The organism is Streptomyces rhizosphaerihabitans (assembly GCF_025399795.1).
Classification (GTDB): Bacteria; Actinomycetota; Actinomycetes; order Streptomycetales; family Streptomycetaceae; genus Streptomyces; species Streptomyces rhizosphaerihabitans.
In genome coordinates this window covers 172,570-229,394 of sequence record NZ_JAODTZ010000008.1, presented here as the reverse complement: position 1 = coordinate 229,394, position 56,825 = coordinate 172,570, and the positions used below count along the sequence as shown (strand labels likewise).

The window sequence follows — 56,825 nt, the reverse complement described above, 5'->3', positions numbered from 1 at the left end:
CCGCAGCGACAGCACGGACCTCAGCCCAAGCCCTGACAGCGCGCGGTCCCCGTCCCCGTCCGCCGAGGCGCTGTCCTCGATCCGGGCCACCGGCGCCGTCCACAGCCGGCTCCAGTACGGGTGATGCTCGCGGCCCGCGTTCAGCGCGTCGGCACTGCGCACGACCTCGTCCGTCCAGGCCAGGGACTGCCGTTGGGCCTTGTGCTCGATGACGGAGATCCCGGCGTGCTCGGCGCCCGGCAGGATGTGCACAGCCAGCCGGACGGCGGTGCGCAGGGTGGCCTCGGGACTCGATGTCTCGTGCAGCTGCCGAGCGACGACCGTGAGGCTTTCGGCCAGCTCAAAACCCGTTGCATAGCGGGGCAATTCAGAAAACTCGTACGCAGCCACCACGAACCTCTTCGGCATGCACGGCCAAACGGCCATGCGCAGGAGAGCTCCGCAGCACATTCCTGACTGCGAGCACAGGACGAAGAGCACTTTAGCTGCTCCGATGGGGTCGGGTGCCGCCCACCGGCCCGGCCCGCGGGCGACCGAGCCGTACCCGGCCTTAAGGGCTGTCCCGTAATCCCCGGCGGGCGCACGACGACAGCTACGGCACTCCCCCAAGCTCTTCGAGCAGGGGGGACCCCCACGCCGCGTTGTCGGATCGCCCGAATACGCCCAGTATGAGGACGACCCTCCGCCTTGCGATGCTCCCCCACAGCCCGAAAGGCGTGGGAGGGGCCCCCAGCATCTGACGCCGCGCGCTGATCCACCGGGGATTACAGGACAGCCCTTAGGCTGATCGCATGGCACCCAACATCGCGACGAACACCTCTGTCTCCCTCGACGAGTTGCTGGACTTCGTACGCCCCCGCCACCGGGCCGTCCTGCTCACCCGCCGCGCCGACGGCGGTCCCCAGGGCTCCCCGCTGACCTGCGGTGTCGACGACTCGGGCCGCATCGTCGTCTCGACGTACCCCGAGCGCGCCAAGACCCGCAACGCCCGGCGGGACGAACGGGTCAGCCTCATCGTCCTCAGCGACGAGTGGAACGGGCCCTGGGTCCAGATCGACGGCACCGCCGAGGTCCTCGACTCCCCCGACTCCGTCGAGCCCCTCGTCGAGTACTACCGGAACATCGCCGGTGAGCACCCCGACTGGGACGAGTACCGCGAAGCGATGCGCAAGCAGGGCAAGTCGATCATCCGCGTCACCCCCGCCCGCTGGGGCCCGGTGGCAACCGGCGGCTTCCCGGCCCACCTGGCCCCCCAGGACTAGCGGGACCCCGCCCGGCCGGTCCAACCCCTTTTCTTCGCCCCCTCCGCCCCTACCCGTCCCGTCCTGGGGCTGCGCCCCGGACCCCGGCTCCTCGAACGCCGGAGGGGCTGAATCTTCCCGGCAGAAGCAAGCGCGAGCGCGGCGCGGGCTCAGCCCCGTGCCACCATCGCCTCGATCCCCGCGATCAGCAGCTCCAGCGCGAACCCGAAGTCCCGCTCCCGCATCTCCGACACGGTGTCCCCACCCCGCGCCTCCATGAGATCCGCCGCGCCCTCGAAGTGCGCGGCGAACTCCGGCTGTTCGCTGATGCTGCTCATGGCCTGCCGGAAGTACTCGTCCTGCGAAATCCCCGCCGCGGCGCACCGCTGCACGAAGTGCCCCTCGATCGTCCCGAACCCGTACACGAACTGGAACACCGCCGACATCGCCCCCATCTGGCCGTGCGCCGGCATCCGCGTGTTCCGGATCACCTCCTGTACGCGCAGCGAGAACTCCGTGGAACACGGCCCGATGTTCAGGAAGTTCCCGATCAGCGTCGACACCCACGGGTGGCGCACCAGCAGCGCCCGGTACCCGACGGCCAGCGCCCGCAGCTGATCCCGCCAGCCCTCCTCCGACTCGGCTTCCGGCAGCTCCAGTTCACCGAAAACGGCGTCGAGCGCGAGCTCCAGCAGATCGTCCTTGGTGTCGACGTACCAGTACACGGACATCGCCGTGACGTTCAGCTCCGCCGCCAGCCGCCGCATGGAGAACTTCGCCAGACCCTCCGCGTCCAGCAACCGCACCGTGACCCCGGTGATCCGCTCCCGGTCGAGCCCGGACGGCTGGCCACCGCCCCGGGCGGACCCGCCACGGGGTGCCTTTCCTTCCAGCCAGACACTGGTCCGCGTCGGTCGTTTCGCCCTGTCGGCTGCCCTCACCATGGCGCACCTTCCTCGGAACTCGAACCACCGAGCGTCCCGGAACTCCCCGGTCCACCCTCCTCGATGATGCTAAGCGGGCACTCCACGGACACGGCTCGGACTCCGTCCGAAACAGCCACTGCGAAAGGGCGGTGGCCCGGAGCGAAAAGCTCCGGGCCACCGCCCGTCCACAGAACCCTCGGCCGACTGCCGGTCAGCTGCCGCTCGTCGGCTGCGTCAGGTCGTAGAAGGTGGCCGAACCAGCCGTCACCTTCTTGAAGTTGGCCGTCACCCACGAGCTGATCCGCGAGGAGCTGGACGTGGTGCCGGAGCTTCCGCCGCCGTCCATGCCACCACCCATTCCGCCGCCCGCGCCGCCGCTCGAGATGAAGTAGTGGATCTTGCCGTCCGTCACGTACTTCTTGAACTGGGCCAGGGTCGGGGACGGGTCGGTGCCGTTGAAGCCGCCGATCGCCATCACCGGCTTGCCGGTGGCCAGTTGGTAGCTCGCGGAGTTCTGGGAACCGACCGCGGCGGCCGCCCAGGTGTAGTCCCCCGCGTTCTTCGACAGCAGCGTCTTGGCCGCGGAGCCGACCGTCGCGCCGTTGAGCAGTCCGCCGGCACCGCCACCGCCTCCCATGCCACCACCCATACCGCCGCCGGGCATGCCACCCTGCTGGTTCTGGCCCTGGGGGGTGCCGTTGCCCTGCTGGTTCTGGCCGGGGAAGCCACCGGTGCCGCCCGTCGGGGGCTGGCCCATGCCGCCGCCCTGCTGCCCGTTCTGCGTAGTGCCGTTGCCGTTGCCGTTCTGCTGGTTCTGGCCGCCGCCGGGGAACCCGCCCCGCATGCCACCGCCGGCACCGGGACCGCCGCCCCGGCCGCCCATCATGCTCGCCCCGGCCGGACCGGCCGTCACGATGGAGCCGGTGTGCCCCGTGTTCACCGTGGAGAGCGTGTACGCCGCCGGACCCGCGACCGAGGCCACGAAGCTCAGCCCGACCGCCCCGAGGGCGAGTCGCCTGCCCAGCCTGCCCGCGAAGATCAGGCCGAGCGCGCCGGCCAGACCGCCGACGAGGACCAGCCACTTGAGCCACGGCAGGTAGTCGGAGGTGCGGTTGAGGAGGACATACCCCCAGACCGCGGCCGCGGTGACCGAACCGGCGAGGACGAGCGACGCCCACACCTTGCCCCGCTCCTCCCACAGCATCGTCGCGCCCATGCCGACCACGGCGGCGATGTAGGGGGCCAGGGCCACCGTGTAGTACTGGTGGAAGATGCCGGCCATGTAGCTGAAGACCAGCGTGGTCATCAGCAGCGCGCCGCCCCAGGCGAGGAAGGAGCCGCGGGCCAGGTCGGTCCGCTTCGCCTTCCGGGTGAGGACGAGGCCGGCCACCAGCAGGATCAGGGCCGCCGGCAGCAGCCACGAGATCTGGCTGCCGATCTCGGAGTTGAACATCCGGTTCCAGCCGGTCTCGCCCCACATCCCGGTGCCGCCACCACCGCCACCGCCGACACTTCCGGTCTCGTCGCCGTTGATGCGGCCGAGGCCGTTGTAGCCGAAGGTCAGCTCCAGGAAGGAGTTGTTCTGCGAGCCGCCGATGTACGGGCGGGAGGACGCCGGCCACAGTTCGACGATCGCGACCCACCAGCCGCCGGCGACGGCCGTCGCGACCGCCGAGAGGCCCAGCTGCGTGAACCGCTTCCGCACCGCCACCGGCGCGCAGACCGCGTACAGCACGGCCAGCGGCGGCAGGATCAGGAAGGCCTGGAGCGTCTTGGCGAGGAAGGCGAGGCCGACCGCGCCGCCCGCCCAGAGAAGCCACTTCGTGCGGCCGTCCTCCAGACCGCGGATCACGCAGTAGACCGTGACTGTCATGAGCAGCGCGAGCATCGCGTCCGGGTTGTTGAACCGGAACATCAGCGCGGCGACGGGGGTGAGCGCGAACACCGCCCCCGCGATCAGACCGGCCGCAGGGCTGAACCGGCGGCGCAGGGCCGCGTACAGGACCCCGACCGTGGCCACACCCATGAGCACCTCGGGGACGAGGATCGCCCAGGAGCTGAGACCGAAGATCCGTACCGACAGGGCCATCGGCCACAGCGAGGCCGGGGGCTTGTCGACGGTGATGGCGTTGGCCGAGTCGAGCGAGCCGAAGAAGAAGGCCTTCCAGCTCTGGCTGCCGGCCTGTACGGCCGCGGAGTAGAAGGAGTTGGCGTACCCGGAGGCGCTCAGGTCGTACAGGTACAGCACCGCGGTCGCGAGCAGCAGACCGAGGAAGGCGGGGCGCGCCCAGCGCGGGTCCTCCGGCCGGCCTCTCCAGGCCCGCCGGAAGAAGGGCTGCTCCGGTTCACCGGCCCCCGGGGCGACCGCGGGCGGGGCCTGCTCCGGGGGAGGCGTCGAGGCGGGCGGCCCCCAGCCCTGACCGGGGCCGCGGCTCGTACTCGTATCGGCGCTGCTGTCGGTGCTCGTACGGGTGCTCATACCGGTACCGGCACCGGCGCTCGTGTCGGGCTGCGTCGTCATCGCGGGTTCCTCGGATCGTGATCGTGCGGGCGCACCGCCTGCAACTGCATGGTCGAATCCCGCCAGGAGCGGTCCGCGGCCTCATCGGCGCGGAACCGGTCCGTGTCGTACGGGGACGAGGGCTCCGCCGGGCGCTGCGGCAGTGGCGGGTACGCGTCCACGCCCTGCCGTCCGGCCGTCCGGTGGACCGGCGTGGCCGGCTGGTGCGAGGCCACCACGGGGGACGACGGTGCCTCGCCCGGCCGGTCGGGGAAGACCCAGGCGCGGAAGAGCAGGAAGCGCAGCACGGTCGCCGCGAGGTTGGCGGCGATGAGCACCGCCAGCTCGGTGGAGTGCGCGGGTTCACTCGTCCCCGCGTTCAGGGCGGCGAGGGAGCCGCTGGTCAGGGCGAGGCCGATGCCGAAGACGACCAGGCCCTGCGCCTGGTGCCGGACGGCGCCGCCCCGGCCGCGTACGCCGAAGGTCAGGCGCCGGTTGGCGGCCGTGTTGGCGACCGCCGACACCAGCAGCGCGAGCGCGTTGGCGACCTGGGACCCGGAGAAGGAGCGGAAGCCGCTGTAGAGCAGCAGGTAGAAGAGTGTGGACAGGCCGCCCACGACGCAGAAGCCGACGAGCTGGCGGGCCAGGCCCTTGGGTACGTCGGTCAGTTCGCGGTCGCGCGGGTCGTCCCCGAAGGGCCGCGCGAGCCGGTCGAGCGACAGCGAGCCGGTGGCGAGAGCCCGTCCCACCCGCCACACCCCCTTGATGTCGTCCGTCGCGGTCTTCACGATGTGGACGGTCGAGTCCGGGTCGTCGACCCAGTCGACCGGCACCTCGTGGATGCGCAGTCCGGCCCGCTCGGCCAGCACCAGCATCTCGGTGTCGAAGAACCAGCCGGTGTCCTCGATCAGGGGCAGCAGTACCTGGGCCACATCACGCCGGATCGCCTTGAAGCCGCACTGCGCGTCCGAGAAGCGGGCCTGCAGCGAACCGCGCAGGATCAGGTTGTACGTGCGGCTGATGAACTCCCGCTTGGCACCGCGCACCACACGCGAGGAGCGGGACAGCCGGGAGCCGATCGCCAGGTCCGAGTGACCGGAGATCAGCGGGGCCACCAGCGGCAGCAGCGCGTTCAGATCGGTGGACAGGTCCACGTCCATGTACGCGAGGACCGGTGCGTCGGACGCCGACCACACGGTCCGCAGCGCCCGGCCGCGGCCTTTCTGCTCCAGCCGGAAGGACGTGACCTCCGGGATCCGGGCCGCCAGCCGCGCCGCCACCAGGGGAGTGGTGTCCGTGGACGCGTTGTCCGCCACCGTGATGCGGAACGCGTACGGGAACGTGCGCTTGAGGTGCTCGTGCAGTCTGAGCACACATGGCTGGAGGTCCTTCTCCTCGTTGTAGACGGGGATCACTACGTCCAGAACAGGCGTACCGGCGTCTGTGGCCGGGAGGTGCTCCCGCGCCGGCAGATTGCCGGGAGAAGAGTCGGTTCGCATGGGAACGACTCTCGTCAAGCGCCCTGTTGCACCCATGTGGTGGCGCTGTGCTGTGCCTGTGAGTGCGGTTGCCACGATGTTTCGAGCGCGAGCGCGGGCAGATGCAGGGTGAACACGGTCCTGCCGGGAACGCTGTCCACGGTCACCGCACCGCCGTGCGCGGCCGCGACGGCCTGCACGATGGCGAGCCCGAGACCGGTCGAGCCGGAGGAGCGCGAGCGCGACGAGTCGCCTCGCGCGAACCGCTCGAAGACGCGGGGCAGCAGATCGGCCGGAATACCGGGTCCGTCGTCCTGGACGTCCACGCACAGCCATGGCCCGTGCCGGTGCACCCGTGCGGTGACGGTCGTCCCCGGTGGGGTGTGCGTGCGGGCGTTCGCGAAGAGATTGACCATGACCTGTTGCAGGCGCGCGGCGTCCGCCGACACCAGCGCGGGCTCCTCGGGCAGTTCGAGCCGCCAGTTGTGAGCACGCCCGGCAGCCCGTGCGTCGCTCACGGCGTCGATCACCAAGGGCACGAGGTCGGTCTGCTCGTACTGCAACGGGCGCCCGGCGTCGAGCCGCGCGAGCAGCAGCAGGTCCTCCACCAGCCCCGTCATCCGGCTGGCCTCGGACTCGATCCGCCCGAGGGCGTGCCGGGTGTCGGGCCCGGTCTCCTCCCTGCCTCGTCTGGTCAGCTCCGCGTACCCGCGGATGGAGGCCAGCGGCGTCCGCAGCTCATGACTGGCGTCCGCGACGAACTGCCGGACGCGCATCTCGCTCTGCTGCCGCGCGTGCAGCGCGCCGTGAATGTGGTCGAGCATGCGGTTCAGGGCCGCCCCGACCTGCCCGACCTCGGTGTGCGGATCGGACTCGGACTCGGAGACCCGCTCGTAGAGCGTGACCTCCCCGGTGTGCAGAGGGAGTTCGGAGACACGGGTGGCGGTGGCGGCGACCTTGCGCAAGGGGCGCAGGGCGAGGCCGACGATCACGCTGCCCGCGATGGTGGCGGCGATGAGACCGGCGCCGGTGATGCTCGCCTCGATGAGGATGAAGTTGTTGATCGTGTTGTCGACCGACTCGGTGGGCAGGGCGATGTAGTAGCTGCCGTGAGGACCGGTCATATACATGACGTAGTACTGGCCCAGGTCGGGGATGTCCACGGTGTGCGCCTTGCGGTCCTGGGCCACGGAGGCCAGCCCGGCCTTCTGCGCGGTGGTGAGCGGGACCGCCCGATTTCGCGGGAATACGTCGCTGTCGCTGGACCCGTCCGCTGAGACGACCGCGTTGTCGATTCCGCCGTCGGTGCCGACCTCGGCCGCTATGGTCTTCGTCTGGGTCGGACCCATGGTGACAAAGGCGTGGAGCCGGTCGCCGCTGGAGGAGCTGTCGGCGGAGCCCGCCGAACCGCCGCCGTTCGAGGTGCCGGGATCCTTGCCTCCGTCGCCCGGGTTCGCGCCCCGCGGGTTGGGACCCGAGAGCCGCTGGCCGGCGTCGGTGATCTGCGATTTCAGCTGCGCGTACAGATGCTGGCGCAGCGCGATGGTCGTCACCGTGCCGATCACGGCGCAGACCACGGCGATGAGCGCGACCGCCGAGACGACGAGCCGCGTCCGCAGGGTGCGCGGCTGTCGTCCTCGCCTCTTCTGCGCTCGCGGCCGTCGTCGTCCGCTCATGAGACGGCGGGCTTGATCAGATACCCGGCCCCACGCCGGGTGTGGATCATCGGCTCGCGCCCGGCGTCGATCTTGCGCCGCAGATACGAGATGTAGAGCTCGACCACATTGGCCTGCCCACCGAAGTCGTACGACCACACACGGTCGAGTATCTGTGCCTTGCTGAGCACCCGGCGCGGATTGCGCATCAGGAAGCGCAGCAGCTCGAACTCGGTCGCCGTGAGGTGGATGTTGTCACCGCCCCGCGACACCTCGTGACTGTCCTCGTCCAGGGTGAGGTCCCCGACGACCAGCACGGACTCGGACCGCCGGTCGGCCGCGCCCGAACGCCGGATGAGACCGCGCAGCCGGGCCACGACCTCCTCCAGGCTGAACGGCTTGGTGACGTAGTCGTCGCCACCGGCGGTGAGGCCGGCGATCCGGTCCTCGACCGCGTCCTTCGCCGTCAGGAACAGCACCGGGACGTCGGGCAGCTCCCGGCGGAGCCGGCCGAGCACTGTCAGCCCGTCCATGTCCGGCAGCATCATGTCGAGAACGACGGCGTCGGGCCGGAACTCGCGCGCGGTCTGCACCGCGCCCGTCCCGTCACCCGCGCTGCGGATCTGCCAGCCCTCGTAGCGAAGGGCCATGGACAGCAGCTCGGTGATCGACAACTCGTCGTCCACCACAAGCACCCGGACGGGGCTCCCGTCCGGCCTCAGCAGTTCGGTGCGCCCCTGGGGCGAGGTCGTGGTCATAGCGGACACCTTGGTGGGCGCCGCTGAGAGCATCCTTTCCGCAACCTGTGAATCCCCTGAGAAACACACAGGTGCCTCTCAGGGAACTCCTGGGAAGATCACGCGGCTCCCGGGCAGAGGCCCGGCGCCCGCGCCCTCCTCCTGCGCCCGCCCCGCTCCCGTCCCCCGCCGACGCCGGCCCGCCGACGTCAGCCGCGGCCTTCGCTGCCTTCCCGGCCGAAGAGACGTGCGCCGTTCTCGTAGCAGACCGCCCGCAGCCAGTCGTCTCCCAGCCCGAGCCGTTCCAGCGCGCGCAACTGGTGGACGTACGGGTACGGGATGTTCGGGAAGTCGGTGCCGAGGAGCACCCGGTCCCCGAGGTCCGCGAGCCGGGGCAGCAGTTCGCTCGGGAACGGCGCGAGCCGCTCGCTGAAGTCGGTGAACGCCATGGTCGTGTCGAGCCGCACCTCGTCGTAGTGCTCGGCGAGGCCGAGGAAATCCTCGTACTCGGGCATCCCCATGTGCGCGAAGACGAACCGCAGTCGGGGATGCCGTCCGAGGACGGCCGCGACCGGTCCCGGCCCGGTGTGCTTGCCGGGCGAGGGCCCCGATCCGCAGTGGATCACGACAGGGATACCCGCCTCGGCGAGCAACCCCCAGGCCGGATCCAGGAGTTCGTCCCCCGGGTCGTACGCCCCCACCTGTATATGCGCTTTGAAGACACGCGTCCCCGCCTCCACCGCCTCGCGCACGTACCGCTCGACGCCCGGCTCGGGGAAGAGGGTGGAGGTGTGCAGGCAGTCCGGGGTCCTGCGGGCGAAGTCGACGGCCCAGGAGTTGAGCCACTCGGCCATGCCGGCCTTGTGCGGGTAGAGCATCGCGGTGAAGGTTCGTACCCCGAACTCCCGGATCAGCGCCAGCCGTTCGTCCTCGTCCGCGCGATAGGTGATCGGCCACTCGACGCCGCCGGTGAGCTCACCGAGCCCGTCGAAGTAGTCCCAGACCTTGCGCAGCACCCGCTCGGGCATGAAGTGCGTGTGGACGTCGACGAGTCCGGGCAGCCCGAGCCCCTCCCAGAAGCCCCGCACTTCCCGTGCTTCGTCCCGCACCACCACGGCTCCGTCGCCCGGCACCACCACGGCTCCCTCGCCCGGCACCACCATGGCCTCCTCGCCCCGCGCCTCCCGGGGCGCCCGGCTCCGCACCCCGTCACGCGTTTCCCCGGCGCCGCCCGTGCCCTCCCGCTCAGTCGCGGGCACGCTCGTACCCGTGGCTCCGCTCGACCTTGGCGATGTGCAGGGTGTACCGCTCGTACCACTCGGCCCGGCCGCGCCGCTGTGCTGCCCGGTGCTCGGCATGCGCACTCCACTCGTTGATGGCGTCCTCGTCCCGGAAGTACCCGACGGTGATGGCCAGTCCGCCCGGCGTCCGCGCGTGATCCATCCCCAGGTAGCCCGGGATCTGCTGCACCAGCTCTTCCATCCGCTCGGCGGTCTCCCCGTACCCGGCGTCGTCCTCCATCCGTACGGAGGTGAACACGGCGACGTAGTAGGGCGGCTCATGGGCTGCGACAGGCGCGTGAGGGTGATCGCTCATGTCCGACACTCTCCTTCCGGGCGTCCCCCGTCGTCCAGCAACTTTCCGAACGGGATCCGAAAGGGATCGAAGTCTTGACCATGCGAGCCCACGGTCCACCCCCTCAGCCGGATCGGCCTCACCTTCGTCCCCCTCACCCGGCCCCGCTCAGAAGAGCCCGTCCTGAACACCGGCGTCCGCCGCCCGCGTCTCCCGTACGGGAAAGGTGATTCCAGAACCCCCGTTCCCACCCCTGTCCCCGTCCCCGACGCCGGTCAGGTCCCAGCCCGTCATCAGCCGGGTGTCGAGAACGACGACTCCGCTCCCTGTGCGGAGATGGAGATCGGGACCCGCGGCACCGCACAGCTCACCGTCGATCGAGCCTCCCGCGACCAGTTCGCGCACGACCCCCCGCGCGGGCGGAAGTCCGGCGAGTCCGAACACCTCCGTGTGGTCGACGGGTTCGAAGGGGGCGCGCCGGAGCGACTCCGGCCAGCCGTCCAGATCCCCGACGCGCGCGTGCAGCTCCCGGATCTCGGCGACGCGTTCCTCGGGCCCCGGCAGCGCCGCCCGCACCGCCCGCTTGTCGGCGTACGGAATCCGGTCCGGCACCTTGAGCGCGGCCCGCAGCAATTCCTCGGCGCGGCGCGCCGCCATCAACGGCCCCTGCCCCAGCCGGCTGAAGGTGACGGCGCCCTGCTCCAGAAGACGCGCGGAACCCCGTTCGACCCGTGTGATCCCCACCTTCACCAGGCCGGGCCCGAACCACGCGAGATACACGTTGTACGGCCGCGGATCATCGGCCAGCGTGTCGGCGGCCACGGAGTGCGCCCGGTCCAGCCGCGCGCACTCCTCGCACCGCGCGCCCGTACCGCGCGGCGACACGACGGCCCGCACGGGACACGCGTGCCCCCGCGCCCCGACGCACGTCCGCGCACTCCCGTCCACAACGCCGAACGCGACCCGCCGCCCCGGAACCAGCGGACTCCCCCGCCCCCCGCCCCACACCAGCACGGGTCCGTCCCCCGACCACCGCAACCCCGAACACGTCCACGCCTGCCGCACACAACGACAGTAGAGCCCTCCACTGACAAACCCGCCGACCAGCCGGAACGCCCACGGCACCGATGCCGGCCGGGAAGGGGACCCCGGAAAACGCAAGAGGCCCCGGATTTCTCCGGGGCCTCTTGCTTATGTGCACTCGGCAGGATTCGAACCTGCAACCTTCTGATCCGTAGGCGCGTGCACGGTCGTCGCGAACCTTTGACCCCCAAGCTCGTCCATCGAGAGACGGACGCCGCCGTGCGCGGTTGTGCGCTTCTGTTGATGTCAGCGGTTGATGTCAGAAACGGGCTCTGGGGTGTCCCCGGCCTCAACAGCCTGGGGGGCAGGGTCCGCGGAGCCAGCTTCACTGGCGCCATTGCCGATCTCAGCAGCCAGCCTGCGGGACTCTTGCCACAACTGCCACATCGTGGACACCCGAAACGGAATCACTTGCAGGGCCAGAGTCCTGACGACAGGAGCTACGACCAGCATCGCCATTCCAGCGCCGGTGGCCACAATGCCGAGGGCAGCAAGATCGGGACTGGCAGATGGTTCTGGCTGTCCAAGCCACCACACCATGCGGATCTCGGTGACGACCATCAAGCCAGCCGTAACACACCACCAGATTCCGACCAACATCGTCGCGATGAACTTGCCGCCCATGAAGGCGGATAGCACTCGGACGTTAGCGAAGCGTACGTCGTCCCTCGCTACGCGTTCGATATGGCTCCTGACCTCCGCGCGGGCGTCATCGGTCCACTTGCCGCCACCGGGGACAGTTCTGACAGCTTCGATGAAGGGCGCAGTGATTTCCGCCCACCAGGTGCGTGTCTGCTGCTCGAAGGCCCGCATCTCAACGACAGCCGCCAGCAAGATCACAGGCAGCACTACGGCGATGGATTCGGCGTACGTCTCGCTCATCTGCATCGCAACACTTTGGCAGTGACTGGCGGGCCCCGTACGTGAAAGTGCACAGATCTTGGCGTTTCAATGTCTTGATAGGGATTCCTGTCTACGACTCCGCAGGAACGGCGACGGCCCGCACCCGTCGATGCGGGCGGTCGGTATGGGCGGAATCATCTGAGGGGGTGGGCTGTAGTGCTGAACCCAACCTGGGCTGGGGCGGTGAACGGCGCCTCCGCGGTGACGGTTACGCCACACTCGCTTTCGAGGTCTGTTCGTGCTGCTCAGAGCATGATCCAGGGCTGTTCACTCCCGTTCATTCCCATACTCTCGCCCGGCTCGCGGACTGCCGTGAACGGCTCCGGACGGGGGTGAATGAGACGGAAAGTGAGACGGGAGCGTCCCGGCATCGTCAGGTCTGATCTGCGGTTTCCGGCACAAGTCGGCTCGTGAAACCGTGGTCGCGCAGCCTCTCGTACGCGGCCCTGATGTCGTCGGGAATCTCTTGTTCGATCATGAACCCCTGCCGGGGGTAGATCATGAGGCGCTGCTGAGCACCGACCAGCATGTCGACGACAAGACGCGCGTTCCCGATCGAGTCGACGTAGTCGGGAAGCGTCATGGGGGTGGAGACGCACACCCACTCGACACCGGGCCACAGCTTCCGAGCGGTCGCGTACGCGCGCCGTTCTTCGTAGGGCTTGCTGACCAGTAGGACAGACGAGACGGGCACGTGCCGCTCTTCGAGGATCGCGCGAGAGAAGCGGATGTTCTCGCCCGTGTTCCGCGCGTTCGGCTCCACAAGGATCGCGTCCGCTGGAACCCCCAGCTCTACAGCGCGCTCCCGGTAGTGCTCGGCTTCGCCGCGCGGCATCCGCTCTTGGGTCGTACGGCTGGTTGCTCCGGTGAAGACGATGACTGGGGCCATGCCCCGTCGGTAGAGGTCCGCCGTCGTATCGGCCACCCCCAGATCGTGACTGCCAAGACCGATCGCCACGGAGCAGGGGCGGGGCTCATGGCCCATCTGCTGGAAGTCCCAGAGCTTCTGAGTGTCGGACCATGCCTGAGCCGAGATCACTTGCTCTCGCCCTCCACCTCTGTCTTCGCCGAGTCGGGCACCTTGAAGTCGTACGACCATGCGAACCGTGTGGCCGCGTGCACCCCGATGGCGAACTCAACCACGGTTCCGTCAGCCGTGTACGTGGTCCGGTGCAGCTCCACCACCCACTCACCCGGGGAGAGCTGGAGAAGCTGAACCTCTTCGGCCGTGGGCACGCGAGCGAACAGTTCCTCGGTCATGTGGTCGATTTCGTATCCAGCGTCGTACAGGACGCGAAACCCGCCGCCTCGCCCGGCCGGACCCGGAGCCGGGTTCACGATGCGGGTTCCTTCTACGTGCTCGGGCCGGTAGTAACTGGTCAGAGTGTGAGTCGGCTGAGTGCCCTCTTTCACCAGGCGGGCCCGCGCGTACACCTCGGCCCCCTCGGGCAGGCCATGAGCGGCAGCAACCGCGGCCGGCGCCTTGACGCGGCTGACGGTCTGGGTCTGCTCGTTCCGGTCGTACGAGCGCCCGGACGCCACCCGGTCGGCGATGAACGCGACTTCGTCACCGTCCCGCCACTTGGCTTTGTCGTACCGCGTGATGCCCAACCGCTTCAGCGGGGGCTTGGAGCGCACGACCGTGCCGTGGCCGCGGGTCATGGTGACGAGCCCCTCGGCTTCCAAAGCCTTGTAGGCCCGATGGACCGTTTCCTTCGATCCCTCACCTGCCTCTACGAGCTCCCGGATCTGCGGAAGCTGCTGGTCAGGCCCAATGTTGCCGCTCCTGATCAGCCCGGCATACCGGTCCGCCAGTTCCCGCCACTTTGGCGCTTTCGCTGCCACGTCGACTCCTTCCGACAGCCTCAAGTGAAGCACACAGTCCTAGGACTATTGACAGTCCTAGGACTGCGGTGCATTCTCATCTCAGGCCGCTCGCAGTCCTAGGACAGCGAACGGAAGGGAGTCTTCTTTGGATTCCCTTCGGAGCCTTGTCGGTTCGGGATTGCTCGTGCAGGTGGGGCCCTGAGCTGGTCGTTCCTTGAGAACTCAACAGTGGACTGACGATCTACCGCCTGTCCTCCGGACAAGAAGGCGGTCAGCGCGGCCAAGGCCCGCGCACTCTTCGACCTCTTCACGGCGCTTGTTCGCGCTGTGGCCGGTTGCCTCCGCTGCTCGTCTCGTACGAGCAGCGGTGCGGGGAGCCGTGAGAGAGCTTCACCCCATCAGTCGAGAGGACTGACTGTTCATGGACCGTCTGAAGAAGGCCGCTGCCGAGCACCGCCGTGCTGCCGCTGTCCAGCGTGAGCGCGGTCGTGACGCTGCGGCGGACCGGCACGAGGCCCGTGCGGATGCTCTGGAGTCCGGTCGGGTCATCGACCGCACCGACGACGTGATCGGCATCTTCCGCGCGGCGTTCCGCCGCTGACCTCACAACCCACCATCCACAACGGCGTGCGGTCCCCGGGTTGCCCCCCGGGGACCGCTTCGGGCCGTACATCTTCTAGGGAGACCACGACCCAATGAACAACATCGTCACTGTTCAGGAAGCTGTTACCGCGTTCGCCGACTTCATGGAGCCGACGGCCGCGGAGCTGGACGCGATCGAGCGGGAGATGCCGCTCATCACGGCGGACATCGACCTGTTGGACGCGCAAATCGTCACTCTTGACCGCACCCCGACGGAACTGGACGCGCGGCGTATCCGCCGGGCCCACCGCCGGGTGCTGGTCGCCCGCCGCGAGTTGGCCAACCGGTCCGCCGGCGCGAGCACGAGCGGTGGCGCGGCATGAGCCTGCACCGCAAAGGCAGGACCGCTCTCGTGCTGGCCCTGGTCGCCGTGGTCGCGATGGCGTTCCGGGTCTCGTGGAACGCGTTGCGGGACATCGCGAACGCGGTCGGCGCGGACAACACGGCCGCGACGCTCTACCCGTTCGTGGTCGACGGCCTGATGGCCCTGGCCCTGGTCGCCACCCTCGTGCTCGCGGGCAGGGACCGGACGTTCGCGTTGCGGGTGCTGGGCACCTACACGCTCGCCTCACTGGTCCTCAACTACGTGCACGGCCTCGTGCCCAAGCTGCACGACGCCCAACTCGACTGGACCCGCCTCGCCGACTGGGATCCCGCCAACTGGGCCCTGGTCCTGCTCGCGACGTCACTTCCGGTCGGCTCGATCTACTTCGGTTCCGACCTGGTCGCCAAGGTCCTGCACCACCGTCCCGCCCCGATTCCGGCGTCGGACACGAATGCGGAGAAATCTACCGAGATCGCAAGGAATCGGTCTACGGCTGACCTCCCGGTATCGACCCCGGCACCCGCCCCGGTACTCCCGGTGCGGATGCCCGACCCGGTGACGGTCGACTTCCTGAAGTCGACCCCGCTCGCCAAGCCGATCCCGACCCCGGCGCCCGCTCTGCTCGCCGCGACCGAGCGCCGTCCGGTCGCGGCGGAGTCGACCCGTACGCGCCGGGCGACGGGACGAGTCCCGGAGGTGGCCCGATCGGCACGGCCCCGCCGGACGGCGGCTCAACTGCTCGATGAGGCCCGCACCGCAACGGCCGATTGGTCGGACGGGCAGGTCACGGCGGAGGGCATCCGGCGCACGGTCCGCACGTCGCCGGCAAACGCCCGGATGCTGCGCGACACCCTGCTCACCGAACGCGCCGCCAACACCGCCTGATGGGCGGCTCGCTCGGCAAGTGCTTCGACCCGAACGGCGCCCGCTACGGGATACCGACGTTCCCGTGGCGTCTCGCCCCGGACGGGTTCGCCACACGCCGGCAGTTGCGGGCCCGGGGGCTGCGTCCGGGCGGGCAGCCGATCGCGGCGCAGGTCCTGCGCCCGCGGTATCGGCGCGGCCCGCTGGTCGCCTACCTGTACCGCGTCGACCGGGCCAAGCCCGTCCGCCCGATGACCCCGGGCCGGCGGGCCGCGCTCGCCAAGGCGATGCTCGCGCGCCGCACCTGCCCGCAGTGCCGCACCGACGCCGGATACGTCATCCCCGCCTCGCTCGGGACCTGCGTGCCCTGCGCCTACCCCGAGGACCAGCGCACCGCCTGAACACCCCGACATCCCCGAGGAGTTCCGCTGTGACCAGCACGATCGATTACGCGTGGCACGCCTGGGTGACGGTGCCCGGCGAGGGCCGCGCGTTCGCCCACGGCACCGTCACCGTCCCCGTCTCCTTCTGTTGGGACCGGGTCACCCGCGAAGTCGCGGCCTGGCTCGGCTCCCAGGGAGTGACCGGTCGGCTCGACGACATCCACCTCATCTTCGCCCCGCACGCCGGAAGGACGGCCTGACCATGTCCAAGCCCGACACCCGCCGCCTGGACCGCGCGATCCGCGAGACGAACCGCAAGCTCGACGCCGTCCGCCGCGGCGAACTGTGGCCGCTCACCGGTTCGGAGCGGCGCGCGATGCTCGCCGCGCTCGCCGGCGGCTCCTACCGGGTCATGCGCGGCAAGAGCACCGGCCGCGCCGACAGCCGGATCGAGTCCGTCTCCACGTCGGCCGAGACGCGGCTGATCGCGGAGATGACCGCGTTGCAGATCGAGCGGCAGCGCATCGTCACCGAGGCCGCCCGCGCCAAGGCCGCCAAGAAGTCCTCCGGCTGGTGGTAGCCCGCACCCGCGCCACCGGCCCGCACGGCACTTCCCCTATCACTTTCACCCCGGACACGGGGCAGTCAGGAGTGTCTCCAACTATGAGTGAGAACGTCGTTCACCTGCGCAAGAACACCGACCCGGCCGCCGAGTCGGCCGCCGTGACCACATTGACCGTGGTCCCCGAACCGGCACCCGCGCCGCCCGTGCCGCTGTGGGTCCGCTCCGGCCGCGCGATCCGCACGGCGGTCACGCACGAGACGACCAAGACGACCGCCCGGGCCGTCGCCCGGCACACCCTGTACGTCGCCGGCGGGGCGAGGATCGCGGCGAAGCGGACGTGGGACGGGCGGACCGCGTCCCGGTACGAGCGGATGTTCCGCGCGGCCGAGGCCGCGGGGAACTACGAGGTGGCCGCGGAGTGGGAGGAGCGGGGGCAACACTTCCGCGAGGCCCGCCACCGGCGCCGCATGGACCTGCTCCACTCCCCGCTCGACGCGGCCAAGGGCGCCGCCGTCACCGCGGGCATGGGCGTCGGGTCGCTGGTCGCGCTCGGGGTCGTGATGGCGATCGCGACGAAGGACGTCACGCAGGTCGTCACACCGTTGATGGCAACGATCGAGTTCATCAACCTGCTGATCAGGATCGTTCAGGTGGTGTGGGGTCCTGCCCTCTCGATCGGTCCGTTCCTGGCCCTGCTCGCCTTATGGGCGGTGGGGAGCAGGCAGCAGGCCGCACCCGCCTGGGCCCTGCCCGACCACGTCCGATCGAGCGAGGGGGAGCCGATCACCCCGTCGATCGTGGTCAAGGCCCTGCGCGACCTCGGCGTGCCCGCCCTGCGGAACGCGATCAAGGACATGGGGGACGCGGGCGCGTCGATGCTCGGGCCGATCCGGATGGCCGGATGCGGCGTCGAGGTCGACGTCACCCTCCCGTCCGGGGTGTCCACGATCGAGGTGCAGAACCGGCGTCGGAAGCTCGCGGAGAACCTGACCCGGCACGAGCACGAGGTGTTCATCACCATCCCCACCGCGGCCCGCACGGTCCGCCTGTGGGTCGCCGACTCGGGTGCGCTGGACGAGCCGATCGGCCCGTCGCCGCTGGTCACAGACGAGACGATGACCGCCGACTACGCCAAGGGCCGTGCCCCGTGGGGTGAGGACCTGCGCGGGGATGCTGCGGCCCTGTCTCTGTTCCAGCGGCATCTGTTGATTACGGGTCTGTCGAACCAGGGGAAGACGGCCGCGCTGCGGTCGCTCGCGCTGTGGCTGGCCCTGGACAGGTCGGTGCAATTCCTCATGGGCGATCTGAAGGGTGCCGGGGACTGGCGGATGTTCGACGGCGTGGCCACGACGCTGATCGAGGGGCCGACCGACGACCACGTGATCCAGGTAACCGAGATGGCCGAGGGCGCCGTGGACGAGATGAACCGCCGTCTCCAGGCCCCGCCCGGCACCAAGTTCCCCGCGCTGATCGTGATCGTGGACGAGGCGCAGGTCGCGTTCATGTGCCCGGCCAAGGATGAGGACAAGCGCCCCTACGGCGGCGCCAAGGCCAACTCCCGCTACTTCATGGCCGTCCGCAAGATCCACAACCAGGGCCGTGCGGTCAACGTCCTGATGTGGCAGGGCACCCAGGACCCGACCAACGAGAACCTGCCCAAGCTGGTCCGCGAAGGCGCCCACACCCGCGCCTCCCTCGCCCTCGGCACCGAGCAGCAGGCCCGCATGGCCCTCGGCGACAAGGCCGTCGACGGCGGCGCTGCGCCGAACCTGCTGCGCCCCGGGCTCGACAAGGGCACGGTCGTCGTCGCCTCCGACGGCATCGCCATCCCGGCGGGGCAGGCGTCCATCACGGTCCGCACGCACTACATCGACACCGACGAGGCGACCGCCATCGCCGACCGGGCCAAAGCCCTGCGCGACGGGGTCACCACCCTGACCGTGATCGAGCAGGGCGAGGAGCGAGACCCGCTCGCCGACATCGCCGCCGTCCTCGGCGACAAGCCGCGGCTGAAGACACAGGACGTCCTCAAGCGGCTCACTGCGCTGAACGAGGACGCCTACGGCGACTGGTCGTTCCTGGACCTCAAGCGAGTCCTGGAGGACGCCGGCGCGGAGCCCTACAAGTCCGACGGCCGCATGGTCGTCGCCGCCGAACGCGTCGCCCGAGCACTCACCAACCGCGACACGGACGGTTCCGCTTTCGCCGGCGGATGACAGGGAGCCGACCCGTTCCGGGTCAGGGAGGCAGGGAGAACTCCCTAACCGCCTCCCTGACCCCCCTCCTTGGCCCTGAGCTGCACGAATGATCCATCAGGGAAGCAGGGAGGCAACCCAGGTCAGACCCCGAAAACCCCCTCCACAGCCACCCCGCAAGGGGGCGGCTCCGCCTCCCTGACCGAGCACCGGAAGGGATTCCGCATGTACCCCGAACACCCCACCGACCACCGCCCCGCGACCGCCGTGGAAGTCCACAGGCCCGTTCCGCTCGCCCCCGCCGCCGTGGCACCGGCGCCACTCATACCGGTGCAGCCGGGCAGCGTTCCGGCGGTAGCGAGCGTGGTCCTGCCCGACGGGCGGGTCGTCACCGGCTACGCCATCAACCCCGTCCAGCCGGCACCGCTCGCGGTCAAGCCGGCCGTCTCCCGGACAGCCGTGAACATCGCCCTCGGCGGCGTCGGCTTCGCCGCGGTGTGCGGCGGGCTGTTGCTGCTGACGACGTTCATCGCCGCACTGACCGCGCTCATCACCCAACTGATCACCCTCGCCGCCGTCATCTTCGGCGGATGGATTGCCATGCAGATCTTCTCCGCGTCCGGCCCCAAGGGCACCGGGACGACGGTCAACATCCGCAAGGCCGTGATCAAGCGCAACCGCTTCTACAGCTAGCTACGCCAAGGGCGGCCCCCACTCCGCCAAGAACCGGGGCCGCCCTTGCTCACCAGCAACTCATCAAGGAACTGGAGACATCCAGCATGACGCAACTGACCGACAGTCGGCGAGGGCCCTTACTCGCCGCAGCTCTGACGGCCGCGGAACGCGGATGGCACGTCTTCCCTCTACGCCCCGGCGGCAAGCTCCCAGCACTGCACGGCGAGCGGACATGCCCCCGCACGGGACCGTGCGGGGAAGGGCATCGGAAGTGGGAGCAGCAGGCCACGACCAACCCGGACCGCATCCGCGCCGCATGGTCGCGGACGCCGTTCAACGTCGGTATCGCCACCGGCCCGTCCGGGCTGCTGGTCATCGACCTGGACACCCCAGAGCACAAGGGCAGTTCGGACGCGCCTGACGGCGCGGCAACCTTTGGAGCGCTCTGCGAGCGCGCCGGTCACGCCGTCCCCGACACCTACCGGGTGCGGACCGCGAGCGGCGGAACCCACCTGTACTTCACCACCCCGCCCGGCATCCGGATGACCAACACCCAAGGCACGGTTGCCGATTCGGTGGACACCCGAGCCTGGGGCGGATACGTCGTCGCCGCCGGCAGCACCACCCCGGCAGGAACCTACGAAGCGCTGTGCGGCTCCGTGGTGGCCCCGCTGCCCTCGTGGCTCCAGAGCATCCTGCAACCCGCCCCCAAGCCCTCTCAGGCCCCTTCGGTGGCCGTAGTGGGGCAAACAAGTCGATACGCGGATGTAGCGCTCGCCGACGAGACGCGGAGCGTGGCTTCCGCTCAAGTCGGTGAGAGGGAAGCGAAGTTGTTCCGTGCCGCACGGGCGTTGGGGCGGTTCGTCGCGTGGGGCGACCTCCCCCGGCACGTGGTCGAGCAGGCTCTTCAGGCAGGGGGCGAGGCGGCCGGACTGTCCGCAGCCGAGTGCCGCTCCACCCTGCGCAGCGCACTCGACTGGTCCATCGCCCACAACCAGACCCGCCGGGCGACGGCATGAGCACCCGCCGGCATCTCCCTCTGAAGAGCATCACCACCACCCCGGACGGGTCGCACGCCGCTCCACAGCCTGTGGACACGGCGGCCGTGGGCGAGTCGAAGGTCGTCGCCCTTCAGGGCGTCCTTTCTGTCCTTCCCCGCTCGAACCGCTTCCCGACGGGCCCGGGTCGCGGCGACGGCGGTGATCCGACGCCGGAGCGGCCCGGTATTCGCATCTACGCCCCGCCGGTCTACCGCCACCACAAGGACGGCGCCCGCTGGTCCACGCGGCACGGCGACACCCCGTCGGCCGCGTTCGCCTGCTCGTGCGGTGAAGCCGTCACCGCGAGCGGGGCCGCCGACGTGGCTGCTCTCGTCGCGGAGTACGCCGCGCACAAGCACTTCTGCACCGGAGCCCCCGCACTCATCGAAGGGAGGGCCGCCGCATGACCGACACCATCGACGGGGCCGCGCTGCTGGACGAGGTGGAAGCCTTCCACCGACGCTTCAACGTCTTCCCGCACGAGGCCGCCTACGTCGCCGTCGCGCTGTGGGACGCACACGCCCACCTGCTCGACTGCTTCGACTCCACCCCCCGCCTCGCCTTCCTCTCCCCGGAACCCGGGTCGGGGAAGTCCCGGGCGCTGGAGATCGTGGAAACCCTCGTGCCCGAACCGATGACGGCCGTCAACGCGTCCGCCGCCGCCCTGTTCCGGTCGGTGTCCGGACCGAACGGCCGGCCCACGATCCTGTTTGACGAGATCGACACCGTCTTCGGGCCCAAGGCGGGAGACAACGAGGAGCTGCGCGGGTTCCTGAACGCCGGACACCGCCGGACCGGGGTCACCTACCGGTGCATCGGCGACGGCGGCAACCAGACCGTTCAGGCTTTCCCCTCGTACTGCGGCGTCGCCGTCGCCGGACTCGGGGCGCTCCCGGACACGATCATGACCCGCTCCATCGTCATCCGGATGCGCCGCCGGGCCCGCAACGAGCGCATCGAAGCCTTCCGCGCCCGGCTCCACGAGGCCGAGGGGCACCGGCTGCGTGACCGGCTCGCCCAATGGGCCGAACACGCCCGCGGGTTCGTCATGGGCGCCTGGCCCGACATGCCCGACGGCGTCACCGACCGCCCGGCGGACGTGTGGGAACCCCTGCTCGCCATCGCCGACGCGGCCGGCGGCGACTGGCCCGAGCGGGCCCGGGCGGCGTGCGTGACGCTGGTGAGTGCCTCCAGGGCCAACGACAAAGGCAGTCTCGGAGTCCGGCTGCTGACCGACCTGCGTGACCACGTCATGGTCGGCATCGACCGACTGCCCACCATCGCCATCCTGGACCGGCTCAACTCCCTGGACGACGCCCCGTGGGCCGATCTGAACGGCAAGCCGCTCGACAACCGGCGGCTGTCGAAGATGCTCGCGGAGTACGTGACGGCCGACACCGAGCCGATCACCTCCCGCAACATCAAGACCGCCGGGAGCGTCCTCAAGGGCTACTACGCCACCGATCTGTACGACGCGTGGGCCCGCTACTGCCCCCCACCCCCGGAAAGTCCGCTACCTCCGCTACCGGGCACCGAAAACCTGACCTGACCTGCGCCAACGCGGTAGCGGCAACCGTCCTCGGTTGCCGCTACCGCCCCGCTACCCATCCGCTACCGCTACCCCTTCCCGCTACCTCGAACAGGCCCCTGACCTGCGCGGTAGCGGCGGTAGCGGAAGTAGCGCCCCTCAGAAGGGGGCCCGAAGGGGCCCCTTCATGTCCCGGAGGTTCGTCGTGCCCACCGTCGCCCCCGCTCCGCCTGAAGCACTCAAGGTTCCCGAGGTCATGCACGCGCTGCGCCTCAGCCGCAGCAAGGTCTACGACCTCTTCCGCTCCAAGCAGCTCGAAAGCTTCACCGTTGGCCGCGCCCGCCGGGTCCCGGTCGCCGCAGTGCGCCAGTACATGCAAGACCGACTTGAGGAGGCCGCCTGATGGCCAAGCGCCGCGCCAACGGCGAAGGAACGATCACCAAGCGCAAGGACGGCCGCTATCAGGCAGCCGCCTACGTCTACCGCCCCGACGGGACCCGGACCCGGAAGTTCGTCTACGGCAAGACCCGCGAAGAAGTCGCGGACAAGCTGACCGAGTTGCAGGAATTGACGCGGCAGGGCATTCCCGCCGCGTCATCCACGATGGCGTTCGGGGACTACCTGACGTACTGGTTGGCCACCGTCGCCCCGGAGCGGCTGAAGCCCGCGACTCTCAACAGCTACGAGGGCCTGTCCCGGCTCTATATCCGTCCCGCCCTCGGCAAGAAGCGGCTCAACCGGTTGTCGCCCACGGACGTACGGCGGTTCCTCACTGAGTTCAAGGTCGCGTGCCTCTGCTGCCTGCGGGGCGCCGATACCCAACGACCGGAGGACAAGCGGGTCTGCTGCGCGGTGGGGCGCTGCTGCAAGCGCCGGCCGTCGGCCCGCACGGTCCAGTACATCCACGCGGTGCTGAGGTCCGCGCTCCAACAGGCGATGCGCGAGGAACTGATCGCGCGGAACGTCGCCCGGATCGTGGAGACACCCACTGTCGTCTCCCAGGAGGTTCGTCCCTTGGACGCGGCAGAGGTCCGGATGCTGCTCAAGGTCGCTCAGCCCCACCGGCTCCACGCCCTGTGGCTGTTGCTCGTGTCCACGGGCTTACGACGCGGGGAGGCACTCGCGCTGACGTGGTCGGACATCGATCTCGCGACCGGAACGCTCCGGGTCCGGCGGAACGTCCAGCGCATCCGGCGGGAACTCATCTTCGGTACCCCCAAGACGAAGCGTTCCGTCCGCACGATCTCTCTGCCTCAACGCTGTGTGCGGGCTCTCTCCGCGCACCGGGAGCAGCAGGACCGGGAGCGCAAGGTCGCGGGGGCGAAGTGGAAGCCGACTCCGGGGCAGCCGGCCGGACTCGTTTTCACCACGGCAACCGGTGGAGTCACGGACCCAAGAGGCTTGAACCGGATGCTCACCATCCTGTGCCGTGACGCTCGGGTGCGACGCGTAAGGGTGCACGATCTTCGGCACACATGCGCGTCCCTTCTGCTCGCTCAAGGCGTCGATGCCCGCACCATCATGGAGACACTGGGCCACAGCACGATCACGATGACGCTGGACACGTACGCACACGTGATGGGGACGACGTTGCGTGCGGCGTCGGACCGGATGGACGACGTGCTTGGCCCTGACGTTTTCCACTACGAAGGGGAAAGCAAGGCCACCAGCTGAGAAGCCTGAGTCTGACCCCGGTCCGAGAATCGGACAGTGCCGCCTCGCCTCAGGTACTCAGCGGCAAACTGTTCGGCCGCGCAGGGAGGAGTCGGGAGTAACCCCTGACGCTCTGCGCAGTTGTCGAGTTGATCAAGTTGGGCGGGCGCGCTCCGCCCGTGAACCGCAACTACGTGGAGGACAAATGACCACCCCCACCGCCGTTCGGCGGACCGCAGTTCGCTCGATGACAGTCGTCGCGCTGGCAGCCGGACTCTTCGCCCTCGGCGTCACCAGCGCCCAAGCTGCCGGCACCCTAGCCCCCCTTGGCCCGGTCCCGGCTCCGGCTCTCCTCGGCAATCCCGCGGATGTCTTGGGCTATCTCCTGGCCAGTCCGACGGGCACCATCGGCTCGGTCCTGCCCAACGGCATCCTCGGCGGCTGAGCCAGCCAATCCAGGGCGGGCCTGCTCCCTTCAGGGGCCGACCCCATGCGCTCGAAGTCAGACACAGGCACTGAGCATTCCCAGGGGCGCGTTGATGTCACCCGCTGATGTCAAAGGCCCCGCCGGTTCAACCGGCGGGGCCTTTGATCTGTGTGCACTCGGCAGGATTCGAACCTGCAACCTTCTGATCCGTAGTCAGATGCTCTATCCGTTAAGCTACGAGTGCTTGTTCTGTTGTGCTTCTGTCTTCGCTTCCCGGGCTTTTGCCCCGCTCGCGGCGACAGGAAGAACATTACATGACTGCCGCCGCCATGTGAAATCCGTTTGCCTCACCCCTTGTGAGCTGGGCAAACGCGCTTCTGGGCCCTCACGAGCACCCTCGGCACCAGCGCGCTCCGCCGCCCTCGCGGACACCCGGAACGCCGAAGCCCCGGTCCAGTGGACCGGGGCTTCGGATCTTCGCGCGGAGGCGGAGGGATTTGAACCCTCGATGGGCTTGAAGGCCCAAACCGCATTAGCAGTGCGGCGCCATAGACCGGACTAGGCGACGCCTCCCGCACAACCGCTCACGCGAGCGCAAGTGGTGCGTGCAGATGATGACACAGACGAGCGCCGTGTCACCAATCGCCCCCTACGGTACTAGGCAGGTGGGCCGCACTGCAAAGCCCCCACGGGCACGCAACCGGGTGGGTCGCCTCGCGTTAGGCAGGTCATGTTGCGCCGACTGCTCCTCACCGCCGCCGTGTCCGCCACCGCCGCGCTCTCGACCGTGCCCAGCGCCACCGCCGGCACCCCCTCCGAGGCCCCCGGGGTGTTCCCCGTACCCATGGCATCTCCCGCCGGACCCTCCGCGGCGTTCCCCTCAGGACCGTCGTCACTGTTCCCCGCCGGACCGTCCTCTCTGTCCGCCGCCGCGTACGGCGTCGCCCTGCCGGCCCTCATGCCCCCGCCGGCCCGCCCCGAGGACTCCGCGGACTCCGCGGACCGGCTGACGGTGACCGTCCACGACGTGGGCGGCGGTGCGGACGGGACGTTCGAGCTGGAGTGCCACCCCGCGGGCGGCAGCCATCCGCACGCGGCGGAGGCCTGCGACCGGCTGGACCGGATGACCACCTGGGGCAAGGACACCTTTGCCCCGGTGCCGCCGGACACCCTCTGCACGATGGAGTACGGGGGTCCGGCCACCGCGCATGTCACGGGAACCTGGGCGGGGCGCCCCGTCGACGCGCGCTACGACCGCTCGAACGGGTGCGAGATCTCTCGCTGGAACGCCCTGATGCCGCTGCTGCCCGGCGCCCGCCCCTAGCCTGCCCGGTCGATCACGGCGGAGACGCGGGGTGCGGCACGCACATCTGCATCCCCCAGGCGCCGCAGGTCCCCCCACCGTGATCGACCGGACAGGCCCCAGCGCGGACCGGGCGAGGACACGGCGACGTCACGGTGATCTCACGGTGCTCTCACGGTTCCGCCGGGTGAAATGCGTGGTCACAGGTTCTACGCCGGTTCTGCGTCTCATATGTGTGCGACCTCCCTCTCATCCGGCATCGCGAGCGCAACCACTGCCCGTAGACTCCCTCGCGTGACACGCCGCGGGCCGGTTGGCAAGATGGCATCCGCGGTCGGCAAGGTGCGGTAACAGGGAGGAAGCGTCTCGTGAGCAGCAGGCCATCCCGAGGCGCTGCTCGCCTCGCAGCCATACTGGACGCGCTGCCCGATGCGCTGGTCCTGGTCAACGCCAACGGGACCGTCGTCAACGCCAACACCATCGCCCTGGAGGCCTTCGAGACCCCGGGCACGGCTCTGGTGGGCCGCGGGCTCCTCGATCTGCTGCCCGAGTTCGACTCCCGGCTGATCCCCGGATCCATGCGGCGCCCCGACACCACCGACGAGCGCGGGCGGACCAAGCCGACCCGGATGATCGCGCGGCGGACCGACGGCACGGAGTTCCCGGTCGAGGTCACCAGTGCGAATCTGGAAGACGGCCAGCAGGCCTACGACCATCACGGACCCACCCCCGACGAGCTGCTCATGCTCGTCGTACGCGACCTTTCGGGCACCGTCGACACCGAGGCCGAACTCGCGCGTTCGCAACGCCAGACCGAGATGATCCTGCGCGCGGCGGCCGAGGGTGTCGTCGGGACGGACACCGAGGGGCGGGTCGTTCTCGTCAATCCCGCCGCCGCCCAGATCCTCGGATACCGGGCCAGCGATCTCGGCGGCAAGGACCTGCACGCCCTGATCCTGCACTCGCGGGCGGACGGCGAGGCCTTCCCCTATACGGAGTCACCGCTCGCCGACACCCTGCGCTCCGGGCGCAAGCACCGGGTGCGCGGGCAGGTGCTGTGGTCGAAGTCCGGGGACCAGGTGCCGGTCGACCTGACGACCTCTCCTGTACGGGACGGGGACCAGCTCGTCGGTGCCGTCATGACCTTCACCGACCGGCGGCCGTACGACACCCTGGTCGAGGAGAAGGACGCGGCCGCCACCCGGCACGCCGAGGAGCTGGAGCGGATCGGCGAGGAGCACGCCGCCGAACTGGAGGAGCTGCGCGAGCGGCACACCGCCGAGCTCACCGAGCTGACCGAGGGGCACGAGGAGGAGATCGCCGCCGGTGACGAGCGCTACGCGGCGCTCGGCGAGCGGGAGAAGGACCGCTACGAGGCACTGACCGCCCGGCACGAGCAGCTGCTCGCCGTCCTCGGCCAGTCGCTGCGCGGGCCGCTCGACCAGCTGCGCGGTGAACTCTCCAAGCTCGCCGCCGACGACGCGGGGCAGCTGTGGCCGGAGGCCAACCAGGTGCTCCACCACCTCTCGGCCGGCTACTCGCGCATCACGACACTCGTCGACAACGTCCTCGGCTACCAGCGGCTGGACGCCGGCGTCGAGACGATATTCCGTACGAACGTCATGCTCGACGCCGTGGTCGCGGCCGGCGTCGACGGGGCCGTCGACCTGATCGGGCCCGGACGCGTGCAGTTCGCCGTGCACGCGCCGCCCATCGAGGCCGAGGTCGACCCGCAGCGTCTCGCGGGCGCCCTCGCCCACCTCATCGCGGACGTCGCCGGAGTCGACGCGACCGGCAACGCGCCGGTGTCGGCGGGCGGTTACATGGACAACACGGTCGTCGTGGCGGCGGCACAGCGCGGCGAGGTCGTCCGGATCGAGGTGCGCGGGCCCTACGCCGGGGGAGACCCGGTGCACGAGCCGATCGTGCGCGGGATCGTGCGCGCGCACGGCGGTGTGCTCCAGACGCACGAGGTGCCGGGGATGAGCGGCAGCGCGTACGTCCTCGAGGTGCCCATCGGGGGCGGAGCGGGTTCGGTTCCGCTCGCCACCGGACCGGCGGTCTCCACCGAGGTCGCCCTTACCGAGCCGACCGCGCAGCAGAGCGGTGGCAGGCGGCGGGCCCGGAGGTCCTCCGTGGACGCCTTCCTGGACAGCGAGGAGACGGGGGAGTCCGGCCCGAACGCCGTAGAGGCGTCCGGTACGACCGCTCCCACCGGGCGTCGCCGCCGGCGTGCCGCCGAGGAGCGGACGACGGGCGAGCTGCCCGTTCCCGCGCAGGAGCAGACGGCCGAGGGTACCGACGACGGCTCCGGCGGGACCGGGCGACGCCGCGGCCGGCCCAGCCCCGCCGAGGGCTCCGGCGACACCGCGTCCGAGGGTGCGCCCGACGGGGTCTCCGAGGGCGCGGTCGTGATGGCGGGCGAGCACGGGGCGGGAACCGCGGCCGTGGGATCCGGGCTGGGCGGGACGGTGCCTCCGCAGGGGGTGCCGGTGCCCTCCGGGCGACGCGCGCGCCGGGACGGCGAACAGAACGCGCTGCCCGCGGCGTTGCCGGCCGCTCCGGCGGCGACGGCGCCGGGCGACGGTCCCGACGGGGACGACGGTGCCACCGACGAAGCGGGCCGGCCGAACGGGCGGCGCCGCCGTGCGCTGGCCGCCGCGGCCGAACGTGCCGCCGCGCAGGAGACGGGCGCCCGTGCGGTGTTCGCGCTGCCGCCGGCGGAGGCTGACCGCTCGCCGGAGTACGTCCAGGCCGAGGCCCAGGCCCAGGCCGCCCAGGCACAGGCCGCTCAAGCCCAGGCCGCCCAGGTCCAGGCCGCTCGGGCGCAGGCCGCCCAGGCGGCACAGGCTCAGGTCGCGCTGGCCCAGCAGCCCGACGGCCGCCATGACGCGATGCTGCACAGCCCCGACGACGATCACACCCCGCCGCAGCCGCACCCCGCCTCCGCCCCGACGGGCCGCCGACGCGCCCGTCAGATCGCCGCCCCGGGCCAGCCCGCAACGGCGGCCGGGGAACCCGGGCAAGCACTCCCCGCACAGGGCGCTCCCGGACAGCCGGTCCCCGCGCTCGGGCAGACGGTTCCGGCGCAGGGGCTTCCCGGGCAAGGGGTCCCGGGCGCGGCCGGCGCCGGTCAGCCGGTTCCCCCCGGGCTGCCCGCCGTCGCCGCGCAGGCCGGTGCCGCGCCCGCTCCGGCGCCCCAGCCCTGGCCCGACGCGAACACCGACACCGGCGTGAGCACCCCGGCCCCCGGCAGGCCGGTGCCCTCCGGTGCCGGTGCGCAGTCCGCGCTCCCGGCGGCGAGCACGGCGGCTCCGGCCCAGCCGGTCCCCGCCCCGCTCCCCCCGGAGCGCCCGGTCCAGCGTGCCGCCCAGCCGCTGCCCGCCGAGGCGGCGCCCGCGTCCGCCCCGGCCGACTCCAACTCGACGCAGGGCCGTGCCATAAGCGTGCGCACGCTCGGCCAGGGCGTTCCGTTCGCCCGCCAGGTCGCGGCGGCCCAGCCGGGCGGCGGCGTCCAGGCGCAGACGCCTCCCCCGCACGGGACGAACGGCGGGGGCCGCCGACGCAAGCTCGGTACTCCGCCCGAGCCCGTCGTCGAACGCGCGGAGACGGCAGCGCGCTCGCTTCCGCAGGGCGGCCAGCCGGGTGCCGGACCCCGGCGTCCCGGCACCACCGAGGGCGCCGGACGGTCGTACGCCATAGGAGCACCGGACGAGAACGCCGCCGAGGGCCCCGAGCCGCTCGACGGTCCCGGCGGTGCCGTCGAGGTCGCCGACCAGCCGCAGCCGCGGCCCGTCGACGACGAACTGCCCCCGGAGCCGCTGGACAACCCGCGGCGGCTGCTCGTGTGGCCGGCGCCCGACGCCACCACCCAGCAGGCGCTGAGCGACCGCGGCTACCGGCCCGTCATCGTGAACTCGCGCGAGGAGGTCGACGCGCAGATCGCCGCGTTCCCGGCCGCGCTGTTCGTCGACCCGCTGACCGGCCCGATCACCCGCACGGCGCTGCAGTCACTGCGGCAGGCCGCCGTCGCCGCCGAAGTGCCCGTCCTGGTGACGGCCGGACTCGGACAGGCGACGCGCGAGGCGGCGTACGGCGCCGACCCCGCCGTACTCCTGAAGGCGCTCGCGCCCCGCGACTCCGAGCAGCACCCGCCGCGCGTGCTGCTCATCGAGGAGCACGCGGAGATCGCGCTCGCGCTGACGGCGACGCTGGAGCGGCGCGGGATGCAGGTCGCGCGTGCCTCGACGGACGAGGACGCCGTCACCCTGGCCGCGCAGATGCGGCCGAACCTCGTGGTGATGGACCTGATGCAGGTACGGCGCCGACGCGCCGGAATCGTCGACTGGCTGCGGGCGAACGGGCAGTTGAACCGCACACCGCTCGTCGTCTACACCGCCACCGTCGACCCGGCCGAACTGCCGCGGCTGGCCGCGGGGGAGTCGGTGCTGTTCCTCGCCGAGCGTTCCACGAGCGCCGAGGTGCAGGACCGGATCGTCGACCTGCTGGCCCGCATCGGCACCAACTAAGGGCTGTCCCGTAATCCCCGGTGGATCGGCGCGCGGCGTCAGATGCTGGGGCCCCTCCCACGCCTTTCGGGCTGTGGGGGAGCATCGCAAGGCGGAGGGTCGTCCTCATACTGGGCGTATTCGGGCGATCCGACAACGCGGCGTGGGGGTCCCCCCTGCTCGAAGAGCTTGGGGGAGTGCCGTAGCTGTCGTCGTGCGCCCGCCGGGGATTACGGGACAGCCCTTAGGTACGGACGCATGGCCGGTCGTCGTCGCGCAGCCGGTCGTACGTGCGGCCGCGACCGCCCGGCCGTACGTTGCCGTCCACGCGCCTGTACGTCCATGAACCGCGCGTGCGCCGGGCGGGGAACCCTGGGGCTCCCCGCCCGGCGCACGTGTGATGTTCCCCGGGACCGGCCGTAGCCGGTCGAAGGCGCGTCAGAGCTTGGTCACGTCCAGGCTGCCCTCCGCGTACTTCTTGCGGATCACCTTCTTGTCGAACTTGCCGACGCTCGTCTTCGGGACCGCTTCGACGATCGACCAGCGCTCCGGGAGCTGCCACCTGGCGATCCTGCCCTCGTCGGCGAGGAAGGCACGCAGCGTCTCGAAGTCCGCGGTGGAACCCTCCTTCAGGACGACGGTGGCCAGCGGCCGCTCGCCCCACTTCTCGTCGGGGACGGCCACGACCGCGGCCTCGGTCACGTCCGGGTGGGACATGAGGGCGTTCTCCAGGTCGACCGAGGAGATCCACTCGCCGCCCGACTTGATGACGTCCTTGGCGCGGTCGGTGAGGGTCAGGAAGCCGTCGGGGCTGATCGTGCCGACGTCACCGGTCTTGAGCCAGCCGTCCTCGCTGAACTTGTCGGCGGGGCGCAGCGGTTCCGCGCCGTCGCCGCCGTAGTAGGCGCCGGCGATCCACGGGCCGCGGACCTCCAGCTCACCGGCGGACTCGCCGTCCCACGGGAGCCGCTCGCCGCCGGGGCCGGTGAGGCGGGCCTCGACGCCCGCCGGGAAGCGGCCCTGGGTGAGGCGGTACGCGAACTCCTCGTCCGTGCCCTCGGCGTGGGCCGGCGGGCGGGCGATGGTGCCGAGCGGGGAGGTCTCGGTCATGCCCCAGGCGTGGCAGACGCGCATGCCCAGCTCGTCGAAGGCGGTCATCAGCGAGGGCGGGCAGGCCGAGCCGCCGATCGTCACCTGGGTGAGGGAGGAGACGTCCCGGGGCTTGGCGGTCAGTTCGGCGAGCAGGCCCTGCCAGATGGTCGGGACGGCGGCGGCGTGCGTCGGCCGCTCGCTCTCGATCATCTCGGCGAGGGGCGCGGGCTGGAGGAAGCGGTCCGGCATCAGCATGTTGATGCCGGACATGAAGGTCGCGTGCGGCAGACCCCAGGCGTTGACGTGGAACTGCGGGACCACGACGAGGGTCGTGTCATGGTCGGTGAGCCCCATCGACTGGGCCATGTTCACCTGCATGGAGTGCAGGTAGATCGAACGGTGGGAGTACACGACACCCTTGGGGTCGCCGGTGGTCCCGGAGGTGTAGCACATGGCCGCGGCCTGCCGCTCGTCGATCTCCGGCCAGTCGTAGACCGTCGGCTTCCCGGCGATCAGCTCCTCGTACTCGTGCACCCGCACGCTCGCCCCGTCGAGCAGCGAACGGTCACCGGGCCCCGAGACCACCACGTGCTCGACCGTCGGCAGGTGGGGGAGGAGCGGCGCGAGCAGCGGAAGCAGCGAGCCGTTGGCGATGACCACGCGGTCGGCGGCGTGGTTGACGATGAAGACGAGCTGCTCGGCCGGGAGGCGGAGGTTCAGGGTGTGCAGCACGGCGCCCATGGAGGGGATCGCGTAGTACGCCTCGACGTGCTCGGCGTTGTTCCACATCAGGGTCGCGACGCGCTCGTCGCCCGTCACACCGAGGTCGTCGCGCAGGGCGTGGGCCAGCTGGTTCGCGCGCTCCCCGGCCGCACGGAAGCTGCGGCGGTGCGGCTCGCCCTCGCCGGTCCAGGTCGTGATCTGCGACTCTCCGTGCACCAGCGCCCCGTGCACCAGAATGCGGGTCACAGTCAGCGGTACGTCCTGCATCGTGCTCAGCACGGCGTCCTCCCGGGGGCGACATTGCCTACGCGGTAGTAATGGGTTGCGCTGATTCTGCTCACATACCGCGCGGTATGTCACTAGGCGCAGGAATGATCGATCACCCAACGGCCTGCTCGGCGGCCGGTCGGGGCGTTTCCTGGCGTACGGGGATCAGCTCGGGGTCCTCGCGCAGTTTGCCCAGCGCGCGGGAGACGGCCGACTTGACCGTGCCGACGGAGACCCCGAGGACCTCAGCCGTCTGAGCCTCGCTCAGATCCTCGTAGTAGCGCAGCACCACCATCGCCCGCTGCCGCGCGGGCAGCTTCGTGATCGCCCGCCACATCGCGTCGTGCAGTGCCTGCTGCTCGGCGGGGTCGGCGGCGGGCAGCCCCTCGGGCTCCGGCAGCTCCTCGCAGGCGAACTCGTCGACCTTGCGCTTGCGCCACTGCGACGTCCGCGTGTTCAGCAGAGCGCGCCGCACGTAGCCGTCCAGCGCCCGATGGTCCTCGATCCGGTCCCAGGCGACGTACGTCTTCGTCAGCGCCGTCTGCAGCAGGTCCTCCGCGTCGCTCGGGTTCGCGGTGAGTGACCGGGCGGTGCGCAGCAGCACGGGCTGGCGCGCCTTCACGTACGACGAGAACGACGGGTACGAACGGGTCCTCGTCGCCCTTGTGGCGGCGTCCGAGGCGCTCGTGCAGACGAGTGTGGTCATGGCTCCACGCTAGGTTCGCCCCCTCATCCGGCGGATCGGCCGCAGGTCCCGAAGCCATGTCCGCCTCAGGTTGTAGAACTGGGGCGGGCCCCACTCCTGAAGGTGGACAAGCGGGGCCCGTCCTCTGAGGGTTCACCCCTGAGAGACGACCGTCGGGGGAGCACTCGGGAGAGCGGGACGCGGGAGCGACATGCGGGGGAAGCGCCCGGGTGCGGTACTTCCGGAAGTACGGGCTGCGGTACTTCGGGGAGTACGGGGTGCGGTACGCCCGGGGAAGCCCGCCCGGGGGCGCATGCGGGACACCCGGGGGTGGGACGAGGGTCTCATCCATCGGCCCCGAGGATCAGGCCCGACGTGGGAACCCCGGTCCCCGCGGTCACCAGGACGCGCCCGGCGCCCGGTATCTGGTTCACGGACGTGCCCCGCAGCTGCCTTACGCCCTCCGCTATTCCGTTCATCCCGTGCAGATACGCCTCCCCGAGCTGTCCCCCGTGCGTGTTCAGCGGCAGCCGCTCCTCGGCGACGAAGTCCGCGGCCTCCCCCGGCTTGCAGAAGCCGAACTCCTCCAGCTGCATGAGCACGAACGGCGTGAAGTGGTCGTACAGGATCCCCACGTCGATCTCCGCCGGGCTCGTCCCCGCCGTCCGCCACAGCTGCCGGGCCACCACGCCCATCTCCGGAAGCCCCGTCAGCTCGTCCCGGTAGAAGCTGGTCATCTGTTCCTGCGCCCGGCCCGCGCCCTGGGCGGCGGCCGTGATCACCGCCGGGGGGTGCGGCAGATCGCGGGCCCGCTCCACGGAGGTGACCACCAGTGCCTGGCCGCCGTCGGTCTCCTGGCAGCAGTCCAGCAGCCGCAGCGGCTCCACGATCCACCGCGAGGCCGCGTGCTCGGCGAGCGTGATCGGTCTGCCGTGGAAGTACGCCGCCGGGTTGGTCGCCGCGTACTTCCGGTCCACCACCGCGACGTGCCCGAACGCCTCGGGTGTCAGCCCGTAGGTGTGCAGATACCGCTGGGCAGCCATCGCCACCCAGGAGGCCGGGGTGAGCAGCCCGAACGGCAGGGCCCAGCCGAGCGCAGCGCCCTCCGCCGACGGCTCCCGCCGCTGCACGCCCGAACCGAATCTGCGGCCCGACCGCTCGTTGAACGCCCGGTAGCAGACCACGACTTCGGCCACCCCGGTGGCCACCGCGAGCGCCGCCTGCTGGACGGTCGCGCAGGCCGCCCCGCCGCCGTAGTGGATGCGCGAGAAGAACGACAGCTCCCCCATCCCGGCCGCCTGCGCGACGGTGATCTCCGGACTGGTGTCCATCGTGAACGTCACCATCCCGTCCACGTCCGCCGGCGTCAGCCCCGCGTCGTCGAGCGCGGAGCGCACGGCCTCCACCGCGAGCCGCAGCTCACTGCGCCCCGAGTCCTTGGAGAACTCGGTGGCTCCGATGCCGACGATCGCCGCCCGCCCGCCGAGACCGTCCCGCTTGCGCACGCTCATGCGACACCGCCTTCGGACGGCGCGGCGACGGGGACGGTGACGGTGACGGGAGGAGAAGCGGGCACCGCTTCCGGAGTCGGGAGCGTCACCGTCACCGTGCCCGTGACGTGCCGGCCGATGCCGTTGGCGCCGAGGATCCTCACCACGGCCGTGCCGCCGTCGACCTCCTCGATCGCACCGGTCAACACCATGGTGTCTCCAGGGTGGTTGGGGGCGCCCAGCCGTATCGCCACCTTGCGCAGCACGGCGGCCGGGCCGAAGTGGTCGGTCACGTAGCGCCCGACCAGGCCGTTGGTCGTCAGGATGTTCATGAAGATGTCCGGCGAGCCCTTCGCCCTGGCCAGATCCGCGTCGTGATGCACGTCCTGGTAGTCCCGTGAGGCGATCGCCCCGGCGACGATCAGTGTGCGGGTGATCTCGATCTCCAGCGGCGGCAGTACGTCGCCCACCCTCATGTCTCCACCTCCCGGTTCGCGATCAACTCCCCCAACTCCTGCAGTACTTCGCCCCCGCATCCCAGATACGCGTCCAGCTGCCGGCCCCACAGGAAGTGCCGGTGCACGGGGTGTTCGAGGTCGGCGCCCGCCCCGCCGTGCAGATGCTGGCCCGTGTGCACCACCCGCTGCCCGGCCTCGGACGCCCACCAGGCAGCCGTCAGGGCGTGCGTCGCCCAGGGCAGCCCCTGGTCGCGTCGCCATGCCGCCTCGTACGCCGTCACCCGGATCGCCTCGGTGTCCATGTACGCGTCGGCGGCCCGCAGTTGGACGCCCTGCTTGGCTGCGAGCGGCCGCCCGAACTGCTCGCGCGCGTTCGTATGCTCCACCGCCCGCGCAAGCGACCCCGCACACACCCCGGCCTGGAGTCCGGCGAAGGCGGTACGGGCGGTGGCCAGCAGGTCGTCGTAGGCCCCAGCGGTGCCGAGTGCCTCGCCCGGCGTCCCGTCCAGCGTCAGGCGCCCAGCCGCCCAGGGCGCCGTCAGCTCGACCGGCTCGCTCACCGCCGCCTCCGCGGTGCGCACCAGCCAGAGCCGGCGCCGGTCGTCGGCCACGAGCACATGGGTGGCGTCGCGCAGCCAGGGCACGACGGGGACGACCCCGGTCAGCGCCCCGGGCACCGACTCCCGCGTCACCGGGGCCTGCGCCCGCACGGGTCCGGAAGCGGAGCCCGAGCCTGAGCCGGGGCCCGACGTGGAGGCGGAGCCGGAGCCGGGGACGGCGCCCGAGCCGGATATCGCGCCGGAGGCGGGTCCCGGCGCAGAGTCCGACCCGGAACCGGAGCCGGAGGCGGGGCCGGAGGCGGGTCCCGGCGCAGAGTCCGACCCGGAACCGGAGCCGGAGGCGGAGCCGGAACCCGAGCGGAGGCCCGAGCCGGAGCCCGGGCCCGATATCGCGCCGACCACCACCACCGTCCCGTCGGCGATCCCCGGCAGCAGCCGCTCGCGCTGCTCGGGCGAACCGTGTGCCGCCACCGCGAGCAGTCCGTACACGCAGCTCGACGCGAACGGCACCTGCGCCGTGGTGCGCCCCTGCTCCTCCAGCAGCAGGACGAGACCGAGGAGCCCGATGTCCTCGACCGCCGCCACCAGCCCGGCGGCGCACAACTCCTTCCACAGTCCGGCGTCACTGCCCGTCCCGGCCGCGGTGAGCCGCTCGTGGGTCGAGAGATCGCCGAAGATCCGCGCGGCCAGGTCCCGGGCGGCCGCCTGTTCCTCGGTGGGCGTGAAGTCCATGTCAGCTCCCCTCACCCGGGCGACCGGCGGAAGAGGCGGCCGGGCGGACGGAACCGTCGCGCGGTCGCGCGGCCGAGCGGCCGGGGTCGTCGCCGCCGGGGTCGCCCTCGGCCCTGAAGACCGGCAACTCCAACTCCTCGTCGTACCGCTGGAATTCGAGCCGCACGGGCATCCCGATCCGCACCTTGTCGTGCGGCACGCCCACCACGTTGCTCACGATCCGCACGCCTTCGGTGAGCTCGATCAGTGCGACGGCGTAGGGAGGGTCGAAGGCCGGGAACGGCGGATGATGCATGACGACGTACGAATAGACGGTCCCCTCACCGCCCGACTCGACGGTGTCCCAGTCCAGGCAGCCGCACGCGCCGCACCCAGGCAGCCACGGGAATCTCAGCGTCCCGCACGCCGTGCAGCGCTGGATCAGCAGCCGGTGCCGCTCGACGCCCTCCCAGAACCCGGCGTTGTCCCGGTTGATCACCGGGCGCGGGCGCGAGGGCCCGCTCTTCGCCCCCGTCGGGCCTTTCGGATTCCGGTGCGCCGGAACGTACTTGAGGATGCGGAACCTGTGCGTCCCGGCGAGTTCACCCCCCGCCCGGATGTCCATCCGCGTCGTGAGGAAGTACCCCGTGCCCAGCTTGGTCGTCTTGCGGTCCGAGACCGACTCGATCACCGCGTCGAAGGTGATCTCGTCCCCGGGGCGCAGCGGGCGCAGATACTCCTGCTCGCAGTCGGTGGCGACCACCGAGGTGTATCCCGCGCCGTCGAGCAGCCGGAGCAGCTCGTCGTACGCCCCGGCACGGCCGGGGTGCCCGCCGAGGCCGCCCATCGTCCATGCCTGGAGCATGGTGGGCGGGGCCACGGCGTCCGGCCCGTCGTACGCGGGACTGGTGTCTCCCATCGCCTCGCACCAGTGCCGGATCATCGGCGCGTTGACCGGGTCCTTGCCGACGCCCCCGACGGTGGCCGCGCGTCCCTCGTACCCCTTCAGACGCACCGCCAGGTCGCCCCCGTCGCACACGCCGCCGTCAGGCACGAGGTCCTCGGGTACAGCGCCGTCAGGCACACCGCCGTCACCCGCCTCGACGTCCTCGCCCCCGTCGCGCACGCCGCCGTCAGGCACGAGGTCCTCGGGCACGGGCCCGTCACCCGCCGCGAAGCCCACGCCGCCCACGCCGCCCTCGCCGCCCGCTCCCCGGCCGCTCACCGCCGCCCCCTCCTCATGCCGAGCCGCATCGTCGCGACGATCTCCCGCTGCACCTCGCTCACCCCGCCCCCGAAGGTGTTGATCTGCGCCGCCCTGTTCATCCGCTCCAGCTCGCCGCCCCCGAACGCCCCCGGTGAACCGGAGCGGACCAGCACGTCCGTTCCCACGATGTGCTGGCACATCCGGTACACCGCGACCGCGGATTCGGTTCCCATGACCTTCACTCCGCTGGCGTCTCCGGGGGCGGGCCCGCAGGCTCCCGCATCTCCCACCAGACGCCAGTTGAGCAGGCGGGATGCCGCGAGCCGGGCATGCACTTCGGCGAGCTGGAAACGCACCCACGGCTCGTCGACCCTGCGCCGCCCGGTCACCGGGTCGGGTGTACGGGCCGCCTCCAGCGCGGCCGCGTAGAAGTCCTCGGCCTGCATACCGATCGCGGCGAGGGCCACCCGCTCGTGGTTGAGCTGGCTGGTGATGAGTCCCCAGCCGCCGTTCTCCTCGCCGACCAGGTTTCCGGCCGGGACACGGATCCCGTCGTAGTAGGTCGCCGTGGTGGTCTGGCCGCCCACCGTCTCGATCGGTGTCCACGAGAAACCGGGAGCGTCGGTGGGGACGAGCAGGATCGAGATGCCCCGGTGTTTCGGCGCGTCCGGATCGGTCCGGCAGGCGAGCCAGATCCAGTCGGCGTTCTGGGCGTTGGACGTGAAGATCTTCTGCCCGTCGATCCGCCAGTGCCCGCCCTCGGCACCGGCCGGACCCGTGCTCCCCCCGGCCGCGGCCTCCCGGACGGCGCGGGTCCGCAGCGAGGCGAGGTCCGTACCGGCCGACGGTTCCGAGTACCCGATGGCGAAGACGAGGTCCCCGCTCAGGATGCGCGGCAGGAAGGAGTCCTTCTGCTCATCGCTGCCGTATCGCATGAGGGTCGGTCCGACGGTGTTCAGCGTGACCATGGAGATGGGCGCACCGGCCCGGTAGGCCTCGTCGAAGAAGACGAACTGCTCGTCCGCTCCGCGCCCCTGCCCCCCGTACTCGACCGGCCAGCCGAGCCCGAGCAGACCGTCGGCGCCGATGCGGCGCAGCAGTGCCCGCTGTCGTGCGGGGTCGTCGGCGGGCGGTGGCCCGTCCGGCATCAGATCCCGGAAGTACGTGCGGAGCTCGGCACGCAGCCTCTGCTGGCGCTCGGTGGGGGCGAGGTGCACGGCGGCGGCCCTCCCGGACCTCGTACGAACAAGGTTTTCTGACTGTCCGTCAGATACCGTTGCCTGTCAAGGTCACGGGCACCACCCCGAACCGCCCGCGCGCAACCGGTCCCGGCCACCCCTCCGACACCCGCCCCGCCGACACCTTCTGCTCACAGCACCCCGCGCGCGACACCCCTGACCGGATCGGCCCGACGCCCCCGAACGCGTCGGCGCGACGGGGCCGAAGCACCGTCGCGCAGACGTTGTGAAACCCAACAGAGCGCTACCCCACGCAGATGACCCCGGGCCGACGGAAGCGCACCGGCCCCCGGCTCACCAGAGCTTGACGAAGTTGACGAGGACGTTCTTGTCGCCTTGGTCGACGGCCGTGAACGCGGAACCCGTCACCTGGGCGGTATTGCTCTGATTCGAGGCCCCTGAGCCGACCGCCTGCTGTTGAGCGGTGGAGGAGTTGCCGCTGTTGTCGTGTCCGACCCCACTGCCGCTGACGGTCGCCACTCCCGCGTTCGATCCGGTGTCCGCGAAGGAGCCGTTGTCGGCTGCCGCGACTCCGGAGAAGAGGGCGACCGTCAGAGGCAGGGCCGCGACGGCGGCGAGGACACGAGCGCTACGGATGCTTGCCATGTGAATTCCTCCAGAACCGGTTGTACGCACCGGCGGTGAGCCGGGACGCACGGGAAATGCGGCTTGTTCCGAGGCGGTTGGCCGGCCACCTCGGCGTTGTCCACGACGTCGCGAGTCCAGAGTTGCCCACCGCATCACCACAAACCACCCTGGAAGCCGCGATTCCCCCTCAAGCGTGAGGACATGTCGATAAACCACCTTCACACCGACAAAGCCCCTGCTCAGCCGCCCGCCGACCGCTCAACCCCAAGCGCCGCAACAGCTGAAGCGTTCCGGCACATTTTCGGCCGATCTCGCCCATCACCCGCTCGGCACCCTCGCACCCCCGGAGAGCCCTTCCCTTTTTCGAACACCCGTACGAACATGGAGGCATGGCCACCACCGACCGGCGGGCCACCACTCTGGCCCTGGCCCACGCCCTGTCCGCAGCCGAACGCGGGCTGGCGGTGATCCCGCTGTCCCGTACGAAGCTCCCGGCCCTGCGCTCCCCCCACCGCGACGACCCCGATCCCCTCCCCTGCCACGGCGAATGCGGCCGCTTCGGGCACGGCGTGTACGACGCCTCGACCGAGCCCCGGCGCATTCGCGAACTGTTCGCCGCCGCCCCCTGGGCCACCGGCTACGGCATCGCCTGCGGACTGCACCCGCACCACCTCATCGGCGTCGACCTCGACACCAAATCCGATACGGACTCCTCGACCGCCCTGCGCGAACTGGCGCTGCGCCATCTCTTCACGATCCCGGACACGGTCGTCGTCCTGACCCCCAGCGGCGGCCGCCACCTGTGGCTGAGCGGACCACCGGACGTCGTCGTCCCCAACTCCGCCGGCCGGCTCGCCCCCGGCATCGACATCCGCGGCGCCGGCGGCTACCTCGTCGGCCCCGGCTCACGCACCGAACACGGCGTGTACGAGACGGCCCCCGGCACCGCCCGGCTCGCACCCGCGGCCTGCCCGCCCGAACTCCTGCGCCTTCTCCTGCCGCCGCCCGCGCCCCGCACGCACCACCCCACGCCCTCCGCGACCGACCGGCAGGGCCAGGGGCTGGTCCAGTTCGTCCTCGCCGCGCACGAGGGCCAGCGCAACACCCGCCTCTTCTGGGCCGCCTGCCGCGCCTACGAGAACGGCATCGGCCCCCAGCTGATCACCCCGCTCGTCCAGGCCGCCGTACGCACGGGCCTGACCGAACGAGAAGCCCGCTCGACGATCGCCTCCGCGGCACGGATGACGGCTCCTTCACCCCGGCAGCACTGAGGGCGACGCCGCCGTCCGCATCGCCGGGCGACAGGTGACACGGGTGACGGCCCCGATGAGCCGGTGACCGCTCCGGGCGGCGCGGGCGACGGCCGGGTCGCCGCCCCGCCGCCGCCCTCACCGGTCCGCGCATCCGCCGGCGCGCTCATCCCCCGACGCGCGGCGGTCGGTGACGGGCCTGCGGGACGATGCACACGTACGGGGTGACGCAAACCAGGTTTCATCACACGTACGGGTGAGCGTCGGGACCTGACGGCCGGGTATGGGGTCACTGGCCCGGGCCTGCAGAGGGCCTGGTCCGGTGACGGCCCGAGTGGCGAAAATGCCCGGTACAACGGCGTTTCCGGAAGGAAGTGGGGACACGAAACGCGTTTCCGGTCCTCATGGGTCAACAGCGTGTGCGTGTCTACACCGAAGCAAACGCCTTGATTGTTCAGAATGTGGCCAACTGCCCCATTTGAAACTTTGAAGTTTCCCTGCCGAGGAGCGTGGCATGCAGGTTCGCAGGTGGCTCCCAGGCCAACCCACCCACATCGGTCGGCACGACTGGCCGGACGAGGGCGACGACGGAACATACCTGCGGTTGCGTGCCGGCTCCATCGTGGTACTCGACCGGCAGGCCTGGCGGGTTCTGGAGATCAACGATTACACGGGCGCCTGGTGGCCGGAATCCTATGAGAAGGCATGGGGCGACCACGTGGAGTTGTGGTGGCACGCCAACGAACTGCGGCGGGCCAACAACCAAGCGGACAAACCGGCCCCCGAGCGCGCCGAGTTCTACAAGCGCCCGGTGGTCCTGGTCCTGCGCAGCGAGAACCTGCCCCGATCCACGCCGAAGCACTGGTGCGCTCCCGCCAGCCACGACTGGCAGGTCCTCCCGGAGCACTACGCCGTCTGCCGCGCCTGCGGCGAGCTGCCGCCCTGCCACCACGGGGAGTACCGCTGGGAAGGCGGTCCCCGCCAGCCGGAGCAGAACGGCGGCATCCCGCTCATGGTGCCGGAGGGCTGCTGCATGGGGTGCGCCGAGCCGATCAAGCCCCGGGGACGAACCGTGCAATTCCCGGGTCCGAACCTCTGGTACCCGGACCTGGGGGAGAACACCGCGGTCTTCCACACCCGCACCGCCTGCGCCGACCAGGTCGACTGCTATCGCATGCAGTGGCAGGCCCAGTACAGCCCCCGCGCCTCCACGCACTCCGCCACCTTGGCGTTCCCGGGTTTCGAACACTTCCTACTGCCCCGGACGCGTCGCGCGCCGGACCTGACCCCGCACGTCCAGCAGATCTCCCAGGGCTCATACTCCGCACAGTCCTCGCCGGTTCCGCCGTCCCGGCCCGAAGAGGAGGCACACGCCTCCCCGGTCAACGGCTCCGGCACCTTCCACCCCCCGTTCGACAGGTACCGGCGGGAGCCGGAGACCGGCGCGATGCCGGTCGGCCCGTCGGCATCTGCCGTCCCTGAGCCGGCACACCATCCGGCGCCCGCGGTTTCCCGCGCGCCCGCGGCAAACCCGGCCTTGCCGGTCCGGTCCGTCGCACCGGGGTCTCCTCCCCCGGCCGAGGCGTACGCGCCCGCTTCGCCTCCCCCTCCTGCCGAGAGCGCCGGGGCAGCCGGGGCAGCCGTCCAAGCGGCGCAGGAACTGGGCCTGTCGCTGGCAGGGCACCCGGCCTTCCACAACGCGGAACAGGCGGCCAGGGTGATCGAGGAACTCACCGCGGCGGTCCGGAACATCGCGCTCTGCCTGAACAACCCGGCTGCCCGCGAGCGCCCCTGACCCGCGTACGGAGGGCCGGGCGCGTGCTGCCCGCCGCAGCCGTCACGCCGTCACGATCCGGACTGCTTTCTTCGGTTTCGTCACGGCCGTCACGGGCCGACTCGGGGCACACCCGCGGGAAGCGGATGACAGCTCCCGCGGCACCGCAGCCGTGCCGGCCTCCCATCGGAACGCCCGGCACAAGGAGCGCGGTGCGCTCCTTGAAGGTCCTGTGGGACAGAACTCGTTCCAGGCTTCGGGGCACCCCACCGCTTGCCGAGGCCCGGCGGTACCACCGGGGCCACCACCCGGCGGGAGAACGCGTCGCGGACAGCGGAGAGCCGCAGTGGGCCCTCGCCGGTGGAGATCATCGTGAGGCCGGTGACCCACAACCGGTTCGGCGCCGGTGCGATGGAGTCCCTGCCGACCGGGTCCGGGGCGGGCGTGGCCTTCGGGTCCCGGCGTGTGAAGCCCGTGCGGCGCGGGCCGGTGCCCTCAAGATCGGCCTCCCGCATCAGGCGCTCGACCCGCTTGCGGCCCACGCGCGTGCCCTCGCGTCTCAGCACGGCACGCACGCGCCGCGAGCCGTGGATCCGCCGGACCCGGTGCGGATCTCCTCGATCCGCCCGGTCGGCCCGATGCCGTGGCACAGCCGTTCGTACGGCTGTCTCGGCCGGCCGCACCCGGCGGTGCGCTACGTACCGCGGGCGGCGGAGGCGAACCCCGTTGCGGCCGGCGCGCACGAGATCGGCCCCCGACCGATTCACCCGGTCAGGGGCCGTTCACCTGCGGTGGGTGTGGGATTTGAACCCACGGTGACTCGCGCCACGACGGTTTTCAAGACCGTTCCCTTAGGCCGCTCGGGCAACCCACCCCGCTCTCACCCGACTGCGGGTGGAGCGGCTACAGCGTACCCGGCTCCGGGCGCCTCGCGGAGGCACGGTCCGCACCGGATCCACCAGCGCTGATCCGGCTCACCGACGTCACTCGTGTCGTGCCGACAGCGCCCAGCCGTCAGCACGCGGGAACCCATCGCCCCGGGTACACGAAAAGCCGCTTTGGTGAATACTTCCGCCGCCTTGCGCTCACTCGATTGCCACACATCTGAAGGAGGGGGAGCGGCGTTAGCGGAATATGGCGAAAGCAGGTTCTCTCGCTCCACCCGTCTTCGGATCGACGGCACAGGGCCCGGCCGGGGCCCGTGCCGTCGCGGCCGGACGACACACATACACGCCCGCCGCCGCGTACACATCGTCCGACGCCTGCGGCACCTTGCACGGAGACGGCGCGCGCATCGAACTGTGGTGCACCGAGTCGCTGCTCGGCGATTTCCTGACGGTACTGGACACGGTTCAAGAGGAAATCAACCAGCAGTGGAACGGCCAAGGACGCTCCGGCCGCCACAGCCCTCACGTGACTGGGACGAATTTCCGTGAATGACGACTATCCGAATCTCTCCTTCGCCCGGTACGGACAACACCCCGGATACCCCACAGGGACGGTGGCCGGTCCGTACGGCGATCCCGTGGACCCCTCGCACGAGCAGGGCTGGGACCCGGTCGAGGAGCTCACCTACCTCCTGCAGGACGCCGCGGCGGCGGAGCAGGAGGTCATCGTGCCTCCACCGCGCAGCGAGCCGACGTACACCGACGAATTCGCCAGTGACCCGATGGACAACCTGGTCCAGCTCACTGCCGAGTTGCCGCCCATCCGGCGGTCCTCGACCGGACATCGGAAGGTACGGGTCCGCAATCCCCGCTTCAACTGGCTGCAGACCGTCAGCTTCGTGATCGCCGCACTCGCCGCCGCCACCGTGTCGATGGTGAGCGTCTTCAGCGGCATGGTGGCCTACACACCTCTGCAGCACATCGCGTCCAACGCGCAGAGCGGCACGGGACCTTGGTGGCCGCTGCTGGTCTACGGCCCCTGGATGGTGGCCTCGCTCTCCATCCTGAGAGCCGCCCTGCACCAGCGCCGGGCCGTGCACTCGTGGTACGTCGTCCTGCTGTTCTCCTCCGTCGCCATGATGTTCTGCGTGGCCGACGCCCACCAGACCATCACGGGTGTGGCCACGGCCGTCGTACCGGCCCTCGCGTCCTTAACCTGCTTCCAGCAGCTGATCCGTCAGATCACGCTGACCCGACCGCCGCGCCAGACCGTGTCCCGCCACCGGCAGCGCCCCTGCCCGGCGGCGTCTTCGGAGCGCGCCGAAGGCAAGAAGGGTCCGGCCGCCGCGAAGAAGCCTCGCGCTTGATTCGTCCCTGGGGTCTTCCCGCCGAGGCGGGACAGCCGGCACGCGGAAGGGGTGCCTCCCGTGGGAGACACCCCTTCCGGCCTGTACGTCCACTGACCTGCTTGGCTACTGCCCTACTGCCCTACTTGCCCGCCGACCCGTGGATCGACCTGATCCGGTCCAGGAGGGAAGGCTCAGTTGTCGCCCTCTCGGGAGCCGAGGGTGACGTCGACCGTGTGGGTCTTGCCGTCGCGCGTGTAGGTGAGCTGGACGGTGTCGCCGGGCTTGTGGGTCCAGATCGCGCCGATGAGGGTCGGGCCGCTGTCGATCACCATGCCGTCGAGCTTGGTGATGACGTCACCGGGCTTGAGACCCGCCTTGGCGGCGGGGCCGCCGGACTCGACCGCCGAAGAGCCGCTCGCGCCCTGCTGCGTGATCTTCGCGCCGCCCGTGCCGTCCTCCAGGGAGACCGACGCGCCGATCTTCGCGTACACCGGCTTGCCGCTCTGGATCAGCTGCTGGGCGACGTACTTGGCCTGGTTGATCGGGATCGCGAAGCCCAGGCCGATGGAACCGGACTGGCCGGCGCCGCCGAGACCACCGCTGGTCGACGACTGGATCGCCGAGTTGATGCCGATCACCGCGCCCGAGGAATCGAGCAGGGGACCGCCGGAGTTGCCCGGGTTGATCGAGGCGTCCGTCTGCAGGGCGCTCATGTACGAGGACTTGCTGCTGGCGCTGCCGTCGCTGGAGGCGACCGGACGGTTCTTCGCGCTGATGATGCCCGTGGTCACCGTGTTGGACAGACCGAAGGGCGCGCCGATCGCGATCGTCGAGTCGCCGACGGCCACCTTGTCGGAGTCGCCGAGGACGAGCGGCTTCAGGTCCGAGGGCGCGTTCTTCAGTTTGATGACCGCGACGTCGTACCCCTGCGCGTGGCCGACCACCTCGGCGTCGTACTTCTTGCCGCTCGGGAAGGTCGCGGTGAGCTTGCCGCCGTCGACCGCGTCCGCCACCACGTGGTTGTTGGTGAGGATGTGGCCCTGCTTGTCGAAGACGAAGCCGGTGCCGGTGCCGCCCTCACCGCTGGTGCTCTGGGCCTCGATGGTGACGGTGCTCGGCAGCGCGGTGGCGGCCACGTTCGCGACCGTGCCCGAGGCGCGCTTGACCTCGCCGCTGGTGCTCGGGGCGGAGACCGTCGTCGAGTCGGTGGAGTCGTCGTTGTTCTTGGCCAGCGAGTAGCCGATGCCGCCGCCCACACCGCCGGCGACCAGCGCGGCCACCAGGACCGCGGCGACCAGGCCGCCGCGCCCGTTCTTCGGCTTCGGCGCGGGCTGCTGGTAGGAGGAGCCCCAGCCGCCGGTTCCCGAACCGCCGCCGTCGGCGTACGAAGGGGTGGCGGGCGGCGGAGGCGGCCAGCCCGCCTCAGGGGCGGAGCCCTGGGTCGCGGCCTGTCCGTAAGGGTCGGCCCCCTGTCCGGCTCCGGCCGACGCGTACGCCGGCATGCCCGCGGGCGCCGACGCGTGCTCCGGTGCGCCGGGGATGCCGGGCACCGCGGGGATCGGAGCGGTCGGCGCGCCCCCCGCGTGCGAGGCGCCCTGCGCGGAGGCAGCGGGAGTTTCCACCGGCACGGGAGGTGCGGACGGGGCCGGGGGTACTGCAGTGCCCTCGTTCTCGGTGCTCACAGCTCTTCTCCTCGATCCACGGCTGTTGTTCTCGGTCGCACTCGGTCACGCCCACTCACACTCGTCGATGGCCCGGCGCGATTCAGCTGTGCATGTGCTTTTGTACGCCGACAGCTTTTCCCACAGGGCGTCAGGGCACCATAAGCGGTGGCTGTGCGTCCGAGGTCATCCTTTATAACGGACCTTTAAGACCAAAAGGAATGAACTGGGACGCATCTCACCTCACGCTCGCCCCGCGACGATGGCACCATGACGCGGTGACCCTCGCACGACAGCACCCGATTCAGGTCGTCGCCCACCGCGGGGCCTCCGAAGAGGCCCCCGAGCACACTCTGGCCGCATACAAGAAGGCGATCGAGGACGGTGCGGACGCCCTCGAGTGCGATGTACGGCTGACCGCCGACGGCCATCTCGTCTGTGTCCACGACCGCCGCGTGAACCGTACGTCCAACGGCCGCGGAGCCGTCTCCGCCCTGGAGCTCGCCGAACTCGCCGCACTGGACTTCGGCTCCTGGAAGAACCGCGACGAGTCGCCCGACTGGGAACACGCTCCCGGGGGCCTCGAGGACACCTCCGTCCTCACCCTGGAGAGACTGCTCGAACTCGTCGCCGACGCCGGCCGCCGCGTAGAGCTGGCCATCGAGACCAAGCACCCGACCCGCTGGGCGGGCCAGGTCGAGGAACGGCTGCTGCACCTGCTGAAGCGTTTCGGCCTGGACGCCCCCGCGTCCGCCGACGAGTCCGCGGTGCGCGTCATGAGCTTCTCGGCGCGCTCGCTGCACCGTGTCCGGGCCGCGTCCCCGACCCTGCCGACGGTCTATCTGCTCCAGTTCGTCTCGCCCCGGCTACGAGACGGACGACTGCCCGCGGGTGTCCGGATCGCGGGCCCGTCGATGCGGATCGTACGCAGTCACCCCGGGTACATCGAACGACTGAAACGATCCGGACACCAGGTGCACGTCTGGACCGTGAACGAGCCCGAGGACGTCGATCTCTGCGCTGAGCTGGGCGTCGACGCCATCATCACCAACCGTCCGCGCGCGGTACTGCGTCAACTGGGCCGCTGACCTGGCCTTGCCCCGCGCGGGAACCCCACGGAAAACACCACGGTCACCCCTCGAAAACCGTCGAGAACCGGCCACCTGGTCACAGGGAGTGCACCGGCGCGTTCGTTCCGCATTCGATCGTTACGAGTGCGTCAGCAGACGTCGATTGGCCGGTTTCCGGTCCAGTCCAAAGGGGCATTCACACCGTGGCGTGGGGCAAAGGAGGTCTCGGGGGTGGCGTTGGTGGTGGCACGGGAGGTGCCCACGTCGTCGAGCATGGCCGTACCCCATGGTCCTGCAGGCGTGGGGGAAGCAAGACACCGGATGCGTGATCAGCTGCGTTCCGGAGGTGTGGCGGAAACGGTCGTCGACGATGCCGTACTGATCCTTTCCGAACTGCTCAGCAATGCCTGCCGACATGGCCGGCCCTTGGGCGGCGCCCTCGCGGGCGACGGCAATGTGCGCGCGACATGGCGTGTCGACCCGGCGGGACGGCTGACGGTCGAGGTGACGGACGGCGGTGGCCCGACCCGCCCCGTTCCCGCCACCCCCTCGGTCACCGCACGGGGCGGCCGCGGGCTGAACATCATCACGGCGCTGGCCAAGGACTGGGGTGTACGGGACGACATCCACGGCGAGGTCACGGTGTGGGTGGTCATCCAGGACGATGTCGAAACGGCGCGCCGGCACGACGGCTTCGCTACGCGCGTCGCGTCACCGAGGGTGTCCGGGATTCCCGATCTGGACTTCGTGGACGCCTTCGACGACCTCGACTGAGCCCGGACCGGGCACGCGGAACGACCGCCGGGCGCGTGGACGACGCGGGTGCGTTGTCCACAGGATCCCGTCGGTCCCCGTACGAACGGCTAGGCTCGCGCCAGTACGAGACGAGCCGTGATCGGGAGACACCCACGATGGCCAAGAAGCGACCCCAGACGAAGGCCAAGCAGCCGCAGTTGAAGGACGGCGGCGAGATCCCGGTTGTCGGCGCTCGCGAGCCGTGCCCGTGCGGCAGCGGCCGCCGCTACAAGGCCTGCCACGGCCGGGCTGCCGCGCACGCCGTGACCGAGCTGGTGCACCGCCCGTTCGAGGGCCTGCGAGGCGAAGGGGACTGGGTCGCGCTGCGCGAGCTGGTGCCCGCCGCGACGGTCGAGCTGAAGCTCAAGGAGAGCCTGCCCGAGGACGTTCCCTCGGTCACCCTCGCCACCGTCCTGCCGATGGCGTGGCCCGCGCTGCGCCGCGAGGACGGCTCGGTGCTGCTCGGCCTGCAGAACGACACGGCGTCCGGCGACATCAGCCGCGACCTCGCCGACACCCTGCAGCGCGCGCTCGTCGCGCCGCCCGGCACCCCGGTCGAGGGCCGGCGCGCCCCGGCCGGCGGTCCGCGGCTCCAGGACCTGCTCGACCCCGAAGGCACGTTCGAGCCAGTTGTGCACAGCGGCTTCGAATTCTGGGTCCCCGACGCGGAGAACGCGACGGCCGAGGTGACCGCCTCGCTGGAGCGGGCCAACGCCGCCGCCATTCCGACCGTGAAGCTCACCGGGGTCGACGCCGCCTACTGGTGCGAGACGCCCGACAAGAACCACCTGCGCTGGGTCATGCCGTACGCGGAGGAGCAGCTTCTGGACGCCCTCGCGCGGCTGCATGCCGAGGGCCGGTCCAGCCTCGGGGAGGGCACCCGACTCGTCGGTTCCTTCCGCGCGCACGGGCTGACTGTGCCGGTCTGGGACCTGCCGACAGGTGTCACGGCGGACGACGTCGAGAAGCCGGCGGCCGAGTTCGCCGAGCGCCTCACCACCGCTCTGGCCATGGACGCGCCGCTGACGGCGGACGAACGCCGGGCGCGCGGGGGGCTCACCAACCGCCAGGTGACGCTCAGCTGACCCACAGCGGGACCACAGGTCCGGAAACTGACCGACCGGTCAGCTGGTCAGGCCCTCGGAAGCGGGTGACTCCTGTCACAACTCCCCGTTGTGACAGGTAAATCCGTGTCCGAATAGCCGAGATCGAATTTGCGAACCGCCGATCTCTTGTTACCGTTCGAGTAGCCCGGTTGCTGGTGCATCCCCCGTCGCCAGCAACCGGGTCTTTCCATGTACGGAATCCCGTAGGGCATCAACCGCCTTACTACCGGCCCGAGTTGCTCCCAGAACGCAGCAGCAGCGGCCCGTCGGAGCCGGCGCTCCTCGCGAACTCCGCGACCGCCGAGTACGCCCCTGGTTCCCCCGCCGTACGTTCCCTGGGCGTCTCGCACGCTCCCGGGTCGTCCCCCGCGTCCACCGCGCAGTTCATCTGCACCGTGCGCCCGCCGGGGCCCATCAGACTCAGGTCCGAGCTCAGCGCGTCGCCGGTCGCGTTGCGGTAGTAGGTGCGCGCCCAGGTCTCCTCGCCCTGCGTCAGGACGCAGGTCTGCGCCTCGACACCTTCGGGCGAGGAGAGCTCGGGACCGCACCGGGCGGCGGTGGCGAGACCGAGGCCGAGCAGCAGGGGAGAACGCCGGGGTTCGGGCGCCCGCGGCCGTTCGTCCGCGCGAGCCGCCCCGCGCAGGGTCGCGGAGTCGCCGTCGCCCACGGAGTCTGCCGATGCCACGGCCAGCGGCAGGGCGAGGACGAACACCACGACACCCGCCAGCGCCACCAGACGAACTCTTCGGGGGTCCGGCCCGCCGCGTGGCGGGGTTGAGGCCCTGTGCCCCCGAGAATGACGCTGCATAGGCGGACGATAACGAGCGTGGGCGGGCGCGCGGCTCGCCGCGCGCCGGACGCCCCTACAACTCGGGCGCGCTCACACCCGTACGAGTGAGTGCCTCGACGACGGCATCCACCACGGCCTCCACGTCGGGCACCCAGGGGGCGGCCGAACCGGGCAGCGGAGCACGCTCCCAGCGGATCTGGCCCTGGCCCGTCTCGGACGGCGGCAGCGCGATGTAGCCGCCCTCTCCGTGGAAGCGCAGGGAGCCGGGAACGAAGTCCTTGGCGTAGAGCAGTTCGCCGAGCTGCTCCATGGAGTACGGGGCGACGAGGATCGCCCAGCGGGAGGGGGACGCGACGACCGGGCCGAGGCGCATGCCCGTGCGGTCGAGGGCGTCGAGAGCACGGGCCGCCGCGAGGGCGGGCAGGCTCACCGCGCACGGGGCGCCGCCTCCGGTGGCCAGCACGATGGGGGCCGACGGCCGGTTGGTCCACCACCAGCGCACCATGCGCTGGTCCGTGGTGGCCGCGAGGAGGCCGGGGTCGAAGGGATGGGCGCCGGGCACCGTGCACTCCGGGTCGGGGCATCCGCAGCGGGCACGCCCCTGCGGGTCGGCCGCCACACCCGGGAGTACGGGCCACCGCCATTCGGTCGCGAAGGTCAGGGCCGCGCTGAGCATCTCAGGCCTCCCGTTGTTCCGCCTGGACAGGAGCCTGCGTCGCCTTCCGAGGATCTCGCGCATGAGCGCTCGTTCCTTTCCGTTGCACGCCTGGCAACACCGAGGATCACATCACACCATGTGTCGATCACTTCACTGTGCGTACCTGCTGGCGCATCACACCCCCGCTGTAGGCAAGGGGAACCCCTCTGGGCCGAGCATGTGGCTGTGTCCGCGCCCATACTGCGTGTATCCAGAGCATGGGCATGGCGTGGGGTGGCGGCGCCTGGCGTTTTACGTCCCGCGTGTTCCTTGCCGCCTCCGCCACGGGAGGATGGGGCACGGTCGTCGGTGGTTAAGACGCCCGGGTCCGTCGCCAGGTTCCGGGCGGATCTCAACCACCCCTGGCCTTCACCGAGTACGTACCCATCACGACCGCTGTGACGCTCCGTCGAACGAGGCCAGTCGACCTCAATAAGCCGTTGCCCGAGTCAGTTTTAGGCCAATTTGGATTTCCCGCAAGGGTTACCACCGGTCTCACGGACACCAGGAATCCCAGCAGGACAATGCTGGACATCCCCTCACGAGTACGTGTACATGTGGAGACACCGCTAGCGGCGCAGAACGACATGGGGGTTTGCGATGCTATTGAGCAATACGCACCGGTCGGAAAGCCGGACGTCATGAACGCCCCTCACCTTCCGAAAGTGGCCGGAATCGATTCAACGGTTCCTTCACCCGCACACACTGTCGCGCCGACGCCCGCGCCCACGGGTGCCTCTTCGGCCATCCCTCCCGCAGGTCCCGGCGCCGCTCTCCAAGATCGTCTCGCGGGCTGGGTCTCGGATCTCACCACGCTCCACGAACTCACCGAGCGCCTCGCACGCACCGCGACACTGAGTGACGCACTGCAGGAACTGCTGCGCGCCGGAGCCTCCCTCGTGGGCGCCCGGCGCGGTCTCGTCGTCATGGAACCCGGCGACGGACTCGGCCCCGACACCACGATCGGCCTCGGCCTCGCCCGAGCGGATCTCGGCCACATCGAGACGGTGCCGCGCAGCTCCATGTCGTACGGGAAGATCCTGGACGGGCTGCCGGGCGGCGAGGGCGAGATCACCCAGCCGGACCTCCTCTCGGAGGACGGGCTCGACCCGCGCCACCGCGAGGTGGCCGCCCGTCTCGGCTACGCCGCGAGCTACGCGCTGCCCCTGTCCGCCGAGGCCGCGGGCCGCCTCGGTGCCGCCGTATGGCTCTACGACGAACCCGCCGAACCGGTGGAGCGTCAGCGCCACCTCATCGGCCTCTACGTCCGCTACGCCACGGAGCACCTGGCTCGGCTGCTGGAGCTGGAGCGCGCGCGTGCATGCGTGACGACGATGTCCGCGGAGCTTCTTCCCCCACGGCTGCCCCGGGTCTCCGGCGTCCAGCTCGCCGCCCGGCACCGCACCGGCCCGCGCGGCGGCGGCGACTGGTACGACGCCCTGCCGCTGCCCGACGCCGCGCTCGGCCTCGCGGTCGGCTCCGTCACCGGCTCGGGACCCAGCGCGGTCGCCGCCATGGGCCGGCTGCGGGCCTCCCTGCGGGCGTACGCCGTCATGGAGGGCGAGGACCCGGTCGCCGTGCTCTCCGACCTCGAACTGCTGCTGCGGCTGACCGAACCCGCACGCTCCGCCACCGCCCTCTTCGCGTACTGCGAGCCCGCCCTGCGCAAGCTCACGCTCGCCGGTGCCGGACACAGCCCGCCCCTGGTGATCGGTCCGCGGCGCACCGAGTTCGTGGAGACCTCCCTGTCCGCACCCCTGGGCATGCTCGCCTGCTGGGAGGCGCCGAGCGTCGAACTGACCGCCGACCCCGGCGAGACCGTCCTGATCTACACCGACGGGCTGCTGCACCGCACCGGCGATCCGATGGACCGCGCCTTCGCCCGGCTGCACGCGGCGGCGGCGAGTGTCCCGAGGGTGCTGCGCGACGACCCCGGCGCGATCGCCGACCATGTGCTGCGCCGTGTGCTGCCGGACGGTCTCGACGAGGCGGACAGCGACGAGGACGTCGTCCTGCTGGCGGCCCGGTTCGAGTGAGCGGACGGGTACCCGGTGTAACAGGCCTTCCGGCCCTGGACCCCCTTCAGTACGACCGTACGATGGGGGAGGTCCAGAGTCGTATCAAGGAGGCAGACCGTGTCGGAGGCGCTCACCCCGGAGACCCCGGAAGCCGTGCTCGACGAAGCCGCTGACGAAGCGGGCGAGGAAGAGCCCATCAAGCAGCGCAAGAACGGCCTGTACCCGGGCGTGTCCGACGAGCTGGCCGACAGCATGAAGTCCGGCTGGGCCGACACCGAGCTGCGGGGGCTCACGCCCATCGCGCAGGCCGAGTACACCGCGGCCCGCCGAGCCGCGCTGTCCGCGCGCTTCCCGGGCGAGCGCCTGGTGATCCCGGCGGGCAACCTGAAGACCCGCTCGAACGACACGGAGTACCCCTTCCGCGCCTCGGTCGAGTACGCGTACCTCACCGGCAACCTGACCGAGGACGGCGTCCTCGTGCTGGAGCCCGCCGCCGACGGCCACAAGGCGACGATCTACCTGCTGCCCCGCTCCAACCGCGAGAACGGCGAGTTCTGGCTGTCCGGACAGGGCGAGCTGTGGGTCGGCCGCCGCCACTCCCTCGCCGAGGCCGAGCAGCTCTACGGCATCCCCGCGTCGGACGTCCGCGAACTGCCGGCGGCGCTGAAGGAAGCCACCGGTCCGGTCCGCGTCGTGCGTGGCTACGACGCGGCGATCGAGGCCGCCCTGACCGACAAGGTCACCCGCGAGCACGACGACGAACTGCGCGTCTTCCTCTCCGAGGCACGGCTCGTCAAGGACGCGTTCGAGGCCGGCGAGCTGCAGAAGGCCGTCGACTCCACCGTGCGCGGCTTCGAGGACGTCGTGAAGGTCCTCGACAAGGCCGAGGCCACCAGCGAGCGCTTCATCGAGGGAACCTTCTTCCTGCGCGCGCGGGTCGAGGGCAACGACATCGGCTACGGCTCGATCTGCGCCTCCGGCCCGCACGCCTGCACGCTGCACTGGGTGCGCAACGACGGCCCGGTCCGCTCCGGCGACCTGCTGCTGCTGGACGCGGGCGTCGAGACCCACACCCTCTACACCGCCGACGTCACACGCACGCTCCCGGTCAACGGCACGTACACGGAGATCCAGAAGAAGATCTACGACGCCGTGTACGAGGCCCAGGAGGCCGGTATCGCGGCGGTGCGGCCGGGCGCCAAGTACCGCGACTTCCATGACGCCGCACAGCACGTGCTGGCCGAGAAGCTCGTCGAGTGGGGCCTCGTCGAGGGGCCGGTCGAGCGTGTCCTGGAGCTCGGCCTCCAGCGTCGCTGGACCCTGCACGGCACCGGCCACATGCTCGGCATGGACGTCCACGACTGCGCCGCCGCGCGCACCGAGACGTATGTCGAGGGCACGCTGGAGCCGGGCATGTGCCTGACCGTCGAGCCGGGCCTGTACTTCCAGGCGGACGACCTGACCGTGCCCGAGGAGTACCGCGGTATCGGCGTCCGTATCGAGGACGACCTCCTCGTCACCGAGGACGGCAACCTCAACCTGTCGGCCGGCCTGCCGCGCCGCTCGGACGAGGTCGAGGCCTGGATGGCGTCCCTCAAGGGCTGACGCAGTTCCCGCGAGGGCTGATACGAGACTGCCGGCCGGATGCCCTCCAGGGTGCCCGGCCGGCGGTGTGTCGAGGGGCGGCCTCCGGACTCCGGCGTGATCACGAGGGCGGCCCTGCGCGGACTCCGGCTTCCGGTCCGGTGCCGGAGTGGACCTGGACGGGCGCGTCAGAGGCGCGTGACCGGCAGAGCGTCCACGAACAGCGCGCCCGCGAGCAGGCCGCCGCTGCCCCGGGGGCTCCACCCGCGCGCGTGGAGATCGTCGTCGAGGGCGGACAGGCCCGCCCGCCCCGCCTCCGTGGACGTACCTCCCGCTTCCAGCACGCCCCGGGCGCCCGCCTGGACATGGCGGAGGCCATGGGGACCGGCGGTGTACAGCAACTCGGTGTCCTGGAGGGTGGACATGACGGTGAGGAGGGCGTCGAGACGGGCAGACGGCTCGGGCACGCCCGCCGAGCGGGCGCCGGCGAGCGCGTCCAACGCCCTTCGCACGTGCGGAAATCCGGCACGCGCCTCACCGCGCGCACCGGCCGCGCCGTACTTCGCGGAGACGGACGAGCCGCGGGAGGGCCGCCGCGGTGCCCGTCGGTCGGCGTGCGCCGCTATCCGCCTGGCGGTCGCGGTGACGTCGGACCCGGTGGCCCGCGGGTCAAGGGCCACCGCCGCGACCAGCAGCCCGAGAGCCCACAGGGCGCCACGGTGACCGCCGCCCGTCAGGGCCACCGAATGCTCGGTGCACCGGCCGATCGCGCCCAGCTCCGCCCGGAGTTCGGGCGTGGCACCGCCGGTACGGCGGGCGGCGGCGGCCATGGCCGCGAGGCCGGGCGTCAGCGCCTTGGCGGACCAGCGCAGGGAGCAGAGATCCCGCCGGGTGGCCCGAGCGCGGAGATCGCGCGGATCGGGCAGTCCGGGTTTGGGTGCCAGCTCCAACTGCCGGGTCAGCGCGGCCACGGCTGCCCGCGCCAGCGCCTCGTCGTCCTCGCGGCTGCTCATCCACGTACCCCTTCTGGTGAGGACGCCGGCGGCGAAGGCACCTGGAGACGAAGCCGGCTGCGTGCGATGAAAAACTAGGCACATCAGCCCTCAGGGACCTGGGCGCACGCTGTGACGGGCCTGTGCGTTCCTCGAAAGCCGGAGCCGCGGCCGTGGAGCGGAGGGATTCGCCCGACGGCCGGGGTTCCCTCGACGGCCGCGGTTCCCCCGACGGCGGGGCCGGACGTCGCCGCGGCTCGGCGCGTCAAGCCGGCAGCAGCGAGGGGGCCTTCTTCCACTTGAGGATCTTGTCGAAGCTCACCACCGCACCGCCGCGCCCCGGCTTGTTGCCGATGTGGACGTGGTCGGCGAGCTCCCGGATCAGGCACAGACCCCTGCCGTGCTCCGCGTCCTCGCCGGCCTGGCGGAGCAGCGAGCGGGCGTTCCCGGCGGGAAACCCGGGCCCTGAGTCGGCGACTTCGATACGGCACTGATCACCGTCGAGATAGGCCGTCACGCGGTACGCCTCGCAAGAGTCACCCCGTACGGTGTCCCCGCCGTGCTCGACGGCGTTGGCACAGGCCTCGGTGAGAGCGACGGAGAGGTCGTACGAGATGTCCGGGTCGACACCCGCGCTCTCCATCGTGCCGAGCAACAGGCGTCTGGCGAGCGGAACACTCGCAGCCTCGCGCCGCAAATGGAGTGACCACCAGATGCTCATGCTCCAGCCTCCCGGCCGCGGCTCGACATACCGTTACGTATTGCCGCAACCACCCGTGCGCAATCGCATACACGACGTGATGCCGCCCATACGGCCGATGCGCTCACATGAGGGGGCGGTGTATGCACACGCGAGTTGACGCCGAACGGCGGAGGGCGGCGGATGACGACGGCCTTTCGGCGGTACGCCGCGTTGCGGACGGACCGGTCACATGCCGTCAATCGGACCTGCCGAGTGGGGCACGGGCGCCCAGTGCGATGATGAGCCCGCCATGACTGCCCCCCACCAGCGTTCGGCGCGCTCCGGAGCAGGCCTCCGGACCCTGAGGGCCGCGGTGTTCGCCGCGGTCTGCGTCGTGCTGGCCGCGGCCGGTCACGGGATCGCCTCCTGTGCCGCGGTCCCCCTGTGGACGCTGGGCGCCGGCTTCCTGGCGGTCTTCGCCGTCGCCGCGGCGCTGGCGGGACGCGAACGCGCACTGCCGGGCATCGTGGCGCTCCTCGCGTTCGGCCAGACCACGCTGCACACACTCTTCGGACTCGGCCTGCAGACCGGTACGACGGCCACCGGGTCCATGGGCTCGATGGCCTCGGGGATGTCGATGTCCGACGCCTCGCTCGTGGCGCGGGCCGCCCACCTGGTGTGCGGTACCGCCGCGGCGGCGATCAGTCCCGTGCAGGCCCAGAAGATCCTCGCCGACGCGCGGATCGACACGGGTATGACGGGCATGACGGGCATGACGTCGTCCATGCGCCATGCCGCGGACGCCGTACCGGCCGCCGCGGGCGCCCCGATGCCGGTGCTCCCCTCCCTGCCGATGCTGCTCGGCCACGTCCTCGCGGCCGTCGCCGCCGGGTGGGTGCTGCGCCGCGGCGACCTGGCGCTCCTGCGTCTCATGCGGCTCTCGGCGCAGGGAGTCACCGAAGCGGCGCTCGTACGGTCTTTGCGCGCCGCTCTGACACTCGTACGCGCCCTGCGTACGGGACTTCCCGGGGCGCCCGAGGTCGCGCGCACGCCTCGCACCGCGCTGCTCGCGCCTCCCGCCCCACGGACGACCGCACTTCAGCACACCGTCGTCCGCC

52 protein-coding genes and 3 tRNA genes (2 of these 55 only partly in view) are annotated in these 56,825 nt (G+C 70.9%); 26 read left to right on the top strand and 29 right to left on the bottom strand.

What is annotated here, in order from left to right:
* Positions 1-408, bottom strand: partial view of an ANTAR domain-containing protein gene (locus N4G66_RS11120; RefSeq protein ID WP_261703883.1) — the 5' portion only. Its footprint begins 321 nt before the window's first position; only the first 408 of its 729 coding nucleotides appear in the window; its start codon is at positions 406-408; the stop codon falls past the left edge of the window.
* A 383-nt stretch (positions 409-791) separates the two neighbouring features.
* Here N4G66_RS11120 and N4G66_RS11115 point away from each other — a divergent pair, with 383 nt between their 5' ends.
* Complete coding sequence (locus N4G66_RS11115; RefSeq protein ID WP_261703848.1) at positions 792-1,262, top strand: PPOX class F420-dependent oxidoreductase; 471 nt, start codon at positions 792-794, stop codon at positions 1,260-1,262.
* Between the two features lie 149 nt (positions 1,263-1,411).
* On the opposite strand, the gene N4G66_RS11110 is transcribed toward N4G66_RS11115, so the two are convergent.
* The 11 genes from N4G66_RS11110 to N4G66_RS11060 form a co-directional block, all read right to left on the bottom strand.
* Positions 1,412-2,185, bottom strand: coding sequence for a TetR/AcrR family transcriptional regulator (locus N4G66_RS11110; RefSeq protein ID WP_261703847.1), 774 nt, complete (start codon positions 2,183-2,185; stop codon positions 1,412-1,414).
* Positions 2,186-2,378: 193 nt separating this feature from the next.
* A complete protein-coding gene (locus N4G66_RS11105) occupies positions 2,379-4,688 on the bottom strand; it encodes an ArnT family glycosyltransferase (protein WP_261703846.1) in 2,310 nt (769 codons plus the stop codon).
* Entirely contained in the window at positions 4,685-6,166 is a 1,482-nt protein-coding gene (locus N4G66_RS11100; protein WP_261703845.1) for a bifunctional glycosyltransferase family 2/GtrA family protein, read from the bottom strand. The genes N4G66_RS11105 and N4G66_RS11100 overlap by 4 nt, the downstream gene beginning before the upstream one ends.
* A 14-nt stretch (positions 6,167-6,180) precedes the next feature.
* A complete protein-coding gene (locus tag N4G66_RS11095; protein ID WP_261703844.1) occupies positions 6,181-7,821 on the bottom strand; it encodes a sensor histidine kinase in 1,641 nt (546 codons plus the stop codon).
* Complete coding sequence (locus N4G66_RS11090) at positions 7,818-8,558, bottom strand: response regulator transcription factor (RefSeq protein ID WP_261703843.1); 741 nt, start codon at positions 8,556-8,558, stop codon at positions 7,818-7,820. Before N4G66_RS11090 ends, N4G66_RS11095 begins: the two co-directional genes overlap by 4 nt.
* 188 nt (positions 8,559-8,746) lie before the next feature.
* Positions 8,747-9,700: an amidohydrolase family protein gene (locus tag N4G66_RS11085; protein ID WP_261703882.1), complete on the bottom strand. Its 954-nt coding sequence runs from the start codon at positions 9,698-9,700 to the stop codon at positions 8,747-8,749.
* A gap of 82 nt (positions 9,701-9,782) precedes the next feature.
* Positions 9,783-10,133 (bottom strand): antibiotic biosynthesis monooxygenase family protein, encoded by a 351-nt coding sequence (locus tag N4G66_RS11080; RefSeq protein WP_261703842.1) that lies wholly within the window; start codon positions 10,131-10,133, stop codon positions 9,783-9,785.
* 147 nt (positions 10,134-10,280) lie between these two features.
* Positions 10,281-11,177, bottom strand: coding sequence for a DUF2797 domain-containing protein (locus tag N4G66_RS11075; RefSeq protein ID WP_261703841.1), 897 nt, complete (start codon positions 11,175-11,177; stop codon positions 10,281-10,283).
* A 264-nt stretch (positions 11,178-11,441) separates the two neighbouring features.
* Positions 11,442-12,083, bottom strand: coding sequence for a hypothetical protein (locus tag N4G66_RS11070; protein ID WP_261703840.1), 642 nt, complete (start codon positions 12,081-12,083; stop codon positions 11,442-11,444).
* 388 nt (positions 12,084-12,471) lie between these two features.
* Entirely contained in the window at positions 12,472-13,137 is a 666-nt protein-coding gene (locus tag N4G66_RS11065) for a YdcF family protein (protein ID WP_261703839.1), read from the bottom strand.
* Positions 13,134-13,943, bottom strand: a complete 810-nt coding sequence (locus tag N4G66_RS11060; RefSeq protein WP_261703838.1) for a GntR family transcriptional regulator — start codon at positions 13,941-13,943, stop codon at positions 13,134-13,136. The genes N4G66_RS11065 and N4G66_RS11060 overlap by 4 nt, the downstream gene beginning before the upstream one ends.
* Positions 13,944-14,346: 403 nt before the next feature.
* Between N4G66_RS11060 and N4G66_RS11055 the strand changes: the two genes are divergently transcribed.
* The 14 genes from N4G66_RS11055 (at position 14,347) to N4G66_RS10990 (ending at position 24,240) form a co-directional block, all read left to right on the top strand.
* Entirely contained in the window at positions 14,347-14,526 is a 180-nt protein-coding gene (locus N4G66_RS11055) for a hypothetical protein (RefSeq protein ID WP_261703837.1), read from the top strand.
* Between the two features lie 94 nt (positions 14,527-14,620).
* Complete coding sequence (locus N4G66_RS11050; RefSeq protein WP_261703836.1) at positions 14,621-14,890, top strand: DUF6284 family protein; 270 nt, start codon at positions 14,621-14,623, stop codon at positions 14,888-14,890.
* A complete protein-coding gene (locus N4G66_RS11045; protein WP_261703835.1) occupies positions 14,887-15,777 on the top strand; it encodes a DUF2637 domain-containing protein in 891 nt (296 codons plus the stop codon). The genes N4G66_RS11050 and N4G66_RS11045 overlap by 4 nt, the downstream gene beginning before the upstream one ends.
* Positions 15,777-16,157, top strand: a complete 381-nt coding sequence (locus N4G66_RS11040) for an RRQRL motif-containing zinc-binding protein (RefSeq protein ID WP_261703834.1) — start codon at positions 15,777-15,779, stop codon at positions 16,155-16,157. The genes N4G66_RS11045 and N4G66_RS11040 overlap by 1 nt, the downstream gene beginning before the upstream one ends.
* A 29-nt stretch (positions 16,158-16,186) precedes the next feature.
* Positions 16,187-16,399 carry a hypothetical protein gene (locus N4G66_RS11035; protein WP_261703833.1) on the top strand — a complete coding sequence of 71 codons (213 nt, stop codon included), beginning with the start codon at positions 16,187-16,189 and terminating at the stop codon, positions 16,397-16,399.
* 2 nt (positions 16,400-16,401) lie between these two features.
* A complete protein-coding gene (locus tag N4G66_RS11030; RefSeq protein WP_261703832.1) occupies positions 16,402-16,719 on the top strand; it encodes a hypothetical protein in 318 nt (105 codons plus the stop codon).
* Between the two features lie 83 nt (positions 16,720-16,802).
* Entirely contained in the window at positions 16,803-18,920 is a 2,118-nt protein-coding gene (locus N4G66_RS11025) for an ATP-binding protein (RefSeq protein WP_261703831.1), read from the top strand.
* A 204-nt stretch (positions 18,921-19,124) separates the two neighbouring features.
* The gene (locus tag N4G66_RS11020; protein WP_261703830.1) at positions 19,125-19,592 is read left to right on the top strand and encodes a hypothetical protein; all 468 of its coding nucleotides are present in this window, start codon (positions 19,125-19,127) and stop codon (positions 19,590-19,592) included.
* Between the two features lie 86 nt (positions 19,593-19,678).
* The gene (locus N4G66_RS11015) at positions 19,679-20,593 is read left to right on the top strand and encodes a bifunctional DNA primase/polymerase (RefSeq protein ID WP_261703829.1); all 915 of its coding nucleotides are present in this window, start codon (positions 19,679-19,681) and stop codon (positions 20,591-20,593) included.
* Complete coding sequence (locus tag N4G66_RS11010) at positions 20,590-21,021, top strand: hypothetical protein (protein ID WP_261703828.1); 432 nt, start codon at positions 20,590-20,592, stop codon at positions 21,019-21,021. Before N4G66_RS11015 ends, N4G66_RS11010 begins: the two co-directional genes overlap by 4 nt.
* Positions 21,018-22,163: a DUF3631 domain-containing protein gene (locus N4G66_RS11005; RefSeq protein WP_261703827.1), complete on the top strand. Its 1,146-nt coding sequence runs from the start codon at positions 21,018-21,020 to the stop codon at positions 22,161-22,163. The genes N4G66_RS11010 and N4G66_RS11005 overlap by 4 nt, the downstream gene beginning before the upstream one ends.
* A gap of 166 nt (positions 22,164-22,329) precedes the next feature.
* A complete protein-coding gene (locus tag N4G66_RS11000; RefSeq protein WP_261703826.1) occupies positions 22,330-22,545 on the top strand; it encodes a helix-turn-helix domain-containing protein in 216 nt (71 codons plus the stop codon).
* Positions 22,545-23,816, top strand: coding sequence for a tyrosine-type recombinase/integrase (locus tag N4G66_RS10995; protein ID WP_261703825.1), 1,272 nt, complete (start codon positions 22,545-22,547; stop codon positions 23,814-23,816). The genes N4G66_RS11000 and N4G66_RS10995 overlap by 1 nt, the downstream gene beginning before the upstream one ends.
* Before the next feature lie 184 nt (positions 23,817-24,000).
* A complete protein-coding gene (locus N4G66_RS10990) occupies positions 24,001-24,240 on the top strand; it encodes a hypothetical protein (protein ID WP_261703824.1) in 240 nt (79 codons plus the stop codon).
* Positions 24,241-24,393: 153 nt separating this feature from the next.
* Here N4G66_RS10990 and N4G66_RS10985 read toward each other — a convergent pair.
* Positions 24,394-24,466: transfer RNA gene (locus tag N4G66_RS10985), tRNA-Arg, on the bottom strand.
* Positions 24,467-24,704: 238 nt separating this feature from the next.
* Positions 24,705-24,795 (bottom strand) — tRNA-Ser (locus N4G66_RS10980).
* A gap of 157 nt (positions 24,796-24,952) precedes the next feature.
* Here N4G66_RS10980 and N4G66_RS10975 point away from each other — a divergent pair.
* Both N4G66_RS10975 and N4G66_RS10970 read left to right on the top strand, forming a co-directional pair.
* The gene (locus tag N4G66_RS10975; protein ID WP_261703823.1) at positions 24,953-25,546 is read left to right on the top strand and encodes an SSI family serine proteinase inhibitor; all 594 of its coding nucleotides are present in this window, start codon (positions 24,953-24,955) and stop codon (positions 25,544-25,546) included.
* Positions 25,547-25,893: 347 nt separating this feature from the next.
* Positions 25,894-30,054 carry a hybrid sensor histidine kinase/response regulator gene (locus N4G66_RS10970; RefSeq protein WP_261703822.1) on the top strand — a complete coding sequence of 1,387 codons (4,161 nt, stop codon included), beginning with the start codon at positions 25,894-25,896 and terminating at the stop codon, positions 30,052-30,054.
* Positions 30,055-30,471: 417 nt separating this feature from the next.
* Here N4G66_RS10970 and N4G66_RS10965 read toward each other — a convergent pair whose 3' ends face one another.
* The 8 genes from N4G66_RS10965 to N4G66_RS10930 form a co-directional block, all read right to left on the bottom strand.
* A complete protein-coding gene (locus tag N4G66_RS10965) occupies positions 30,472-32,115 on the bottom strand; it encodes a long-chain fatty acid--CoA ligase (RefSeq protein ID WP_261703881.1) in 1,644 nt (547 codons plus the stop codon).
* Positions 32,116-32,227: 112 nt separating this feature from the next.
* The gene (locus N4G66_RS10960) at positions 32,228-32,821 is read right to left on the bottom strand and encodes a SigE family RNA polymerase sigma factor (protein WP_261703821.1); all 594 of its coding nucleotides are present in this window, start codon (positions 32,819-32,821) and stop codon (positions 32,228-32,230) included.
* A 323-nt stretch (positions 32,822-33,144) separates the two neighbouring features.
* On the bottom strand, positions 33,145-34,311 hold the full coding sequence (locus N4G66_RS10955) for a lipid-transfer protein (RefSeq protein ID WP_261703820.1): 1,167 nt from the start codon (positions 34,309-34,311) through the stop codon (positions 33,145-33,147).
* A complete protein-coding gene (locus N4G66_RS10950; RefSeq protein WP_261703819.1) occupies positions 34,308-34,766 on the bottom strand; it encodes a MaoC/PaaZ C-terminal domain-containing protein in 459 nt (152 codons plus the stop codon). The genes N4G66_RS10955 and N4G66_RS10950 overlap by 4 nt, the downstream gene beginning before the upstream one ends.
* Positions 34,763-36,040, bottom strand: coding sequence for an acyl-CoA dehydrogenase family protein (locus N4G66_RS10945; RefSeq protein WP_261703818.1), 1,278 nt, complete (start codon positions 36,038-36,040; stop codon positions 34,763-34,765). Before N4G66_RS10945 ends, N4G66_RS10950 begins: the two co-directional genes overlap by 4 nt.
* A 1-nt stretch (position 36,041) precedes the next feature.
* The gene (locus tag N4G66_RS10940) at positions 36,042-37,058 is read right to left on the bottom strand and encodes a bifunctional MaoC family dehydratase N-terminal/OB-fold nucleic acid binding domain-containing protein (protein ID WP_261703880.1); all 1,017 of its coding nucleotides are present in this window, start codon (positions 37,056-37,058) and stop codon (positions 36,042-36,044) included.
* Positions 37,059-37,240: 182 nt separating this feature from the next.
* Positions 37,241-38,443 carry an acyl-CoA dehydrogenase family protein gene (locus tag N4G66_RS10935; RefSeq protein WP_261703817.1) on the bottom strand — a complete coding sequence of 401 codons (1,203 nt, stop codon included), beginning with the start codon at positions 38,441-38,443 and terminating at the stop codon, positions 37,241-37,243.
* Positions 38,444-38,758: 315 nt separating this feature from the next.
* The gene (locus tag N4G66_RS10930) at positions 38,759-39,070 is read right to left on the bottom strand and encodes a hypothetical protein (protein ID WP_261703816.1); all 312 of its coding nucleotides are present in this window, start codon (positions 39,068-39,070) and stop codon (positions 38,759-38,761) included.
* A 371-nt stretch (positions 39,071-39,441) separates the two neighbouring features.
* On the opposite strand from N4G66_RS10930, the gene N4G66_RS10925 reads away from it, so the two are divergent.
* Both N4G66_RS10925 and N4G66_RS10920 read left to right on the top strand, forming a co-directional pair.
* Positions 39,442-40,323 (top strand): bifunctional DNA primase/polymerase, encoded by an 882-nt coding sequence (locus tag N4G66_RS10925; RefSeq protein WP_261703815.1) that lies wholly within the window; start codon positions 39,442-39,444, stop codon positions 40,321-40,323.
* A 493-nt stretch (positions 40,324-40,816) separates the two neighbouring features.
* The gene (locus tag N4G66_RS10920) at positions 40,817-42,097 is read left to right on the top strand and encodes a hypothetical protein (RefSeq protein WP_261703814.1); all 1,281 of its coding nucleotides are present in this window, start codon (positions 40,817-40,819) and stop codon (positions 42,095-42,097) included.
* Between the two features lie 89 nt (positions 42,098-42,186).
* Here the strand turns inward: N4G66_RS10920 and N4G66_RS45865 are convergent, their stop codons facing one another.
* Entirely contained in the window at positions 42,187-42,726 is a 540-nt protein-coding gene (locus N4G66_RS45865) for an IS3 family transposase (RefSeq protein WP_391858793.1), read from the bottom strand.
* A 139-nt stretch (positions 42,727-42,865) separates the two neighbouring features.
* A tRNA-Ser gene (locus N4G66_RS10915) sits at positions 42,866-42,950 on the bottom strand.
* A gap of 558 nt (positions 42,951-43,508) precedes the next feature.
* Here N4G66_RS10915 and N4G66_RS10910 point away from each other — a divergent pair.
* Complete coding sequence (locus N4G66_RS10910) at positions 43,509-44,330, top strand: DUF2637 domain-containing protein (RefSeq protein WP_261703813.1); 822 nt, start codon at positions 43,509-43,511, stop codon at positions 44,328-44,330.
* A 173-nt stretch (positions 44,331-44,503) separates the two neighbouring features.
* On the opposite strand, the gene N4G66_RS10905 is transcribed toward N4G66_RS10910, so the two are convergent.
* Positions 44,504-45,994 (bottom strand): S1C family serine protease, encoded by a 1,491-nt coding sequence (locus tag N4G66_RS10905; RefSeq protein ID WP_261703812.1) that lies wholly within the window; start codon positions 45,992-45,994, stop codon positions 44,504-44,506.
* Positions 45,995-46,251: 257 nt separating this feature from the next.
* Between N4G66_RS10905 and N4G66_RS10900 the strand changes: the two genes are divergently transcribed.
* The 3 genes from N4G66_RS10900 to N4G66_RS10890 all read left to right on the top strand — a co-directional run bounded on the left by N4G66_RS10900 (position 46,252) and on the right by N4G66_RS10890 (position 48,923).
* Entirely contained in the window at positions 46,252-47,061 is an 810-nt protein-coding gene (locus tag N4G66_RS10900) for a glycerophosphodiester phosphodiesterase (protein WP_261703811.1), read from the top strand.
* 126 nt (positions 47,062-47,187) lie between these two features.
* The gene (locus N4G66_RS10895) at positions 47,188-47,817 is read left to right on the top strand and encodes an ATP-binding protein (protein ID WP_261703810.1); all 630 of its coding nucleotides are present in this window, start codon (positions 47,188-47,190) and stop codon (positions 47,815-47,817) included.
* A gap of 137 nt (positions 47,818-47,954) precedes the next feature.
* Entirely contained in the window at positions 47,955-48,923 is a 969-nt protein-coding gene (locus N4G66_RS10890) for an SEC-C domain-containing protein (RefSeq protein WP_261703809.1), read from the top strand.
* Between the two features lie 244 nt (positions 48,924-49,167).
* Here the strand turns inward: N4G66_RS10890 and N4G66_RS10885 are convergent, their stop codons facing one another.
* Together N4G66_RS10885 and N4G66_RS10880 are read right to left on the bottom strand one after the other, a co-directional pair.
* Complete coding sequence (locus N4G66_RS10885; RefSeq protein ID WP_391858792.1) at positions 49,168-49,752, bottom strand: hypothetical protein; 585 nt, start codon at positions 49,750-49,752, stop codon at positions 49,168-49,170.
* A 55-nt stretch (positions 49,753-49,807) separates the two neighbouring features.
* Positions 49,808-50,473 (bottom strand): bifunctional DNA primase/polymerase, encoded by a 666-nt coding sequence (locus N4G66_RS10880; protein ID WP_261703807.1) that lies wholly within the window; start codon positions 50,471-50,473, stop codon positions 49,808-49,810.
* A gap of 482 nt (positions 50,474-50,955) precedes the next feature.
* Here N4G66_RS10880 and N4G66_RS10875 point away from each other — a divergent pair, with 482 nt between their 5' ends.
* Together N4G66_RS10875 and N4G66_RS10870 are read left to right on the top strand one after the other, a co-directional pair.
* A complete protein-coding gene (locus N4G66_RS10875; RefSeq protein ID WP_261703806.1) occupies positions 50,956-52,467 on the top strand; it encodes a PP2C family protein-serine/threonine phosphatase in 1,512 nt (503 codons plus the stop codon).
* 99 nt (positions 52,468-52,566) lie between these two features.
* Positions 52,567-54,054, top strand: coding sequence for an aminopeptidase P family protein (locus tag N4G66_RS10870; protein WP_391858791.1), 1,488 nt, complete (start codon positions 52,567-52,569; stop codon positions 54,052-54,054).
* Between the two features lie 167 nt (positions 54,055-54,221).
* Here N4G66_RS10870 and N4G66_RS10865 read toward each other — a convergent pair whose 3' ends face one another.
* Positions 54,222-55,046 carry a triphosphoribosyl-dephospho-CoA synthase gene (locus N4G66_RS10865; protein ID WP_261703805.1) on the bottom strand — a complete coding sequence of 275 codons (825 nt, stop codon included), beginning with the start codon at positions 55,044-55,046 and terminating at the stop codon, positions 54,222-54,224.
* A 244-nt stretch (positions 55,047-55,290) separates the two neighbouring features.
* Positions 55,291-55,746, bottom strand: coding sequence for an ATP-binding protein (locus N4G66_RS10860; RefSeq protein WP_261703804.1), 456 nt, complete (start codon positions 55,744-55,746; stop codon positions 55,291-55,293).
* A gap of 271 nt (positions 55,747-56,017) precedes the next feature.
* Here N4G66_RS10860 and N4G66_RS10855 point away from each other — a divergent pair, with 271 nt between their 5' ends.
* Positions 56,018-56,825: the 5' portion of a hypothetical protein gene (locus tag N4G66_RS10855; protein ID WP_261703803.1), read on the top strand. It continues 41 nt past the right edge of the window; the window shows 808 of its 849 coding nt (coding positions 1-808); its start codon is at positions 56,018-56,020; its stop codon lies beyond the right edge, outside the window.

Bases quoted from the DNA above. Each gene is read 5' to 3' on its own strand.
- N4G66_RS11115 (WP_261703848.1), top strand. From the start codon at position 792: ATGGCACCCAACATCGCGACGAACACCTCTGTCTCCCTCGACGAGTTG.
- N4G66_RS11110 (WP_261703847.1), bottom strand. From the start codon at position 2,185: ATGGTGAGGGCAGCCGACAGGGCGAAACGACCGACGCGGACCAGTGTC.
- N4G66_RS11105 (WP_261703846.1), bottom strand. From the start codon at position 4,688: ATGACGACGCAGCCCGACACGAGCGCCGGTGCCGGTACCGGTATGAGC.
- N4G66_RS11100 (WP_261703845.1), bottom strand. From the start codon at position 6,166: ATGCGAACCGACTCTTCTCCCGGCAATCTGCCGGCGCGGGAGCACCTC.
- N4G66_RS11095 (WP_261703844.1), bottom strand. From the start codon at position 7,821: ATGAGCGGACGACGACGGCCGCGAGCGCAGAAGAGGCGAGGACGACAG.
- N4G66_RS11090 (WP_261703843.1), bottom strand. From the start codon at position 8,558: ATGACCACGACCTCGCCCCAGGGGCGCACCGAACTGCTGAGGCCGGAC.
- N4G66_RS11085 (WP_261703882.1), bottom strand. From the start codon at position 9,700: ATGGTGGTGCCGGGCGAGGGAGCCGTGGTGGTGCCGGGCGACGGAGCC.
- N4G66_RS11080 (WP_261703842.1), bottom strand. From the start codon at position 10,133: ATGAGCGATCACCCTCACGCGCCTGTCGCAGCCCATGAGCCGCCCTAC.
- N4G66_RS11070 (WP_261703840.1), bottom strand. From the start codon at position 12,083: ATGCAGATGAGCGAGACGTACGCCGAATCCATCGCCGTAGTGCTGCCT.
- N4G66_RS11055 (WP_261703837.1), top strand. From the start codon at position 14,347: ATGGACCGTCTGAAGAAGGCCGCTGCCGAGCACCGCCGTGCTGCCGCT.
- N4G66_RS11050 (WP_261703836.1), top strand. From the start codon at position 14,621: ATGAACAACATCGTCACTGTTCAGGAAGCTGTTACCGCGTTCGCCGAC.
- N4G66_RS11045 (WP_261703835.1), top strand. From the start codon at position 14,887: ATGAGCCTGCACCGCAAAGGCAGGACCGCTCTCGTGCTGGCCCTGGTC.
- N4G66_RS11040 (WP_261703834.1), top strand. From the start codon at position 15,777: ATGGGCGGCTCGCTCGGCAAGTGCTTCGACCCGAACGGCGCCCGCTAC.
- N4G66_RS11030 (WP_261703832.1), top strand. From the start codon at position 16,402: ATGTCCAAGCCCGACACCCGCCGCCTGGACCGCGCGATCCGCGAGACG.
- N4G66_RS11025 (WP_261703831.1), top strand. From the start codon at position 16,803: ATGAGTGAGAACGTCGTTCACCTGCGCAAGAACACCGACCCGGCCGCC.
- N4G66_RS11020 (WP_261703830.1), top strand. From the start codon at position 19,125: ATGTACCCCGAACACCCCACCGACCACCGCCCCGCGACCGCCGTGGAA.
- N4G66_RS11015 (WP_261703829.1), top strand. From the start codon at position 19,679: ATGACGCAACTGACCGACAGTCGGCGAGGGCCCTTACTCGCCGCAGCT.
- N4G66_RS11010 (WP_261703828.1), top strand. From the start codon at position 20,590: ATGAGCACCCGCCGGCATCTCCCTCTGAAGAGCATCACCACCACCCCG.
- N4G66_RS11005 (WP_261703827.1), top strand. From the start codon at position 21,018: ATGACCGACACCATCGACGGGGCCGCGCTGCTGGACGAGGTGGAAGCC.
- N4G66_RS11000 (WP_261703826.1), top strand. From the start codon at position 22,330: ATGTCCCGGAGGTTCGTCGTGCCCACCGTCGCCCCCGCTCCGCCTGAA.
- N4G66_RS10995 (WP_261703825.1), top strand. From the start codon at position 22,545: ATGGCCAAGCGCCGCGCCAACGGCGAAGGAACGATCACCAAGCGCAAG.
- N4G66_RS10990 (WP_261703824.1), top strand. From the start codon at position 24,001: ATGACCACCCCCACCGCCGTTCGGCGGACCGCAGTTCGCTCGATGACA.
- N4G66_RS10975 (WP_261703823.1), top strand. From the start codon at position 24,953: ATGTTGCGCCGACTGCTCCTCACCGCCGCCGTGTCCGCCACCGCCGCG.
- N4G66_RS10965 (WP_261703881.1), bottom strand. From the start codon at position 32,115: ATGCAGGACGTACCGCTGACTGTGACCCGCATTCTGGTGCACGGGGCG.
- N4G66_RS10960 (WP_261703821.1), bottom strand. From the start codon at position 32,821: ATGACCACACTCGTCTGCACGAGCGCCTCGGACGCCGCCACAAGGGCG.
- N4G66_RS10955 (WP_261703820.1), bottom strand. From the start codon at position 34,311: ATGAGCGTGCGCAAGCGGGACGGTCTCGGCGGGCGGGCGGCGATCGTC.
- N4G66_RS10950 (WP_261703819.1), bottom strand. From the start codon at position 34,766: ATGAGGGTGGGCGACGTACTGCCGCCGCTGGAGATCGAGATCACCCGC.
- N4G66_RS10945 (WP_261703818.1), bottom strand. From the start codon at position 36,040: ATGGACTTCACGCCCACCGAGGAACAGGCGGCCGCCCGGGACCTGGCC.
- N4G66_RS10930 (WP_261703816.1), bottom strand. From the start codon at position 39,070: ATGGCAAGCATCCGTAGCGCTCGTGTCCTCGCCGCCGTCGCGGCCCTG.
- N4G66_RS10925 (WP_261703815.1), top strand. From the start codon at position 39,442: ATGGCCACCACCGACCGGCGGGCCACCACTCTGGCCCTGGCCCACGCC.
- N4G66_RS10920 (WP_261703814.1), top strand. From the start codon at position 40,817: ATGCAGGTTCGCAGGTGGCTCCCAGGCCAACCCACCCACATCGGTCGG.
- N4G66_RS10890 (WP_261703809.1), top strand. From the start codon at position 47,955: ATGGCCAAGAAGCGACCCCAGACGAAGGCCAAGCAGCCGCAGTTGAAG.
- N4G66_RS10885 (WP_391858792.1), bottom strand. From the start codon at position 49,752: ATGCAGCGTCATTCTCGGGGGCACAGGGCCTCAACCCCGCCACGCGGC.
- N4G66_RS10880 (WP_261703807.1), bottom strand. From the start codon at position 50,473: ATGCGCGAGATCCTCGGAAGGCGACGCAGGCTCCTGTCCAGGCGGAAC.
- N4G66_RS10875 (WP_261703806.1), top strand. From the start codon at position 50,956: ATGCTGGACATCCCCTCACGAGTACGTGTACATGTGGAGACACCGCTA.
- N4G66_RS10865 (WP_261703805.1), bottom strand. From the start codon at position 55,046: ATGAGCAGCCGCGAGGACGACGAGGCGCTGGCGCGGGCAGCCGTGGCC.
- N4G66_RS10860 (WP_261703804.1), bottom strand. From the start codon at position 55,746: ATGAGCATCTGGTGGTCACTCCATTTGCGGCGCGAGGCTGCGAGTGTT.